This window comes from Nocardiopsis sp. JB363 (assembly GCF_900143625.1).
Lineage (GTDB): Bacteria > Actinomycetota > Actinomycetes > Streptosporangiales > Streptosporangiaceae > Nocardiopsis.
Genome location: NZ_FRFF01000135.1, coordinates 56,825 through 113,373, shown reverse-complemented (window position 1 = coordinate 113,373; position 56,549 = coordinate 56,825). Strand labels below are relative to the sequence as shown.

Below are 56,549 nucleotides of genomic sequence, written 5' to 3'. Positions count from 1 at the left end.
CGTTCGCAGTAGCGGGTGAGCCAGGCCAGGAACCACACCGCGAACAGGATGAACGCCGGGATGACCAGCACGATCAGTCGACGGCTGGCCCAGGGATGGTCCGGTGTGATGGCGGGACGCAGCAGGATCGTGGCGACCGTCCACACGAGCAGCATCGCGGGCAACAGCCACTGCGGGTCTCGGCGCTGCGCGAGCCGGCGCAGGACCAGGGCGACCCCCAGGACCGCGAACAGCACGGTGCCCAGACCCACGTACCAACCCACCCAGTACAGGCTCATGTCGTAGTAGGTGCGGCTGCCCTCGATCGGCAGTCCCTCCGTCTGCTGGACCGCGGCGACCCATTGGTCGGTGAAGTCGCTGCCGTGTCCGTAGTCCGGCCACAGCCACGGCCGGATCGCGAAACCCGCCATGACGAGGATCGCGAGCAGGCCGACCGCGTTCGGCAGCCACCGCACCCGTTCGGTGTGCGGCAACCCGTAGCGCCAGAGCGCGGCCGTGAGAACGACGGTGAGGAAGATGACGGCGAAGCCGATGAGGAGCAGCGGGTTCATCGAGTCCGCCAGGTACTCCAGGTAGGGCAGGGAGTAGCCGTACCCGGCGACCAGGCCGTAGCCGACACCCACGACGAGTCCGCCGAGCAGGGGCAGGGCCTGGCCGCGCCGGGCGACGAGGAACACTCCGACGAAGCCGATCACCGGCAGCAGGTCGCGGATGGCGTCGATGCGCACCAGCACCCCGAGACCGAGCACCACCCCGGCGATGGCGGCCAGGGTGTGCCCCGTGCTCCAACCACCGGTGAGGGACCGTCTTCGACTCAGGGCGTCGAACGCGATGACGAGCCCGCCGAGAAGCAGGATCTGGGCGAGCGGCTCGCTGTAGGTGAACCTGCTCACCCACTGTTGGGGCAGGCAGATCGCCAGGACCAGCGCGGCCAAGGGCGCCCAGCGCGCCCCGACCAGACGGGCGGTGAGCCCCGCGAAGGTGAGGACGCCGAGCGCGCCGAGGATCGGGGTGGTGACGAGCATGCCGTCGAGCCCGCCCAGCCAGTAGCCGATCGACAGCACCAGGGGGGCGCCCGCCATGAACTGCGGCCAGATGACGTCGTCGCGTTCGTAGTGGGCCAGGCTCTGGTAGCCGAGCGCCGGGTCGTCACCGGCGATGAGTTCGCGCTGCTGCGGGATGGGCAGGAACCCGTTCTCCGCGATCCACGACGTGTACATGGCGTAGGAGGCGGGGTCGCGGCGGATGACCAGGGCCTCGGCGTGGTAGGCGATCTGGACCACGGCGAAGGCGACCGTGATGAGCAGTACCGCCACCACCGGCCACCAGGAGGGATGGTCCTCGTCGAGGTCGGGGATCAGGCGGGGTGACAGCGCGCAGGCCACCAGAACCGCGGGTGCTCCCAGCAGGAGCCCGAGCAGTGGGGTGAACCAGCCCGCGACCAGCAGAGGGAAGGCGACGAGGAGCCAGGCCGAGAGGGCGATCGCGGGGAGCGCGGTCACACGGGCGAGGAACCGTCCGGGAAGCAAGCGCATGGGGCAACTCTGGCAGTTTCCGCACGGGTACGCACACCGTGTCATCCTCGCGACGGGACCGTGACATGGGACGCGGTCGCCGTCCGCTCCCCCGAGGCTCCTACCATGAGGGCCATGTCCGACTCTCCCGCGCCGCTGTGGCGCGCTCTCGTCTCAACCGACCCCGGCCGCCCGTTCGTGACCTCCTACGACGACCTCGGGGACCGGGTGGAGTTGTCCCGGGCCACCCTGGACAACTGGGTCTCCAAGACCTCGAACATGCTGGTGGACGGCTTCGGAACCCAGCCGGGCGACCGGGTCGCGGTGGCGCTGCCACCGCACTGGCAGTCGTTGGCGTGGCTGCTGTCCTGCTGGTCGGTGGGCGCGGCGGTGGTACTGGACGGCTCGGGCGGCGTGGCCCGCGACACCGAGGTCGCGGTGGCCGACCCCGACCGGCTGACGGAGGCCCAGGACGGAGGCGCCGAGGAGGTCGTGGGCACCTCCCTCGACTCGTTGGGCATGCCGCTCAAGGAGGTGCCGGCGATGGTCACCGACTACACGGTGGAGGTGCGCGGACACGGCGACCACTTCCAGTCCTATCCGGTGGACGCCGGAGAGATCGCGCTGGAGGTGGGCGAGCGTACGCTGACCGGCGCCGAGGTGGTGGCGGCGGGTCGGGCCCGGGCCGAGGCCTGGGGGCTGGCCGAGGGCGACCGGCTGGCCGTGGTGGTCGCCTCCGACGCCCCGTTGACTGCCCTGGGCGAGGACCTGTCGGTACTCACCGCCGCGGTCGTCTCCGGCGTTCCGCTGGTGTTGACCCCCGCCCCGAGCGCGGGTGATGAGGAGCGGTTCCTCAAGCGGTTGGCGACCGAGCGGGTGAGCGTCGTGTACGGGCCGGCTCCCGAGGGCGAAGCGACCTTCCGACGGGTCGACTGAGCGGGCGGATTCCGTCGGGTCCGGGCGGGCGCCCGGACCCGCCCTCGACCTTCGTCATGGGGGCGGGGATCCTCGTCATGGCGGTCCGCGCCCTACGACGGGGGCCGAGTCGACCCGGTGACGACGGTGCGCGGACCACGGTCCGGATCATCGCGGTCGTGGGTCACGACTCTCGGCGCGTTCGCGTTCGCGTTTCCGCCGTCCTTCGGTGGCTTCACCGGCCAGTCGCTCCTCGCGTGCGATCCGCTCCATCTCGGCGCGGTACCGGTCGGCGGCCTGAGCGCTGTGATCGGGGTGCATGGGGGCCTCCGGGGGTTCACCGGCCGGGAGTCGTTCCCCCGGCTGATCCCAGACTCGGTCTAAGGGCCCCTGCGGCACATCGGAAGACCTCACCGAACAGCGACGCCGCGGCCCCCTTAGACGGGTCGGCCGCGGCGTGGCGGGTACCTCAGATGCCCCTCACCCCGCCTTAGGGGAGGGGACGGAGGACGCGGATGGCGCCGGTGCTCAGGACTCCCGGTAGTAGGGGTCCAGGGCGGTGCCCTCGCGGCGCTCCTGGTCGTAGGTGTACACCTCACGGCCGCCGACGAACACGCGCAGGGCGCGGCTCATGATGTCGAGCGGGTCGCCGGACCAGAGCACCACGTCGGCGTCCAGGCCGGGCTTGAGGGAACCCACACGGTCGTCCAAGCCCATGATCTCGGCCGGGTTGACGGTGATCGCACGGATCGCGGAGTCGCGGTCCATGCCCTCCTTCACGCACAGGATCGCCTGGTAGACGAGGAACTCCACGGGGATGACCGGGGCGTCGGTGGTGAGGGCGACCTTGACGCCGGCGCGGTCCAGGATGCCGGGGTTGGCCAGGGTCCGGTTACCGACCTCCACCTTGGAACGGGCGGTCATCAGCGGGCCGGTGATGACGGGGATCTCGCGCGCGGCGATCTCGTCGGCCAACAGGTGGCCCTCGGTGCAGTGGTTGATGATGAGCCGGTAGCCGAACTCGTCGGCCAGGCGGATCGCGGTGTGCATGTCGTCGGCGCGGTGCACGTGCTGGCACCAGGGCACCTCGCCGTCCAGCACCTGGACGAGGGTCTCCAGGGTGTTGTCACGATCGAAGGGCTTGCCCTCCTCGGCGGCGTGATCCCGTTTGGCCTTGTAGTCCTGGGCCTTGGTGAAGGCGTCGCGGATGACCGCGGCCACGCCCTGACGGGTGGAGGGGAGCGTGTCCTTGTTGCCGTAGACGCGCTTCGGGTTCTCTCCCAGGGCGCTCTTGACGCTGGCGGGTTCCTTGAGCAGACGGTCCTCGACGCTGCGGCCCCACATCTTGATGGCGACGGTACGGCCACCGATGGGGTTGCCCGAACCGGGCTTGATCACGGAGCTGGTGACGCCACCCGACAGCGCGTCGACGAAGCCCTGGTCTGCGGGGTTGATGGCGTCGAGCGCACGCATGCGGGCGCCGTTGGGGTCGGTCATCTCGTTGGTGTCGTCACCGGCCCAGCCGATGGTCTCCTCGTGGATGCCCACGTGCCCGTGGGCCTCGACGAAGCCGGGTAGGACCCACCCGCCCGCGGCGTCGACGACCTCGGCGCCCTCGGGGACGGCGACCTCGTCCGCCGTCCCCACTGCGGTGATGCGGCCGTCGGAGATCAGGACCGTCCCGCCCTCGATGGGGTCTCCTACGACGGGCACGACGTATCCGGAAGTGATAGCGATATCCATGGCGGGCAACCTAGCTCATGCGCAGGTGCGCTCCCAAGACTTTTCCGGAACCGATCATCCAACGACCCGGTCTTCGGGTCACCCCTCGGGCCAGCGCGCGGTGAGGAGTTCGGAACCGGGGGCGAGTTCCACGCTCGCCTCCTCGATGGATTCGCGCACCTTCCGGCAGTGTCCGACGTCCTCGCTGTCCCCGGTGAGATCGCCGCCCTGGGCGGCGAACGCGTACACCATGCTGGGGCGGTCGGCGAACTCCATGATCCGGAACGCGCCACCCAGACCCGGGTGGTACGGGGTGTCCTCGGGGATGGTCGCGAGATCGACGATGCCCGCTTCGACGAGGTCGGCGAGGAAATCGCGCTGGGCGTTGAGGACCGTGGCCCCGCCCTGGGGCCGGCGCAGCACCGACTCATTGATGACCACCCGCAGCGCCGGACCTTCGGGTCCGGTCATCGCCGCGCGGTACGCCATCTCCTCCTCCACCATGGCCTCGATCTCCTCGGGTTCCATGTGGGAATGCCGCGGCCCCAGCACCGCCCGCGAGTACTCACGGGTGCGCAGGAAGACCGGAACGGTCATGGGCTGGTGCTCCCACAACCGGGCGGCGTGGGTGCCGAGTTCTCGCATGTCGCCGAACTCGTTGGGGAAGGCCTCCGCCTGCAACGTGATGGCCCAGGCGTCGAGCAACTGGTGCTCGGTACCCAGAGCGGTGTCGACCCGTTCGACCAGGGAACGGGCCGGTCTGCAGTGCGCGTCCTCCACCTCACGGAGCTTGTCGTCGGTGACACCGACACTCTTGGCGAGATCACTGCGTGAAAGCCCTCGGTCGGAGCGGGCACGCAGGATCCGAGCCCCGAAGGGGAGCCACATCGCCGACGGCAACGCCGATTTCATGCCCATGACCTCTCCCGATTCTGCCGACGCCCCTGGGGGACTGGAGTGACATACCCTCGATGCGACGCCCCAGCCCCCGGACTTCGACCTTCTCTTGCCCCCCGGTGGCTGGTCAAGCGACCTGGCGGGTGCGGCCATCCGTGATAAGTCAGCACAAAGTCCGCCATGTCGTTCTTCCCCTGTCGAGTGTTTCCCCCGATTGGAAGGTCCGTTGGTCTACCTCGCCCTCTTCGCCGCACTCTTTTCCTTGGCGTTCTGGGTCTACGTGCTCTTCGACGTCATCGGATCCGACGCGGAGGAGATCCGCCTTCTACCCAAGACCGCTTGGGCGATGATCGTCCTGCTGCTGCCGAAGATCGGTGCCGCGGCGTGGTTCCTGCTCGGTCGTCCGCGACGCCGTCCCGAACTCGCCGAGGGCCCGGTGGGTCCTCCTTCGCCCTTCCCCGAGTACGAACACCCGGGGCGGGCACGCGCTTCCACCTCCGAGGAAGACGAGGCGTTCCTGCGGCAGTGCCGCGAACGCGCCGAGGAGCAGCGCGTCCGGGCCAGGGAGTTCCAGGCCCGAGAGGAACGCGAACGCCTCGAACGGCAGCGACGAGAGCAACGGGAACAGCGCCCGGAAGGCCGTGAGCAGGGCGAGCGCGACGCCGACGAGGACCCGACGGGGTCTCCGTCCTGAGCTTCGTGGGGTTTCGGTCGAGTGCGTCCCGGACGTCGGAGCCGTCCCGATTCGCAGTACGCTGAATGCCGCCCCGCCGCGAACCTGATCCCCGGATGTGAACCGATGAACCGCTTGACCCTGCCGGTATCGATCCTCGCCTGCACCGCCTTGTTCGCCACGGCGGCGTGTCAGTCCGAGGAGGCCGCGCCCGAGCCCGACTCCCCCTCCCCCGACGCCTCGGAGGAGTCCCCGTTGCCCGCCGAGGTGGACATCACCGGTGTGGAGGGCGCGACCCTGCACACCAGCGAGGGCGACATCGAACTGGAACTGCTGCCCGACGACGCCCCCATCACCGTCTCCAACTTCGTCGGCCTGGCCGAGGGCGGCCTCGCGACGAACCCGGAGACGGGCGCGGAGGAGTTCTACGACGAGACGGTATTCCACCGGATCATCCCGGACTTCATGGTCCAGGGCGGCGACCCGGAGGGCACCGGCCGTGGCGGCCCCGGTTACCAGTTCCCCGACGAGTTCGACTCCGGGCTGTCCTTCGACGAGCCGGGCATGCTGGCCATGGCCAACTCGGGTCCGGCCACCAACGGCTCCCAGTTCTTCCTCACGGTCGAGCCGACCCCGCACCTGGACAACATGCACACCATCTTCGGAAAGGTCGCCGACGAGGAGTCGATGGAGATCGTGGACGCGATCTCCGCGGTGGAGACCGACGCCAACGACAAGCCGACCAGCGACATCGTGCTGGAGTCCGTCACCATCAACCGCGCCGACGACTGACCGGACGGCGAACATCCGGCGACGTCCGGCGACGTCCGGCGAAGATTCGACGAACGGCGAGGGGTGGAAGGACAGGGTCCTTCCATCCCTCTTCGCGTACGTGGTCCCGTGCCGGCGGGCCTGTGCCCGCCCGTCGGGTCCGGGTCAGCGGCGACGTTTGGCGCGGGCGGCGCGGGCGCGTTCGACCGCGGGGCCGATCTCCGCCACCAGACGCTTCACGTCCCCCATCGTGGAGGTACGGCCCAGGGACAGACGCAGGCTGCTCAACGCCACCTCGGTGTCGACCCCGGTGGCCAGCAGCACATGGCTGGGTTGAGCGACCCCGGCGGAACAGGCCGAACCCGTCGAGCAGGAGACACCGCGGGCGTCGAGGAGCATCAGCAAGGCGTCGCCCTCGCATCCGGGGAAGGACAGGTGGGCGATACCCGGCAACCGCCGGTCGGGGTCGCCGTTGACCACCACGTCCGGCACGGCCTCTCGGACCCCGGCCTCCAGCTCGTCGCGCAACGACGCCAGGTGTTCGGCGTGCTCTTCGCGTTCGGCCACCGCCAGACCCACCGCGGTGGCCAGGCCACGGGTGAGCGGTGTCGGCAGGGTGCCGGAGCGGATGTCGCGTTCCTGACCGCCGCCGTGCAGCACCGGCACCGGGGCCAGTCCACGCGCAACGACCAGGGCGCCGGCCCCCACGGGTCCACCGAGTTTGTGGCCGCTCAGGGTCAGCGCGCTCACCCCGCTGTCGGCGAAGTCCACGTCCTGCACCCCCACGGCCTGGACCGCGTCGGTGTGGAAGGGGACGCCGAACTCGGCGGCGACCGCGGCCAGTTCCCGCACCGGTTGTAAGGTGCCGATCTCGTTGTTGGCCCACATCACCGACACCACGGCCACCGAGTCGGGGTCGCGTTCGATGGCGTCGCGCAGGACCCGCGGGGTCACGCGGCCGACCGCGTCCACCGGGAGTTCCTCGTACACGGCACCCTGGTGGTCGGCCATCCACCGGGCGGGGTCGAGGGCGGCGTGGTGCTCCACGGCGCTGACCAGGATCCGGGTGCGTGCGGGGGCCTCGGCGTTGCGGGCCCAGTACAGGCCCTTGATGGCGATGTTGTTCGACTCCGTGCCGCCCGCGGTGAAGACGACCTCGTGCGGGGTGGCGCCGACCGCGGCGGCGATCGACTCGCGCGCCTCCTCGACGGTCCGGCGGGCGGCACGGCCGTGTCCGTGCAGGGAGGACGGGTTGCCGAGGGCACCGAGCTGCGCCGCCATCTCGGCGATCACCTCGGGGCGGACCTCGGTCGTGGCTGCGTGATCCAGATACACCATGGCGGAATCCAGGATACGTCGGACGTTCCGTCCTCTCGGCCATGGCCGGGCACGAACCCCGATCGTCCACGGGCGCGGAGTCACCTCTGGTCCTCCACCCCCGCGCCGTCCTACCGGGGATATCGGGGGAATCTCCCTCACCGCCGGCTTCGCGCCGCCCACCCACCGCCCCGGTCGTCCACAGGCGCGGCACGCGATCCTCCAGGTCGGGGTCCGGACCGATAACCTTGGGTCATGCCTGATTCCGCGTCCACGCCGTCCCACCGGAACGACACTCCCACCGGGGAGCACTGGCCCGCGCCCACCGCGGGCGCCCCGGTGCACGCCCGGATCCGCCTGCCCGGGTCCAAGTCCATCACCAACCGGGCCCTGGTCATCGCGGCCCTCTCGGAGGGGCCGTGCCTGGTACGGCATCCCCTGGTGAGCCGGGACAGCGAACTCATGGTGGGCGCGCTGCGGGCGTTGGGGGTCACGGTCACCGAAGTGCCCTCAGGCGACCCGGACGCCCCGGATCTGTCCATCACACCCGCTCCGCTGCGCGGCCCGGCCACCGTGGACGTGGGCAACGCGGGCACCGTCATGCGCTTCGTTCCGCCCTTGGCCGCGCTGGCGTCGGGGGACGTGCGTTTCGACGGTGACCCACGGGCTCGTGAACGGCCGGTGGGCGAGCTCCTCGGCGCCCTTCGCGCACTGGGCGCCGACATCGACGACGCGGGCCGCGGCGCGTTCCCGCTGACCATCCACGGCACCGGCTCGGTGCGCGGTGGCGAGGTCGTCCTCGACGCCTCGGGTTCCTCCCAGTTCGTGTCGGCGCTGCTGCTCAGCGGCGCCCGCTTCACCGAGGGGGTGCACCTGCGCCACCAGGGCCCGCCCGTTCCCTCGCAGCCGCACCTGGACATGACGGTGGAGATGCTGCGCGCCGCCGGGGCCGAGATCACCACCGGGGAGAACTCCTGGAAGGTGGAGCCCGGTCCGCTGCGCGCCACCGAGATCACCGTCGACCCGGACCTGTCCAACGCCGCCCCCTTCCTCGCCGCCGCCCTGGTCTCCAAGGGCGAGGTGACCGTCGAGGGGTGGCCGGAGCACACCACCCAGGCCGGTGACGCCCTGCGCGGGTTGCTCACCCGGATGGGCGGCGAAGTCTCCCGCACCGCCGAGGGCGGCCTGACCGTGCGTGGAACCGGGGCGATCCACGGCATCACCGCGGACCTGCACGACGTCGGCGAGCTCACGCCCACCATCGCCGTGATCGCGGCCCTGGCCGACTCCCCGTCCCGGCTGACCGGCATCGCCCACCTGCGCCGGCACGAGACCGACCGCATCGCCGCCCTGGCCACCGAGATCAACAAGCTCGGCGGGGACGTCGAGGAACTGCCCGACGGCCTGGTGATCCGGCCACGCCCACTGCACGGCGGGGTGTTCCACTCCTACGACGACCACCGGATGGCCACGTCCGGTGCGGTGATCGGGCTCGCGGTGCCCGGAGTGGAGGTGGAGAACATCGCCACCACCCGCAAGACCATTCCCGACTTCCCGGGCCTGTGGTCGGAGGTCCTCTCGTGAGTCGCACGCGGGGCGGGGGACGTCATCTCGACGAGGACGACATCCGGGTGCGTGCCCGAGGCGGTTCCAAGCCGCGCACCCGCACGCGACCCAAACACGAGAACGCCCGTGAGGGGATGGTCACCGCGGTGGACCGGGGCCGGTACCGCTGTCTGGTGGATCGGGTCCCCGTGGTGGCGATGAAGGCACGCGAGCTGGGCCGCGGTTCCATCGTGGTCGGCGACAGGGTGGACGTGGTCGGCGACCTGTCCGGCAGACCCGACACCCTGGCCCGGGTGGTCAGGGTGCGCGAACGCGAGTCCGTGCTCAGACGCACCGCCGACGACACCGACCCGGTGGAGCGGGTCATCGTGGCCAACGCCGACCAGCTCGCCATCGTGTGCGCGCTGGCCGACCCCACGCCGCAACCGCGTTTCGTGGACCGGTGTCTGGTGGCCGCCTACGACGCCGGGCTGGAACCACTGCTGTGCCTGACCAAGGCCGACCTGGCCTCCCCCGACGACATGCTCGGCGTCTACGAACCTCTCGGTCTGCCCTACGAGGTGCTGGGTCCGGACCAGGACCTGGACGGCCTCCGCGCCCGGCTGGCGGGGAGGACCACCGTGTTCGTGGGTTCCTCCGGGGTGGGCAAGTCCACACTGGTCAACCGGCTGGTCCCGAGCGCGGATCGGGCCGTCGGGCACGTCAACGCGGTCACCGGACGCGGTCGGCACACGTCCACGTCGGCCTCGGCCCTGGAGTTCGAGGGCGGCTGGCTGATCGACACCCCGGGGGTGCGCAGCTTCGGGTTGGCGCACATCGACCCCGAAGAGATCGTCGCGGGTTTCCACGACCTCGACGCGTTCGCCGTCGACTGCCCACCGGAGTGCACGCACCAGGAGGACGCACCCGGCTGCGCCATCACCGCGGCCTTGGCGCGCGACGAGATCGACCCGGACCGGGTGGCCTCGTTGCGCAGGCTGTTGAGCAGCCGCGAGGGCGAGGACGACACCGAGCCCACCGCCGCATCGCCCGAACCGCTCCCCTGACCGATCGGCCGCGGGACACGCACCTCCCCTGGTCGGGTCCCGGGGCCCGCGCACTCCTCGGAACAGTCGGGGCGAACCCCGAGGCCGGACCCGCGGTCGCCCAGCGGTCGCCCAGCAGGAGCACATCGTCTTCCGTGCCTCGACCACCGCGTGGACCCGGTCCGGACACACCACCCGCGTCGAATCCGTGGCGTGGCTTCGGTGTCGAGGTCGAGGTCAGGGTCGGCCCAGGGCGGGTCAGTGGGCGGAGGTCTCCGGGGCTTCGCCCAAGACGTGTTCGCGTCCCCAGGCACCCAGCGGTTCCAGGGCCCGATTCAGACTCCGACCCAGGTCCGTGAGGGAGTACTCGACCTTGGGCGGGACCTCGGCGAAGTCCGTGCGCAGCACGATGCCGTCCGTCTCCAGCTCACGCAGGTGGGCGGCGAGCACCTTCTCCGTGACCCCCGGAAGCATCCGGCGCAGTTCGCCGAAGCGGCGCGGTTCCTCCTCCAGCGCCCACAGGATCAGCACCTTCCACTTGCCGCCCACCACGTCCATGGCCGCGTCGATACCGCAGTGGTAGGCGTTCTCCCCTCGCCTGGTCACCACGTCCCCACCTCTCCGACCTGTTGGAGGAACGCCTGGCCCAAGGGTTCGCCGATGAGGACGGCACCGGCGCCCTGGAACTGCTGGTCCAGCGCTAGGCGGTTTTTGGATCACGCCGGGCTCACGAGGATCGGCTCAAGCGCCGAACCGACCGTAGGCGTCCAAAGAACACTCCCTGACGGAACGTCGACGGAGGTGGGGCGCGGCCGGCCACCGGGCGCGTCCTACAGATCGACGGTGCCGCCGCAACGCCGTTGACGTCCTCCGCGCCGTGAACGACGTGGATTCCCACAGCCTCGCGGCTGTAGGCGCGTTGCGCCTCGCGGCGCCCGCCGGTTCCTGCTTCGGCGACCCGTGCCGCCCGATCGAGTCGGTCGGTCTTACCCGGTCTCCACAGGCTTGTGGACCCAAGGGTCCCGTTCCCGCCCGTCCGGCGGTACCTGACACCGTCACCACAACAAGCGCCGATCCGCCCCGGGGGCGAATCGGATTTTTCCATCCCGCTACGCGGGGCGGTCGACTTCACCCCCGCCGTGAATGGCGCAGCACCTCACGGCGGCGGTCCTCGGGTCCCGGTCCGCCGCGCATCAGCGAGCCACCGGAAGCATTCCGTGCACCACCATCTCGACGCGTCGGGCGGCACGTTCCGGGTCGATGGGTTGCAGCGAGTAGGAGACGATCAGCCTCAGCGTGACGTCGGCCACCGCCTCGGTCACCGACGGTTCGGTGGTCGGGCAGCGTTCCCGCAGGGTTCGGGAGATCCGATCACCGAGGACGTCCAAGAGCGGCTCGGATCGGGTGGTCACCACGGGGAGCAGTTCGTCGTCACCGGTGACCACGGCCCGCAGCAGCGGGTTGTCCCTGGCCGCCGACAGGACCATGCGGGTGGTGCGGTTGACGGCGTACGCGGGGTCGTGTCCGTCGGATTCCAGCACTCGGACGACGTTGTCCAGGAGGGTGTTCACCTCGCGCACCACCACCGTTTGGAGCAGCCCCTCCTTGCTCCCGAACACGTTGTAGAGCGTCTGTCTGGACACTCCCGCGGCCGTGGCGACGTCGACCATCCGGCGCTCGCCCCAGTGGCCCGCGAGTACCTCGGCGTAGGCCGCGTCCAACAGCCGTTCACGCGCTCCGGCGCTCTCCCCACCGCGTTTGTCCCCACTCACGGTTCCCATGGTTCCATTCTCCCATCCGCCCACGCTCCGCCTTCCCGTTTCAGCCGCCCTCTCCCGCCTCCGACATCCCCTAACACTCTGATCACGTGCGGGTGCCGCTTTGGCCATGTTCGTACCCGGGACGGTAGCGTTACCGGCCATGGTGTCCTTTGACGATGATCTGCGGCTGGCCCACGTGCTCGCCGACGCTGCCGACGACATCGCGATGAAGCATTTCCGCGCGCTGGATCTGGTCGTCGAGACCAAACCGGACCTTACTCCGGTCACCGAGGCCGACCGCACCGTCGAAGAGACCCTGCGTAGTGTGCTCTCTCGTGCCCGCCCCCGGGACGCGGTGGTCGGCGAGGAGTACGGCAAGAGCGGCAACAGCAACCGGGTGTGGGTCATCGACCCCATCGACGGCACCAAGAACTATGTTCGAGGCGTCCCGGTGTGGGCGACCCTCATCGCCCTGTTGGAGGGCGACCGTCCGGTGGTCGGCCTGGTGTCCGCGCCGGCCCTGCACCGACGCTGGTGGGCCTCCAAGGGTGGCGGTTCCTGGTCCGGCCGCAGCCTGTCCAAGGCCACTCGCTCTCAGGTCTCCAAGGTCACCGAACTGTCGGACGCCTCGTTGAGCTACTCGTCACTGACCGGCTGGGAGCAGCAGGGCAGGCTGGAATCGTTCCTCGGCCTGAGCCGTTCGGTCTGGCGGACCCGCGCCTACGGCGACTTCTGGTCGCACGTGATGGTCGCGGAGGGCACCGTGGACATCTCCACCGAACCCGAGCTGTCGCTGTGGGACGCCGCTCCGCTGCCGATCATCCTGGAGGAGGCCGGCGGGCGGGCCACCGACCTGCGCGGGGAGGGCTTCGTCGACGGTGGTCCCCTGGTGTGCAGCAACGGCGCGCTCCACGACCAGGCCCTGACCTGGCTCAACGGCGGCCCCACCCCGCTACGACGCCCCTGAACGAACTATCCGTGTCTTCCTGATCACGTTACGTAGTAACGTGCGTTGTGTGCTGACCACGACAACCCACCCACGGCGCGTGCTCGTGCTCTGCGGAGCGGTCCTCCTCCTGGCCACCGCGTGCGCCGACGGCCACGGTCACAGCCCCCGGCAGCTCAGCGAGATGATCACCGAGACCGTACGCGACTCCGCCGACACCGGCATGCCGGGACTCGGTGCGTCCGGCTCCCTCTACGATCCGAACGACTTCGCGTGCGCCCCGGCGGTCGACCCCCTGGTCCCCGGGAGCTGGCGCAGTCAGGCGCCCCGATCCGCCCTCGAAGCTGGAGAGTCGGCCGAACTCGGTCTGTCCGACGACGCCGGTGGTCCCGCCCGAGCCGTCATCGCCACCGTGACCACCCCCGACGGTGAGGCCACCTCCGCCGAGACCGACCTCGGCGAGGACGAATGGTCCTCCCTGGTCTTCCCCGACGACTTCGGCGCCGACCCCACCACGAGCGGGGTGCACACCGTGCTGTGGACCGACGGCGCCGGGGACCCCATCACCTGCGACGGTTTCGAGGTCGACTGAGGAGGCCACGCGCGGTGGCCAGATCCGGCCGGCCGAAAAACCCTCCCGGTGTGAACCGAGAACCCCCGTTCCTGCGATGAACCTGTTGTCAGCCCGCCCTCGCGGGCCACCCCGGCGCCGCCGATGCCGCCGCGCCGGGTCCTACGGACACACGGGAAGGGGTCCCTTGCTGCGTTCCCTCACCGCCGGGATCGTGTTGGCCTTCGCCGGTTCCCGGGCCAACGTCACCCGGACCATCCTTTCCTGCGCGGGGATCGTCGTCGGCGTCGGCGCGTTGATCATGGTCGTCACCGCCGGTGACCTCGGTCAGCGTTACGCCACCGCCTTCAGCGAGGCCAACGCCGGACGCGCCGCCACCATCGAAGCCATGGTCTACAACCCGATCAACGACCTGGCCGCCTACGAGGAGGACCTGGTCCGTGCCGGCGCCCAGGACGTCTCGCTGTACCAATCCCCCCAGAACGACACCCTCTTCCGCTCGGGCGACGAGGCCATCGAATCCGTGAGCGTCACCGGAGTGGACGCCACCCTCTCCGACATCCGGCGGATCAACCTCGCCGAGGGCCGTTGGTTCACCGAGGCCGACCAGGAGTCGCGCGCCCCGGTCCTGGTGGTCAACCAGTCCCTCGCCGACTTCCTCGGCGACCAGACCGAACTCCAGATGGGCACCGACCGCTGGATCGACGTGCGGGTGGTCGGCGTCTCCGAGAGCTCCGCGCTGGACGGCGACTGGTACTCCGCCTACCTGCTGCGCTCCCCCGTTTCCGAGGAGATCATCTTCGGCCCCTCATGGGACTCCGAGATCGGTGGGTTCCAGGGGGGAGGCGAGGACATGGGGGTCACGCACCTGGCCCGGGTGGATCCCTCCGACAGTGCCGCCGACCAGATGGACGGCGGCACGGAGTTCACCGAACGCATGGAGTCGGCGCGGTGGAGGTGGAGCACCGACGACCAGTTCGAGTACTTCGCCTACCGCAGCGACTTCTCCGAAGAGACGGACATCGTCATCACCGTCATGTCGGCGGGGCTCCTCGTCATCGCCGGCATCACCCTCACCACGGGGCTGCTCGGCGTGCTCAACGTCGGCCTGGTCACCGTCCGAGAACGTCGCCGTGAACTGGCCACCTACCGTGCCCTGGGCGCGAGCCGGTTCACGTTGTTCGTGGCGGTGGTCATGGAGTCCGTCGTGGTCTCGGTGGTCGCCGGGATCATCGCTCTGCTGTTGTCGTTCGCCCTGGTCGCAGCGGCGGGGGCGATCATCGGCAACTTCGTCGCGCTACCACCGGATATCACCATGACCGTGCCGCCCTCGGCGGTACTGGTCGGTCTACTCAGCGCCGCCTTCGTCGGTCTCTTGGCCGGGATCATCCCCGCGATCCGGGCGCTGCGCGCGTCCGTCGTCGCCGGGCTGCGGGAATAGGAGAAACAGTGAAGAAGTGGATCATCGTCGGCGCGGTCGCGGCCCTGCTGCTGGGACTGGTCGCCTCGGGTTACCTCCTGCTCTCGCGCATGGGCTCGGCCCCCACGGACGAGGACGTCGTCGGCGCCGCCGCGGACGTGAGCCGGCAACCGGTCGAGATCGAACTGGGCACCGTCAGTTCACAACTGGTGTTGGACGCCACCGTCCAGGCCGAACCGGGTAAGCCCGTCGAGGCGCGTCAGGGCGGCACCGTCACGCATCTGTGGTTGAACGACGGAGCGAACGTGGAGGAGGGCGCCCCGGTCGTCAGCGTCTCACTGCCCGCCGAACCCGCCCCCGAGGCCGAGGAGGACGAGTCGTCCTCCGGCTCCCGCGAGGTCACCCTGTACGCACCCGTGAGCGGCACGGTGTCGGGCCTGGACGACGTCCGGGTGGACGACGTACTGGAACCCGGCGCCAAGGTCGCCACGGTCTCCACCGGGGAGTTCCACGCCGTCGCTCAGGTGCCCGCCAACGACCTGTACCGGTTCTACGACGACCCCGGAGAGATCATGCTCCAGATCGACAAGGGCCCGCCCGCCGCGGAGTGCGATTTCATCGGGCTCGGCGCCTCCGAGCAAGAGGACTCGGGCGAAGAGGGCGCCGAGGCCGGCGAGACCGGTGCCGGTGGTGGCTCGGAGCTGACCTGCCGGATCCCGTCCGACCTGACGGTCTTCGACGGGGTACAGGGCAAGCTGTCGGTGAGCACCGGGGAGGTCGAGAACGTGGTGGTCGTCCCGGTGACCGCGGTACGCGGCAACACCGAGTCGGGCGAGGTCGTCGTGGTCGACGACGCTGGCGCGGAGGAGACCCGCGAGGTGTCCCTGGGCATGTCCGACGGACAGGTGATCGAGGTCACCGAGGGGTTGAGCGTGGGTGATCAGGTCCTGGACCCGGTACCGCTGGACCCGCGGTTCGACATCCCCGAGGACCCCACGGAGGAGGAGTTCGACGACGAGCTCCCCGATGAGGGTTTCGAGGACGAGGCCCTCATCGAAGAGGAGGGCTAGATGTCGTTCGACGTTCCCCTGCCCGTGGCGGTCCCCGCACGCCCGGCCACGGTCCCGCTCCTGCGGGTCGAGGGGTTGACCCGGCACTTCGTGGTGTCGGGCACCCGCATCGACGTGCTGCGCGACTGCACCTTCGATGTGTCCCGTGGCGAGGTCGTGGCGATCATCGGCCAGTCGGGGTCGGGCAAGTCCACGCTGTTGAACGTGCTGGGACTGCTCGACACACCCAGTTCGGGTTCCTACACCTTCGATGGGGTGGACACCACCGCCCTGCGCGAAGGTCGCAGGTCACGGCTGCGCGGCGAGGGGGTCGGCTTCGTGTTCCAGCAGTTCCACCTGTTGGAGCGGCGGTCGGCCCTGGCCAACGTGGGTGTGCCGATGGTGCTGGGAGGGGTCTCGGCGCTGCGGCGTCGGGCCCGGGCCAAGGAGTTGCTGGAGTCGGTGGGGCTGGGTCATCGGCTGAGCTCCCAGCCGCACCAGCTGTCCGGCGGTGAGCAGCAACGTGTGGCCCTGGCCCGCGCGCTCAGCCGCGAACCCCCACTGATCCTCGCCGACGAGCCCACGGGCGCCCTGGACGCCGCCAGCAGCACCATGATCATGGACCAGCTCATCGAGCAGGCCCAAGGGCACGACTCCGCCGTGGTGGTCGTGACGCACGATCCCAAGGTCGCCGAACGGGCCGACCGCGTGGTGGAACTGGTGGAGGGCCGGACCCACTGAGCGGGCCGGCGTCGTTCGACGCCGGCCCCCTATCGTTCCGGTCGCCCGGCTTCTCGCGCGGGCGATCGGAACGGCGTCGATTCGCCTTCGAATAACCGACATACGAAAAAACACCGGGTGGATTTCTCCACCCGGTGTTTCCTTGGTAGCGGGGACAGGATTTGAACCTGCGACCTCTGGGTTATGAGCCCAGCGAGCTACCGAACTGCTCCACCCCGCGTCGTTGTGTCTCCTACTTTAGGGCCTTAACCCTCAGGTGGCAAATCCGTTTCGACTTCCGCCGAACCGGTGGAGACTCCACCTGACCAGGCCAACCAGCGGCCCGATTCTCATTCACCTTAGCAGAGCACTTCGGTGAATGAACCCGGTCATCCGCCCATGGGACTGAAAACCGGAGAAAGTATCGGTCCCGGAATTTCTTCCGGATCCGAACCTCGTAGCGGGGACAGGATTTGAACCTGCGACCTCTGGGTTATGAGCCCAGCGAGCTACCGAACTGCTCCACCCCGCGTCGTTGTGTTCTTAGATTAGCGCGCCCCCGGGGAGAACAGCAAATCGACCTGGGGAGACCCAGGACACCCTCCCCGAAAAGGCCGACGGGGCGGGCCCCCGAAGGTGCCCGCCCCGCCCGTCATCGCCTCGTGAGGGCCGTGTGGCCCTCGACTTCGGCCTAGTTCTCGCCCGCGGCGTCCTCGACGGCCTCAAGGGCCTCACGCAGACGCTCGTTGGCCTCTTCGCTGTTGTCCTGGGCCTCTTCCCACGCGTCGACGGCCTCGTTGAGGGCCTCGGTGAGATCGGTGTCGCCACCGGAGTCGGTGTCGGAGTCGGCCTCGGACGGGTCCTCGTCCTCGGCGCCTTCCTCGTCCGGGTCCGGCAGCGGCCCCTCGCCACCCTCGAACAGGTTGTTCAGGGCGTCCTGGAGGTTGCTGCCGATGGCGACCTCTTCACCGAAGCCGACCATGACCTGCTGGAGCAGCGGGAAGGATGCCGCTCCACCGCCACCGGCCTGCACGTAGAGGGGTTCCACGTAGAGCAGACCGCCGGCGAACGGCAGGGTCAACAGGTTGCCTCGCGTCACCTCGGCGTTGGACTGCTCCAGCGGGAGCAGGACCTCACGCACGTCGGCGTCGGAGTCGAAGGCGTTCTGCACCTGCCCGGGACCGAAGATCACGGTGCTCCGGGGGAGCTCCAGCAGCTTCAACTGGCCGTAGTCATCGGACTCGGGGTTGCTGTTCACCGACATGAACGCGGCCAGGTTCTCACGACCACGCGGCACGAACGTACTGGTCAGCGAGAAGCTGGCCTCTTCCGAACCGGGGAAGTTGATGGTCTGGCGGTAGGGCGGCTCGGAGACCTCCCCCTCCTGGGTCGGGTCGTCGGGAACCGACCAGAAGTCCTGTCCGCCGTAGTAGGACGCGGCGTCGGTGACGTGGTACTCGCGCATGATCTCGCGCTGCACCTTGAACAGGTCGTCCGGGTAGCGCAGGTGCTGGACGAGCTCGTCGCTCATCTCGTCCCGGTCGACGATCGTGCCCGGGAAGGCGCCCTCCCAGGTCTGGAGGACGGGGTCCTCCTCGTCCCAGCCGTACAGGGTGACGGAACCGTCGTAGGCGTCGACGGTGGCCTTCACCGAGTTGCGGATGTAGTTGACCTCGTTGCCGGGGAGCGCACCGACCTGCTGCGCCGAACCGTCGGTGAAGGTGTCGGTCACCGCCTGGGTGAAGTCGATCCGGTTGGCGTAGGGGTAACCGTCGGAGGTGGTGTACCCGTCGACGATCCATTGGACCTTGCCGTCGACGACCGCCGGGTAGGGGCGGCTGTCCACGGTCAGGAACGGCGCGACCTTCTCGACGCGGTCCAGCGGGTCACGCTCGAAGAGGATCCGAGAGTCGCTGGTGATCGCGCTGTTGAGCAGGATGCTCGTTTCCTGGTACTTGATCGCGAACAGGATGCGGTCGAAGAAGTTGTTCAGCGGCACGCCACCGTCACCGTCGTAGCGGTTGTACTGCTGCGAACCGCCCTCCGGCTCTTCCTCGGTGCCTTCCTCGGCACCTTCGGTCTCCTCGGCCGGGGCCTCCTCGCCGCCCTCGTTCTCGGCGGGCGCCCGTGCCTCGTCGGCGCTCGGGCTGGACTCCACGGCGTCTTCCAGGGTGGGGACCTCCGGCTCGTCGTTCTCGGCGTCGAGGGGGAAGTCGTACTCCTCCTCGGCCTGGACGATGACGTATTCGGCGCCCTCGCGGCCGTAGTAGATCCGCGGCTCGTACTCGCCCGTGACCTCGCTCAACTCACCGCGCGGCGGGATGTTGTACTCGGTGAAGACCGGGCGGCCCTCGTCGTCGATCAGGTTGCCGGCGGCGGCGACCATACCGAAACCGTGCGTGTAGATCAGGTGACGGTTCAGCCAGTTGTCCTGGTCCGGCGGCGGCCCGTCCAGCTCACGAACGGCGACGATCGTGTCGATCAGGTTGCCTTCGGAGTCCGGGTAGCGGTCGACCTCCAGCACGTCCGGGAACTGGTAGAAGCCACGGACCTGCTGCATCTGCTGGAAGGTCTGCGAGACCACGGCCGGGTCGGCAAGACGAACGCTGGGGATGGTGTCGGCTTCGGCCGCCAACTCCTGCGGGGTGAGCTCCGTGGTGGCGTCGTAGTCGGTCACCTCGGTGTCGGCGACCCCGTACGCCTCACGCGTGCTCTCGATGTTGCGTTCGATGTAGGGGCTTTCCAGGCGCTGCTCGTTGGGGTCGACCTGGAAGCGCTGGACGATCTCCGGGTAGGCCGCGCCGACGACCACCGCCGAGAGGACCAGCAGGCCGAGGGAGGCCACCGGGATCATCGTGTTCTTGAAGGCGATGTTGGCGAAGAACAGGACCGCACAGATCACCGAGATGACGGTGAGGATGGTGAGGGCGGTCTTGACCGCGTTGACGTCGGTGTAGGAGGCACCGAACGTGTACCCGCGGTCGGAGAAGACCAGTCCGTAGCGATCCAGCCAGTAGGAACCGGCGCGCAACAACACGAAGATTCCGAGCAGCACCGACAGGTGCACCCGGGCCGCGGGGGTGGCGCGCTGGCCGGAGTCGTTCTGCAGGCGGACGCCGCCGTACAGGTAGTGCACGATCACCGCGGCGATGAACGCCAGGATGACCGCCGCGTACATGTAACCCAGCAGGATCCGCAGGAACGGGTACGTGAACGCGAAGAACGCGATGTCGATGCCGAACTCGGGGTCGGCGACACCGAAGTCCACACCGTTCACGAACTGCAGGTAGGAACGCCAGTCACCGCTCGCGGCGGCGCCGGAGAGCAGCGCCAAGGCGCCGATGGCGATCCAGAAGAAGAGCTTGCGGTGCGGGTCGATGGACTGCCGGTAGCGGTCCAGTCCCTGCTGTTCCAGGCTCATCGGCCGGATGCCCGGCCTGGCCCGGTAGGCGAAGAAGATGCTCGCGCCGACGATGACGGCCATCACGAGTGCCGCCACCGCGAACAGGAGGACCCTCGTCCACAGTTCGGTCAGGAAGACATTGGTGTAGCCGACGGAGTCGAACCACTTGAAGTCGGTCCAAAAGTTCGCGGCGAGCATCAGCCCCGCGATGATAACGACCACGGTCGCCGCGACTGGCGCGAGCAACCTTGATCGGCGAGGCATACGCGCAGGTGGTGCGCCGGGCGATCGGAAGCTCACGCCTCCCCCTCGTTCTGGCTTGGTAGGTGCGGTCGGTGCGCGTGTGGCGCCCTCATGGGTAAAAACTTATTTGGTGCCCGCCGGGTTCCCGAAATCGCCCCTGAACGAGTGACAAGCCTGCATCGTTGGTGTATCGGAGTCGCAAACGGACGGCACCACTGCGACCCTACTGGCCGCGAACGGGCTCGGCGAGGCTCCCACATCGGCCACCATGGAAACGTGTCGAACATTCGCGAAGCCGTCATGGACCTGGAACGCCACGCAGCCGAACAGGGTTGGGATCGTCCTTTGGGGCTGTACGCCCTGGTCCCGACCAGTGAGCTGCTGGCAGCGGAACCCGCTCTGGCGAGTCTGTTGGGGATCGACTCCCCCACCGACCCGAACGAGCTGACCCCGGTCGAGCAGGAGGAGCTGCCTCCTGACGTCCCGTTGGAGGAGGCTTTGGGCCGCATTCTGTGGCCGGAGGGTGTGGCCGGATGCGCCTTGGTCATGGAGCGCTTGGTGGTGAAGGGGTCGGACGAGACCCTGGCCGCCGACGAGGACCCCGACACCTCCGGCAAGGAGACCGAAGAGATCCGCATGGTGGCGGGGGTGCTGCGCGACGGATCCCGGCACTGCGCCATGCGGATGCGCGGCCATGACAGCGAGGAAGAGGTGCTCAACGGCCCCGACCTGATCCCGGCGCTGACCTCCGCTCTGGCCCTCACCCTGGACCTCGACGAGGAATAGGACCTTCGGGCCTCCCCCGGTGCCCGAACCGACAGACCCCCGTGGACAGGCCGACAGACAAGCAAGGCCCCCGACACCGTCCGGTGTCGGGGGCCTCTCAACGTGCGACCGAGCCCTATTCGCAGCGGGGGAGGTCGTCGCCCCCCTCGCGGATGGTCTCCAGTGCGTCCATCGCGTCGGTGAGCGTCTCGACCCGCACCACGTCCAGTTCGCCGTAGGCGGCGGACTGGGCGACCTGGGAGCAACTGTCGGCGGCCACGAAGAAGTACTCGGCGCCGTCGCGCTGGGCGCTGACCATCTTCTGCGGGATACCGCTGATCCCGCCGACCTGGCCGTCGGAGGAGATGGTGCCGGAACCGGCCACCTGGGCGCCGCCGGTGATGCTCTCCTCACTGAGGCGGTCGATGATCCCGAGCGAGAACATCATGCCCGCGCTGGGTCCGCCGATCTCGCCGACGCTGATGTCGATGTCGACGGGGAAGTCCATGTCGTCGGCGATGAGGATGCCGACGGCGGCGGAACCACTGTCGCCCTCGACGGTTTCGAGCTCGACCTCGACCTCCTCTCCGTCGCGCTCCAGAAGCAGTTCGACCGGTTCGCCGACGTCGCGAGCACCGACGTGTTCGACCACGTAGGCACTGCCGACGAGCTGTTCCTTGTCGTCACCGGTGGTGCCGGTGGGGACGGACTCGCCGTCCACCTCCAGGACACGGTCACCGGATTCGACGACGCCCTCGGCCGGCATGTCCTCGACGGCGTCGGCGACCAGCGGGATCGCCTCGTAGTCGATGTTGAGCTGGTTGAGGGCCGCCGCGGTCGCGTCGGTCTGGGAGTCGTTCATCTGAACGGTCTGCCGCTCGGTGACCTCCTCCTGGGAGCGCCCCGCGGGGAACAGCAGTTCCTCGGGCAGGACCGCCTGGCTGGGCGAGAGCCACGCGGTGACGAGGGTGAAGAGGTTGAGCCGGTGGTCGGGCCCTCCGGCGTACTGCACGGTCACCATGGACAGTGAACCGTCGTGCACGTAGTCGTCGCTGCCGTCGACGCCGATGATCGGCTGCCCGTCCTCCTGTTCCCCGAGCGTGTTCAGGGTGACGCCCGGCGCCGCCACCAGATAGGGCATGGGCAGCAGGAGACTGCCGTACCCGAGCCCGACAAGCAGGACGAGTGCGGCGACAAGGGTCATGACACGACGAAGCATGTTGCACACCTTAGAGCCCCTCGGATACCTCCGGTGTTCGTCCCCCCGCCTGGTCGCGGGCGCCGATGACGCGCGCCTCGGCGACCGGAATGTGGGGGGACCGGGGACCGTCAGGGGCGATGGTTCAGGGCGATCCGACCCATTCGGTCTCGCCGTCCTCGAAAGCCTGGTTCTTCCAGATGGGCACCTGTGCCTTGAGGTCGTCGATGAGTCGACGGCAGGCCGCGAAGGCCTCCTCACGGTGTTCGGCGGAGGCCGCGACGACGACGGCGAGGTCACCGATCTCCAGGTCTCCGACCCGATGGGCGGCGGCCATCCGCACGACGGGGCGGCCCGGGACGGTGGTGTCGCTCAGCACCTTCTCCATCACCTCGCGCAGGCGGGACTCGACGGTCGGGTGCGCGGAGTAGGACAGGGCGGCGACGTCACGACCGTGGTCATGATCGCGCACGGTCCCGACGAACACGGCGGTGCCGCCGGCCCGGGGGTGGGTCACCGCCGCGAGGACCTCGTCGACGGACAGGGGTGTTTCGCGAACTGCCGCGAGAGTGATCTCTTCCACAGACGAACCGTATCAATCGGTCGGGTGCGCGTAACGTTCGCACGTGCGATGACCGGTGCGGACGACTCGTGCGAAGGATGCCCGCGCGCGACTCCGACCGGTGGGACGGACGGTCAACCCTTGCCACGCTTGCGCAGGTGGCGGATGGCGGCGACGGTACCGATGGTCGCGGCGGCCGCACCCGCCGCACCGGCCGCGGTGATGGTGGCCTCCTTGCGGCCGAGGGTGCGTCCGGCGATGGCGTGCTTGCCGCTGCGGGACTCCAGCAGCACCCGCAGGGTCGACTCGTTGTCGTGTACCGGTTTCCAACCGGCCTCGCGCAACGAGGCGCAGTCCACCACGCACGGGTAGACGAGGAACTTGATCTCTCCGGCCGCGGCCGGGGTGATCCGGGCCTGGTGCAGGCGACGCACCGCGCCGAAGGCGAGGTTGGCCGCGACCTCGAAGTGCTTCATCTCGGCGATCGCCTCGACCTCCCCCTGTGTGAGGGAGCCCTCGGAGGCCACGGCGACCACACCGTCCCGTCCCGTCACATCGTGCAAGGCGCAGAAGGCCAGCGCGGAGGCGAGGTCGTCCTCGTGGCAGAACTGCCAGTGCTGTTCGTGTCCCTTGACGGTGAGCAGCCGGGGCGCGGCGAAGTGGCGGCTCAGGAGAGTGTCCAGTTCCGGACCGACCAGCGGCGCGGGGCGCACGACGGTCACCGTCAGACCCGGGTGTGCCCGGCGGGCGCGTTCGGCCAGTTCCTCGACCGCGGCGAAGTCGCCCATCAGGCCCTCGCTGTTGTCCGACACCCGGGCGGCGTCCTCGGGCAGCGGGACGGGGTTGTCGGGTGCCGCACCATAGACCATGCTGCTGGTGACGAGGACGACCCTGGGGACACCCGAGGCGGCCGCGGCGGTCAGCACGGTCTGGGCCGCCAGGACGTTGTGCTTCCGCCGGCGTGCCGGTCCGGTGTCCAGGGAACGGTCGTCGGCGGTGTGCACGAGGACGTCGATGCCCTCCAACCGGGACACCAGACCCGGGTCGCAGACGTCGGCGATTCGCCAGGTGACATCGCGCAGGTCGGCGAACTCTTGGTCGATCGCGATGATCTCGCGGGCCCGGATGGAACCTTCCGGCGTGGCCAGGCGTTGCACGAGAAGCCGGCCTACCCCGGTGGCGGCACCGGTGACCGCGACCACTGTCCCCGGTCGTCCCGGAGGGCTGTGCTCTGGGCGAACCTGGCTGCTTTCGGTATTCACTCCGGGCGACTCCCAGCTAACGTGACAGTGGAGACCAAACCTAATCCTGCCTGAGGTCTGATTGTGAGCGACCTGCCTTTCGGTTTCAGCATGCCGAACGATCCCGATGACGAGTCCGGACGCCGTTCAGGCGACTCCGGCTCGGGTGCCGGCAGCGGCCGCCCGGGCGGGGGGGACTCCGGAACACCGGACGGATTCCCGTTCGGGAATCCGCAACAGATGGCCGACATGCTCCGCCAGTTCGCGGACATGATGTCGTCCCAGCCCTCCCCCGGCTCCGCCGGAGGATCCGCCGCGACGTCCTCGACGTCCGGCATCAACTGGGACATGGTCAAGAACATCGCGCGGCACAGCGTGTCCCAGATCGGGGACCCGAGTGTGCCGCCCTCCGACTACGCACGGATCGAGGAGGCCCTGCGCCTCGCCGACCTGTGGCTCGACCAGGCTACCGACCTCCCTTCGGGGATCCAGACCGCCCAGGCCTGGAGCCGGTCGGAGTGGATCGAGAAGACGATGGACACGTGGGCGCAGTTGTGCGACCCACTGACGGCCAAGACGGTCCAGGCCATGGGGCAGAACCTGCCCGAGGAGATGGCTTCCATGGCCGGCCCGCTGCTCGGCATGATCCAGCAGATGGGCGGCATGATGGTCGGCCAGCAGGCTGGTCAGGCCATCGGTGGGCTCGCCCAAGAGGTGATCGGAACCACCGATATCGGCCTGCCGTTGGCCGGTGAGGGAAACGCCGCGCTGTTGCCCTCCGGGGTGGAGAAGTTCAGCGACGGGCTGGAGATCCCCACCGACGAGGTCCGCCTCTACCTGGCCGCCCGCGAAGCCGCGGTACACCGCCTGTACTCGCACGTGCCATGGCTGCGTTCGCACCTGTCGCGTCTGGTCGAGGAGTACGCCGCGGGGATGTCGTACGACGTCAGCGGTCTGGAGGACAAGCTCGGCGAGATCGATCTCACCAACCCCGAGGCGATCCAGGAGATCATGTCCGGTGGTGTGGGCTCCGAGGGGCTGCTCCAGCCGGAGGACACTCCACAGCAGAAGGCCGCGTTGGCCCGGTTGGAGACCACCCTCGCCCTGATCGAGGGCTGGGTGGCGACCGTGGTCGCCAAGGCCGTGGACGGCCGACTCCCGCAGGCCGGTGCGCTCGCCGAGACCACCCGGCGCCGACGCGCCACCGGTGGTCCCGCCGAGCACACGTTCGCGGCCCTGGTCGGGTTGGAGCTTCGCCCGCGCAGGCTGCGCGAGGCCGGGGCGCTCTGGAGCGCCTTGGAGGAGGCCCGAGGGGTCGAGGGGCGCGACGCCGTGTGGCAGCACCCGGACCTGATGCCGTCCGGTGACGACCTGGACGACCCGAACGGTTTCGTGAACGGTCGTTCCGACGAGGGCGTCGACTTCGATATTTCGTCACTGACCGACCCGGACGGGACCGAGAAGCCCAAGCCGGGCGACGAGGACCGAGGCGAGAAGGGCGGCGAGTGAGCCTTCATGAGGACGCCCGGGCGGTACTGACCGCCTGGGCCGCCCCCGACGCCGGGCAGGAGGAGCTGCGCGCTTCCTACCTGGCGCATCTGGAGACCCATGACGACGCCATGTGGCGTACCTGCCTGCCAGGGCACCTGACGGCCAGCTCGGCGATCATCTCCGCCGACGGTGCCCGGGTCGCGTTGGTCCTGCACCGGATCCACCGGATGTGGTTGCAGACCGGCGGTCACTGTGAGGGCGACGACACCACCCTTGTCGCGGCCGCGCTGCGGGAGGCCACGGAGGAGTCCGGCATCGCCGGGATCACCGTGCTACCCGAGCCGGTCCGGTTGGACCGGCACGCGGTGCCCTGCGGCGGCGGAAGCTTCCACCTGGACGTACAGTTCGCCGCGGTGGCCCCCGACGGCGCGGTGCTGGTGCGGGACCCGGACGAGTCCGCGGACCTGGGCTGGTTCCCGATCACCGATCCACCCGAACCGACCGACGACTCGGTGCGCGACCTGATCGCCGCCGCCGTCGCCGCCGTGACGGCACACGGCCCCGTCCATCCCTAACGCACGTTCCACGAGCACACACCCTGCCGCGCGGCGCGTCCACGGAACTCGCCCTGAGGCCGGCCCACCCCCGAGGTCGTGACATGTCCCTGTTCACCATCATCGCCCTGGCCGGCGGGCTCGTGGCCCACCTGTTCTACCGGCGGCTGCGCAAGGCGGCCCGAGAGCTGCTCTTCGACGAGCGGGCCGGCCGGGTCGACGCACGTGAGGCGGCCCGGGTCAGGTACGGGCACACGCTTCGTTCGTTCCGTGTCGCGCAGGTCGTCTGTGCGTTCCTGGCCCTGCTCCTGCTCGCGGTGACGGGCCGTGCGGCGGTCTCCGGTTCATGGATCGACACGACGACCTACGTCGTCCTCGTGTTCGGCGCGTTGCTGCTGGCCGGCACGTACCTGCTGGCGCGGTCGTACCGCGCGATGAGGACGGCCCACGCGGCGCTCGATGGCTGAGTCCGTCGGTGGCCCTACTCCTCGAAGGCGACCTCGTCGTCCTCCAGGTCGTCGTCCTCGGCGGCGTGGGCGCACCCTTCGGAACGACTGCCCGCACTGTAGCCCTCCAGGTAGCCGCGAGCGCGGTCGGCCTTGGGGTACCGGCGCACCAGCTCCCAGAAGTCCCGGCCATGGTGCGGAATGTGCAGGTGGGCGAGTTCGTGCACGAGCACGTAGTCGACCACCCATGAGGGCATACCGATCACGCGGCGGGAGATACGGATGGTGCGGGTGTCCGGGGTGCACGAACCCCAACGGGTGTTCTGGTTGTCGACCCAGCGGACGGTGTCCGGGAGACGGGTGCCGCCGAGGTAGCGTTCGGCGAGTTCGACCGCGCGTTCGTGGAGTTCGCGGTCGCCGCGGCGGCGGCGCCCCTCCTTCTCCTCTAGTTTCCGCAGCATCTGATCCACCCAGCGCTTTTCCTCTGCGCGGGAGAACGTCGCGGGCACGAGGACGACCGTGGTGTCCCCGTCCCGATAGGCCGACACGGTACGTCGGCGACGAAGACTGCGTCGTACCTCGACTTTGGTGTTCGAGGGCACGAAGTTTACGGTAGCCCAGAGGAGCGTTTCCGAACAGGTGTGCCGTGGTCCGATATGTCAGTGAGTCGACCCGATGTCCAGGTCACCGGCCCGGACCGGGAAGCACCACGGTGGAGCACGTTTCGCTGTGACCAGGCCCCTTCCAGGCCGGTGAGACAGGACACACCGAGCCTCCGAGAGTCTCACCCATCGGCATTTTGGTTATCGAAACGAGACCGGGCGGACCCCCTCGTTCAGGGGTCCGCCCGGTCTCGTTCACCGAGTCACCGAGTGGATCGGCGTCAACACAGCCGCGACCACGCGATTTCCATGAGCGATTCCTCCAAGCGGCGCTCCTCCCGCTGACGGGCGCGCAGCTGTCGGGCACCCATCCTTCTGAGCTGGTGCTCTCTCGGCTCCTGCTCGGTCCGCTCCACCATTCGCATGAGTTCCTGCATCATCGCTCTTCGAGTCCTCTTCGATCGTGCGTGCTTTGTGAGACGAGATGGTCGCGGCCCTCAGGCCGCGACGGGGGCCGGGTTCTTCCGGGGGCGGCCACGGGGGCGCTTGCGCGCCACCACCTGACCGGAGACGAGCAGCTGCCCGCCCCAGACGCCCCACGGCTCACCCCGCTCCAGGGCGTCCGCCAAGCACTGCTCCTTGATGGGACAGTCCCCACAGATGGCCTTCGCCGCCTCGACGTCGGCGGGAGCCTCCGCGAAGAACAGGTCCGGCTCTCGACGGCAAGGGATGTCGACTTCACCCAGCTGGGGCGTTACCAGGACCGACGCAAGCATCGGTGCCCTCCAAGATCTTTGATCGTTCGTACAACGCGGTCGGTGTTCGATCACCGGAACCGGTCCGGTGAGGGACCTGGACTCTGCGATGTCGCCGTCTTCTCTCCGCCCCTGGGGGACGGAGGGCCTGACGGAGATACAAAGAAAGCCGCGGGCCCCTTATCGGGGTCCGCGGCCACGGAGTGGAACGCCGGCTAGGCCGGAATCCTCCGTGGACACTCCCCCGATGCGCCATAACGGCGCCGGGTTTCCTTCAGGGCGTGGATGCCACCGGTGAACTCGCCACGATCAAGGGCGAGTCCGGACTCGTCGCGCAGGGCGCCGATGACACCGGGTTCGGACACAGTGGTCCCCTCGGACACGGAAACTCCGGCGAGGAGTAGGCCCGTGTCGGAGGCGGCCACGCCGCCCAGGGTGTTCATACGGTCGCCACCGAAAGTGCGCTCGAAGGCGTCACCGCTCAGGTCGATGCCCAAGCCGAAGGACGGCACGAACGACTGCCAAGCGGCTGCGAAACCGGTGGTCTGCTGCTTCTTCGTCATCATCAGATCGGGCACCTCCTTCAAAGTCGGGCACAGGGTCTTGCACCTGAACCGAGAGCGGTCATTGCGACGTTGTACACACTACGGTCGCCCAGTAGAAGAGGGCAACCCATTTTTGACCTGCGAAAACGTCCACATCCGGCCAAAACTTTCACGGCGCCGGCGGCGAGTCGGAGAGTGTCGACCTCTCCCCTCCTGCCCCTGTCGAGGCGTCCTCCCAGGTCCGCCCGCCGAACCCCTCAGGACCAGCCTTCGGCGTCCACCACGCGGATCATCCCCTCCTGCATGACGGAGCAGACGAGCTGTCCGTCGCGGGTGTACACCAATCCCCGCGCCAACCCCCGTGCGCCCTGCGCGGTCGGGGACTCCTGCGCGTACAGCAGCCACTCGTCGGCGCGGAAGGGACGGTGGAACCACATCGCGTGGTCCAGGCTGGCCATGGCGATGCCCGCGAACGAACGCCCGTGCCGCAGCAGGACGGTGTCCAGCAGCGTCATGTCGGAGGCGTAGGTCATCAGGCACACCTGGGTGAGACGGTCGTCGGGGAGCCTGCCGTCGACCTTGAACCACACCGGGTTGGTGGCGGTCCGCAGCTCCGGGTCGCGTTCCGCCTCGAAGGACATCGCGCCCACCGGTCGCATCTCGATGGGGTGCCACTGAACGAAGTTCGGCACCTTGCCGAAGGCCTCTCGCAGCCGTTCGCGGGTACTCGTCAGTTCCTCCGGCGGTGGCACGTCCGGCATCGGGATCTGGTGGTCCAGCCCGGGCTCCTCCTTGTGGAAGGAGGCCGACAGCGTGAATATCGCCTTGCCGTGCTGGATGGCCACCACCCGGCGAGTGGTGAAGGAGCGCCCGTCGCGGACCCGGTCGACCTCGTAGACGATCGGCACCGACGGATCGCCCGGCCGGATGAAGTAGGCGTGCAGGGAGTGCACGTACCGCTCGACGGGCACCGTCCGGCCCGCAGCCACCAGGGCCTGGCCGGCGACCAGACCGCCGAAGACCCTTTGGGGCCCCTCTTCCGGGCTGATCCCCCGGAAGATGTTCTCCTCGATCCGCTCCAGGTCCAGGACCTTCAGCAGCTGGGCCAGGGACTGCCCGCCATCGCCGACGTCGAAGCCGTCACTCATCCTCTTCCTCTCCGTCACCGGAAGTCGGCCCCTCCGGGTCGTCGCCCGCCACCAGCGCGAGCACCGCCTCACCGTAGCGATCCAGCTTCACCGCGCCGATCCCGGATACCGCGGAGAGCTGGGACACGCTGCTCGGTTCCTGTTCCGCGATGGCCTGCAGGGTGGCGTCGGTGAAGATCACGTAGGCGGGGACCTTCTGTTCCTGCGCGGTCCGGCGCCGCCAGTCGCGCATCCGTTCCAGCAACGCCTCGTCGTAGGTGGAGGGACAGTCCACACAGCGCCCGAGCTTGCGTTCGGTGATGTCGGTGAGCGTGTTGGAACATACCCGGCAACGCACCACCCCGCCCTTGCGTCGATCCCGACGCGCGCCCGTGGAGGGCGAGGCGGGCCGCAGTCCGTCGAGGAACCGCGAGGGCTTTCGGGTCTTGCGGCCCCCGGGCGAACGCGCCAGCGACCAGGACATCGCCAGGTGTTCACGGGCGCGGGTGACGCCCACGTAGAAGAGTCGGCGTTCCTCCTCGACCTCCTCGTCGCTCTCGGCGTAGATGATGGGCATCATGCCCTCGGTCAACCCGGCCAGGAACACCGCGTCCCATTCCAGGCCCTTCGCGGAGTGCAGGGAGGCGATGGTGACCCCCTCGAAGCCGGGCGCGTGCTCGGTGGCCATGCGCGTTTCGAGCTCGTCGACGAAGTCGGCCATGGTGGCGGACCGCCCACCGGGTCCGGGTCTGGCCGCCATGTCCTCGGCCAGCTGGGCCAGGGCCGACAGGGACTCCCAGCGTTCCCGGGCCTGACGGCCCTCGGGCGCGGCGTCGGTCAACCCCATCTGGGACAGCAGGTGACGCACGGTCCGCACCAGGGGTTCGTCCTGCTCGTCGGCGGCGCTCTGTCGGGCCCCGCGCAGGGTGTGCACGGCCTTCCTGATCTCGGGACGCTCGAAGAAACGGGTGGAGCCGCGCACCGTGTAGGGCACGTCCTGGTCGCTCAGTGCCTGCTCGTAGGCGGCGGATTGGGAGTTGATGCGCACCAGGACCGCGATCTCGCTCGCGGGCGTCCCCTCCTCCAGCAGGACGCTGATCTTGCGGGCGACGCCGTTGGCCTCCGCGAGCTCGTCGTCGTACTCCTGGTAGATGGGGTCCGGCCCATCGGCGCGCTGGGCCTGGAGGGTGAGGTGCTCGGCCGCGGTCCCGCCCTTGGCCTGGCCGATCACGTGGTTGGCCACACGGACGACCTGGGGGGTGGACCGGTAGTCGCGGACCAGCCGCACCATGGTGGCGTGCGGGAAACGGGCCCCGAACCCGGTGAGGTAACCGGGGGTGGCGCCGGCGAAGGAGTAGATGGTCTGGCTGGGGTCGCCGACCACGCACAGGTCGTCGCGGTCGCCGAGCCAGGCGTCCAGCAGGAGTTTTTGCAGTGGGTTGACGTCCTGGAACTCGTCGACGACGAAGTACCGGTACTGGTCGCGGACCCGCTGGGCGATGGCCGGGTACTCGTTGATCATCCCCGCGGTGAGTTCGAGCATGGACTCGAAGTCGAGCAGATTGTGCTCACGGCACAGCTCCTCGTAGGCCTCGAAGACCCGGGCGACCTCGACCGCGGGCATGGGCGCCTGTCGGCCGGCCTTGACGATGGCCTTGTCGTAGTCGTCGGCGCGCACCTGTGTGACCTTGGACCACTCGATCTCGCTGGCGAGGTCGCGCAGTCCGGTCCGGTCCGGTTGCAGACCCACGGCGTTGGCGGCGCGCGCCACCACCTTGATCTTGCTGTCGATCAGGGTGGGTTTCTCACCGCCGACCACTTGCGGCCAGAAGAAGGAGAGCTGGCGCAAGGCGGCCGCGTGGAAGGTGCGGGCCTGGACCCTGGGAGCGCCCAGGGAACGGAGTCGGCCGCGCATCTCACCGGCGGCGCGCGCGGTGAAGGTGACCGCGAGGACCTGCTGTTCGGAGACGACCCCACCGGCCACGGCGTACGCGATCCGATGCGTGATGGCCCGGGTCTTGCCCGTGCCCGCACCCGCCAGGATGCACACGGGTCCGCGCAGCGCGCGTGCCGCCTCGGTCTGTTCCGGGTCCAGTCCCTCCAGGACACGGTCGGGGTCCATGGTGCTCCTGCATCTGGTCGGACGGGTGGGTCTGGGTGGACAGTCTCTCAAGTATCGGCGCCTGTCGGAGTCGACCGTCCACAGCCCCACCCTGAACAGGCCGAACGAACCGAGTGACACATTCAAGAACCAGTCGCGTCTGTGAGGCGTCCCACGTTGTGTCGAACCGCCATGGGAAGCGGCTCAGGTTCCTCGGTGTTGGAACTGTCGGGATCTTCCCGAACCATGGCAGTCGACACGGAAAAGACGTGAGCGAGATGACGAGTACCGGTACCGAGCGGTTCACGATGTACACCACCCCCTGGTGCGGCTACTGCAAGCGGCTCAAGAGCCAGCTGGCCCGTGAGGGCATCACCGGCCGAGAGGTGAACATCGAGGAGCACCCGGAGGCCGCGGATCTCGTGTCGAAGGTCAACGGTGGAAACCAGACGGTTCCCACCCTGGTCTTCAGCGACGACTCGGCCATGACCAACCCGTCGCTCGCTCAAGTGAAGAAGAAGTTGGCCGAGCTGGCCTAGGACCGACGGCGCGGGCCGCCTCACGCGGCCCGCCCGATGGGGAGCCCTCCCTCAGGGCGACCACACCCCGGTCCTGGGCGGCCCGGCCGACACCGGCAGACCTGTACATGACGGGGAGTGTGGAGTTGGGGGACGACGTGAGACCTCATGACATAGCGACCACCGACACGGTGGACGCCGAAGTGGTGCGACGCACCCCGCACGGGTGGCGTGTGGGCGGCGGGCAGAGATGCGACGACGCCCCGGACCTGATCAGCGCGATGGTGCTGGCGGACCTGCTCACCTCGGAGGCCGGGGGGCCACGCCCCCGCGCCCAGGCACCGGGACGGGCCCCCGAGGGGGCTTCGGAGGTGGATCGCCTGAAGCACACCATCGCGCAGTTGGAGCACGCGCTGCACTCACGTGTGGTGGTGGAGCAGGCGATCGGCGTCCTGGCGGAGCGGCACACGATGCCGCCTCGCGAGGCGTTCGAGCGGCTGCGTTCCTCCGCGCGTTCGCGTGGGCGCAAGGTGGCCGACCTGGCCGGGGACGTGGTGGAGAGCAGCACCAGCCCACTGACCGTCCTGCCGGACGAACTCGGCGAAGTCTGATCGGGCGCCGGTCCGATCGGGCCGGCCCACACGAGTGGTGAGCCGCGGACCGTCCGACACGGGGGACGGACGGTCCGCGGCTTCGCCGTGTCGAGTCCTTCGGCACCTCCGCCGGCGCTTCGGCCCGACCTTCTTCAGCCCGACCGTCCTCGGGGCTACCAGCCGCCGGGCAGTCGACCCCCGTACCAGTGCTCGATGAGGGTGCGCGCGATGGAGATCCGTCCGGGCAGGATCACCTCTCCGTCCCTCGCCGCCGCCGCGAGTTCGGGTCGGGTGAACCAGCGGGCCTCGGCGATCTCGTCGTCGGTGGCCACGCTCTCCCCCACCGCGAGCGCGGTGTAGCCCACCATGAGGCTGCGCGGGAACGGCCAGGGCTGAGAGGACAGGTAGCGCGGGTTCTCCACGATCACACCCGTCTCCTCGGCGACCTCGCGGACGACCGCCTGTTCCAGGGACTCCCCGGCGTCGACGAACCCGGCCAGCACCGAGAAACGCCGTGCGTCCCAGTTCGGGTTGCTGCCCAGCAGCGCCTCGTCCCGGCCATCGCGTTCACGGTGCACCAGCATGATGACCGCCGGGTCCATCCGGGGGAACTGCTCGGTGCCCTCCTCCTCGCAGACCCGCACGTGTCCCGCCTTCTCGATCCGGGTGCGGGAACCGCAACGGGGGCAGAAGCCGTGGGTGGCGTTCCAGTTGGCCAGGGCGATGGCCCGGGTGAACAGACCGGTGTCGTGGTCGTCGAGGACAGTGCCGACCTCGCGCAACGACGCGGGTTCCGCGACGGGGTTGACGGCCAGCTCCTGGTGGGAGCGCACCGCGAAGTACGCGCGTTCCCCGTCGCTGCCCAGGAGGTAGCGCTCGCCCTTGGGCGCCTGCTCGGGCGTGATGAGGACGAGCTCTCGGGTCTCGCCGGTGGTGACCAGGGCGCGGGACTGTTTGGCCATCAGCGCCTGCCAGCCGTAGCTTCCGGGTTCGCCGCCCTCCAAGACCAGCACCCGGGTGTTCGTATCGGCCCAGGCCTTGGCCAGCCACTCGTCGTCACCTCGGCGGTGTCCGGCGGAGTCGACCGCGGCGCGGGAGAGTGCGGGTACGGAGTCGGAGTCCATGGGGCCTTCCTGTGTTCGTGCTCGGCACACCAGGTGTAACGCGTTCGGGGGCGCCGCGCACTCCCGACGGGGGAACCCGCGCACTTTGCCGGATACGAAGTGCGCGGGTGCGACCGTGGGGAGCTCAGGCGCCCTTGCCCAGTTCCTCCCACAGGTGGGCGGCGCTCTCGGCGCCCTTGAGCAACAACGGCATCTCGACCTTCTCGTTGGGGGCGTGGATGCGGTCCTCGTTGAGGCCCACGGCCACGAACACCAGAGGGGTGTCGAGGATGTCGGCGATGTCGGCCTCGGGCCCGCTGCCGCCCTCGCGGGTGAACAGGACCTCCTTGCCGAAGGCGCGGCCCATGGCGGAGCGGGCGGCCTTCAGAGCGGTGGAGGACAGGTCGGAGGCACAGGCGCGCACGCCGGGGCCACCGAACTCCAGTTCGGCGCGGACGCCGTCGGGGGTGTTCGCCTCCACGTACTCGCGGACGCGGTCCTGGATCGCCAGGGGCTCCTGTCCCGGGACCAGGCGGAAGCTGATCTTGGCGTGCGCGGAGCGCGGAACGATCGTCTTGCCGCCGGCGCCGGTGTGGCCGCCCCACATTCCGTTGACCTCGGCGGTGGGTCGCAGCCAGACACGCTCCAGGGTGCTGTAGCCCTTCTCACCGCGCGCGGCGGTGGACCCGGCGGTGGCCAGCCACTGCGCCTCGTCGAAGGGCAGGCGAGAAATGAGCTCGCGCTCCTCGGCACCGGCCTCGACGACACCGTCGTAGAAACCGGGGACGGCGACCCGGTCGTCGGCGTCGTGCAGTCCGGAGAGCAGGTCGCTCATGATCTTAAGCGGGTTGGGGACGGCACCACCGAAGGAGCCGCTGTGCAGATCGCGCTCGGGGCCGTACAGGTTGATCTCGACGTCGGTGACACCGCGCATGCCCACGCACATGGAGGGGGTGTCGGGCGCCCACATGGTGGTGTCGGAGATGACGGCGACGTCGCAGGCCAAACGTTCGCGGTTGGTCTTCATCAGCTCGGCGAAGTGCACCGACCCGGACTCCTCCTCGCCTTCGACCAGCAGCTTGATCGTGACGGGCGGGGCGTCCGCGCCCGAGGCGGCCAGGGCGGCGCTCACGCCCAGGGCGTGGAAGAGCACTTGGCCCTTGTCATCGGAGGCGCCGCGCGCGTACAGGGAGGTGCCGCGCTCGGTGGGGACGAACGGTTCGGTCTCCCACTCGTCGAGCGGGTCGACCGGCTGGACGTCGTGGTGACCGTAGACCAGCACGGTGGGCGCGTTCGGGTCCGCGGCGGGCCATTCGGCGAACACGGCGGGCAGGCCGGGCGTCTCCCAGACCTCGACCGTGGGGAAGCCGGTCTCGGTGAGGTGGTCGGCGAGCCACCGGGCCGAACGTCGCACGTCCTCGTGGTGTTCGGGGTCGGCGGAGATCGAGGGGATCGCCAGCCACTCCTTGAGCGCGCTGAAGAACTCGGCCTTGTGGTCGTCGATGTAGGCGCGTGCGTCCATATGCCGTCCTTTTCCTGGACATCCTTGTCGGCTTCGACCTTAGGACCTGGACGAACATGAGGAGACCCGGGATCGGAGGAACCGTTCGAGGTACATGGCACTCTGACGACAGGGGTGGGAGAAGCCCGCCCTGATCTCGAAGGAGAGCCACGTGAACACCAATCCCCGCATCGCCGCCCGGTTCGGCGACCTGTTCGACGTCTTGGACACCGACAACGACAAGGCCGTGACCTGGGCCGACTATCAAAGGCTCGTGGACCTGTACGTCGCCGGTTATGGACTGGAGGCCGAGGATCCCCGGGCTCAGGCGATCCAGAGCGCTTACGAATCCATGTGGCGCAAGCTGGTCGACCTCTCCGGGGCTCAGACCGACGGGCTGGACCGGGACTCGTTCGTGGGCGCCATGCACGCCGCGTCGGAGGACCGCAGCCGTTCCAACGCGGCGGAGGCCGTGGCGGAAGCGGTCTTCGACCTGCTGGACGTGGACGGTGACGGCCGGATCAGCGAGGCCGAGTTCCTGGTCTACGCGAAGACGTTGGGTGCCGATGAGGCGAGCGCCCGCACCCGGTTCGCGCATGTGGACACCGACGGGGACGGTGACATCAATCGCGAGGAGTTCGTGTTGTCCGCCCGTCAGTACCTGTTCGGCGACGACATCGACTCCCCCGGCGGGTTCGTCTTCGGCGTGGTCTGAACACTCGGTGAGAGCGGCGGTGACCTTTTCACGGTCATCGCCGCTCCGTGCGTTTCCACACCGCCTTCACAGCCGACCTTCCGCCGGTTCGGGTGATCGCTCGAACGCAGGGCGCCAGAACACGAACCCGCATCGAAATGTCCGGTTCAGGAACTAAGGCCTTGGTTCTCGGGTCAATCCTCATGGCCCGACCCGGAAAACCAAGGAGGACACGATGCGGCAAATCAGAAGCGATCGGATCATCGCCGGAGCGGCTCTCGGCGCGTTGCCCCTACTCCTGGTGGGCTGCTCGTTCAGCTTCGGTGGTCCGTCCGCCGTCCCCGCCGCCGACGTCGCCGAAGAGTCGAGCCGGATGCTCACCGAGGAGATCGGCCAGGCCCCGGACGAAGTCACGTGCGCCGACGACCTCCCCGCCGAAGTGGGCGCCGAGATCCGCTGCGAACTCGTGGACGACGGCGTCACCTACGGCGTGACCGTCACGACCACCTCCGTCGAGGGCAACGACGTCGAGTGGGACGTCGTGGTCGACGCCGAATCCGCCGAAGGATCCGCGTCCGACCCCGGGATCACGGGGGACGAGACGACGGAGGAGGACGGAGCGACCACGGGGAACGACGGCGACCAGGCGAGCGGTGACACCGTCCCCGCCACCGATGTCGCAGAACAGTCGTCCGCCGAACTGACGGAGATCGTCGGTCAGGCCCCCGACTCCTTCACCTGCGCCGAGGACCTTCCCGCGCAGGTGGGCGCCGAGATCCGCTGCGAGCTCATGGACGGCCCCAGCACCTACGGCGTGACCATCACGACCACCTCGGTCAACGGCGGCAACGTGGACTGGGACATCCAGGTCGACGAGACGCCTCGGTAGAGCTCGAACCTCGCGGCCTCGGGCGGACGGCGGTGACCCCACCCGAGGCCGCGACGTGGTCCGTCAGTCGGGTTCGGGCAGGCGGGTGAACAGCGCGGCCAACCCCTCGCCGTCGAGCAGGTCCACGGGACGCACGGTCTCGTTCGCGCGCACGTAGTGGAAGGCGGCCCGCACCTCTTCCGGCGCCGCTCCGACCAGGTCGGTCCAGGCCAGTCGGTAGGCGGCCAGCTGTACCGCCGCGGCCCGTCGTTCCGCCGCGTTGCCGGGCGGGCGCCCGGTCTTCCAGTCGACCACGTCGTAGGTACCGGTCTCGGAATCGTGGAAGACCGCGTCCATGCGGCCGCGGATGAGACGGTCGCCGATGACCGTCTCGAACGGCACCTCCACCTCCAGCGGCACTCGGCCGCCCCACTCGCTCTCCTCGAACCTGCGCTGGAGTTCGGCGAGGTCCTCGTCCTCGCCCGCGGTCTCGTCGGCGGCCCCGGGCAGTTCGTCGAGCAGGGTGGCGTTCTGGCCGAAGCGCTGCTCCAACCAGGAGTGGAAGGCGGTGCCGCGCCGGGTGTGGGGGGCGGGCGGACGAGGCAGCGGCCGGCGGATCTGTCGGGCCAGCGCGGAGGGGTCCCTGGCCAGCCACACCATGGAGGAGACCGACAGGTGGTCGGGCAGCTCCACTTCGACCGGTCCGTCCCCCGGTCCGGTGGCGGCGCGGTCCCGGTGCGCGAGCAACAGTTCGGTGTCGCGTTCCCAACCGCGGAGCCTGCGACGCAGCGCGTCGGGCGTCTTCGCGGGCAACACGGACTCGCCGGCCCGCAACCTGGACCTGGCTCGTTCCACCAGGTCGGCCCCGGCCAGGATCTGCTCACGACGGCCGTCCGTCCGGGGGGAGGGTTCCGTGGTGGGCACGGGTTCGGAACCCGGTTCGTAGTCGGCCACGGGAGCGTCGTCGTACTCGGGGTCGTACTCCGGCTCGTACTCGAACTCGGGTTCGAGCTCCGGTTCGGTGCCGGGCCGAAGCTCGGACTCGGGCTCGGGCTCGAACCCCGGTTCGGGCACGGTGGTCGGCTCCGCCACGGGCAGTTCCCGCGGCGGCCACACCGCCGAGGACTCCTCGTCGTCGTGCGGGTTGGTCTCCTCGGGGTCGGGCGGCGGCGCCCAGGTCACCACGGACCCGGCACCCCTCTCGCAGGCCTCACGGATCTCCTCCAGGAACACCGACGGCCCGCGCGGGGTGCTCCCCGTCCGGCCCCACCAGTGGCCGGTGCACACCAACGCGTAGGAGGCTCGGGTGACCGCGACGTAGGCCAGCCGGCGCTCCTCCATCAGGTGGCGGGCCTCCTCGGCCGCCTTGAACTCGGCGATGTCCTCCTTCTCGACCCCGCGCAGGGCGGGCAGGCTCGCCCGGTCACCGCGCAACGGGTAGGGCAGCAGGTGGTCGGCCTTGACCCAGGCCAGGGAGTCACGGGCCTTGGCGGGGAACAGCGGCGCGCGCTTGCCGGCGCTGATCCCGGGCACGAACACGACCGGCCATTCCAGCCCCTTGGCCCCGTGCATGGTCATGAGCTTGACGCTGTCGGAACCGCCCACGCGTTCACCGGGGCTGAGCGCGCTCTCGTTCTCCTCGGCGGCGTTGAGGTAACCGAGGAAACTGCCCAGACCGGGGTCCTCGGTGTTGCCCACGAAGCGCACGGCGTGGTCGACGAAGGCGTCGAGGTCGGCCCGGGCCGACAGCGGGTCCCGGTGGGTGCGCGCCCCCACCTCGATGTCCAGGCCGAGCATGCGTTCGATCTCGGTGATGAGGTCGGGCAGGGGCTGCCCCACGAGCTTGCGCAATCCTCGCAGCTCTTCGGCCAGTCGGCCGAGGCGTTCGTAGGCGGTCGCGGAGTAGGCCTCGGCGGAACCGGGGTCGTCGACGGCGTCGACGAGGCTGCCGCTCTCGGCGGTCAGGTCCAGGACGGTACGGCGCAGCAGGTCCTCGTCCGGTTCGTCCCCGTGATCGGGCGCGGAGGTGGTCAGGTCGCGTCGAGTGTGCCGGGCGAGCTCGGCGGCCCGGGCGCCCAAGGCCGCCAGGTCGCGCGGACCCAACCGCCATCGGGGGCCGGTGAGCAGACGGGCGAGCTCGTTGCCCGCCGACGCGTCGTGGACCACGCGCAGGGTGGCGATGATGTCGCGGACCTCGGGCACCAACATGAGCCCGCCCAGTCCGACGACCTCCACGGGGATGTCGTGGGCCTCCAGCGCCTCGCGCAGCGGCGGGAACTGGGCACGTTTGCGGCACAGGATCGCGATGTCGCCGGGGCCCACGGCGCCGTCGGAGGCTCCACCCGACTCCCCCTCCGGCCACGCCAGACCGTCCGGGGCGAACACCGGACCGCCGTGGTCGTCGGCGGTGGCACGGACCAGGCTGCGCACCTGGTCGGCGATCCACGCGGCCTCCTCCGTCTCGGTGGCGAACAGCGCGGACATGGCGGTACCGCGCCCACGGCGTGCGGGCCCCGGATACAGGACGGGCACGTCGGTGGCCTCGGCGCGTAGTTCGTCGGAGACCCGTTCGGCCACGTCCAGCACGCGTTGGCCGTTGCGGAAGCTCACCGACAGGCGCCGTACCGGGGCGGGGCGACCGGGAGCAACCGGGAAATCGGTGGGGAAGCCGGTGAGGTTGGCGGCGATCGCGCCCCGCCAGCCGTAGATGGACTGGCAGGGGTCGCCGACGGCGGTCACCGGATGGCCCTCGCCGAACAGGGCGCGCAGCAGCGCCAGCTGGGCGTGGCTGGTGTCCTGGTACTCGTCGAGCAGCACCACGCGGTAGCGGCCGCGTTCGATCAGCGCCACCTCGGGGTGGTTGAGGGCAATGCGCGCGGCCAAGGCCATCTGGTCGCCGAAGTCCATCGCCTCCCGGAGGCGTTTGGCGTCGTTGTAGCGCTCGACCAGCGGAAGCAGCTCCTCACGGCGCCGCTGAGCGTCCACCAGGTCCCGGGTGGGTTGGGTGGGTTTGCGTCTCATGGCGTCCACGCCGGCCTGGATCCAACGGCCCACCCCGCGTACCCCGTCGGTGGTGGTGAGGTGGTCGGCGATCTGTCCGGACAGGTCCAGGACCCGGCGGGTGACGGCATCCGCTCCGACGTTGACGTGTCCCATGGGACCGTCGTACTCACCGACGATCCGGGCCGCCAGTTGCCAGGACTGGCCCTGGCTGAGCAGCCGGGAGGTGGGCTCGACCGCCTCCCGCAGGGCGTGGTCGGCCACGATCCGTCCCGCGTAGGCGTTGTAGGTGGAGACCGTGGGTTCGCCGTCCAGCAGCTCCTCGGGGAAGAGTTCGGTGGCACGCAGCTGCTCCAGGCGCTTGCGCACACGTTCGGCCAGCTCGGCGGTGGCCTTACGGGTGAAGGTCAGGCCGAGCACCTGTTCGGGGCGCACGTGCCCGTTGGCGACCAACCAGACCACTCGGGCCGCCATGGTCTCGCTCTTACCGGACCCGGCGCCGGCGATCACCACACCCGGTTCCAGGGGCGCGGAGATGACGCGTGCCTGTTCGACGGTGGGTTCAGACATGTCTGCCCTCGTCCTGGACCGGGCAGCAGGCGCGCACCGCGCACGAGTTGCACCCGGTGTTGCGGGTGGCGGCGAATCGGGACCCGCCCATGCCGGTGGCGACCTCGTGCACGAGGGTCTGCGCCCATCCGGGGTCGGGGTCCTCGCCCAGGGGAGGCTGGGCCTGTTCGCGTGCCTTCTTGCTGAGCGCCGCCTTGCCGACCTGTACGAGCGCGGCGCCTCCCGGTTCGGCCAAGCCGAGCTTGGCGAACGCGCCCCTGAGCACCGCCATCTGGTAAACGCCCAGCTGGGGGTGGCGGGCCAGCTCGTCGGCCTTGGTACCGCCGGTCTTGATGTCGATGACCACGGCACGGCCCTGGTCGTCGCGTTCGAGTCGGTCGACACGGCCGGTGATCTCGATCCCGCCCACGTCCACCTTGAAGCCTTCCTCGGTGACGACCAGCGCACGGTCGTTTCCGGCGTCCCAATCGATGAGCTTGCGGACCATCTCGTCGGCGCGTTCACGCTGCTTGTCGGACTGCCAGGGACCGCCGAAGTCCAGGTCGGACCAGATCTCGTCCATGCGGTCGCCGACCTCCTCGGCGCTGCTGCCCTGGGCGACCAGGACGGCCACGGCGTGCACGACGGTGCCGAGCGCGGAGGCGGAGTCACCGGAGGAGGCTCCGGCGGCCCGTTCCAACAGCCAGCGCAACTGGCAGTTGGTGAAGCTCTCCACCTGGGAGGGGGACACCCGGATGGTGTCGTCGGGTTCGGAGAGGGGACGGTCGTCGCTGAAGGGGGTGAGGGCGTACCACTCGGCGGGGTCGGCGCCGCGCACGCCCTCCTCGGCCAGGCGGGCCAGGTGGGCGGCGGAGGCCTCGCGGAGCGGCCCGGGGGCCTCGGGGTCGGTGACCACCGAACGCAGGTCCGCGACCAGGGCCGGCAGGGAGAGCCATCGGCGCCCGGTGCTGATCGGTTCGGGGTCGCCCAGGCCCATCTCGGTCAGGAAGCGCGAGGGACGTTCCTCCGCGTCGTCACCGCCCACGCAGGTGACGTAGAGGGTGCGTCCGGCGCGGGTGAGCGCCACGTAGAAGAGCCGGCGTTCCTCGTCCAGGAGTTTGGAGGCCAGAGCGGCCCCGAAGGAGTCCGCCGAGTGGCTCTCGGCGTCGACCAACTCCTCCACTCCCAACAGGGAACCGCGCAGCCGCAGGTCGGGCCACTCGCCCTCCTGGGCGCCGGCCACCACGACCAGGCCCCACTCCAGCCCCTTGGACCGGTGCGCGGTGAGGATGCGCACGGCCTCGCCCTCGGGCGCGCGCTCGGCGAGGCTGTCGCCGGGGATCTCCTGGGCGGCCAGGTCCTCCAGGAACCCGTCGGGGGTTCCCGGCGGCAGCCGGTCGCAGTAGCGGGCGGCGCTCTCGAACAGGGCGACCACGGCGTCCAGGTCGCGGTCGGCGGCGGCGCCGCGGCGTCCGCCCGCCAGACTCGCCCGAAGCAACCGGTCGGCGAGACCGCTGTCGCGCCACAGCTCCCACAGGACCTGTTCGGCGTCGGCGCCCTTGGCGGTCAGGTCGCGCACGGTGCGCAGCGCCTTGGCGACACGGGTGGCGGGCGCGGCGATCTCGGGGTCGATCAGGGTGAGTTCGCGCGGATCGCGCAGGGCGTCGACCAGCAGTCGGGAGGAGGATCGATACCCGGTGTCCGGCTCGTCGCCCTCCTCGCCCTGGAGGGTTCCGTCCTCGGTGGTCGTGTCCTCGGTGGTCGTGTCGTGGGTGGTCGTGTCCTCGGTGGGCGCCTTCTCCCGGGCGGCGCGGACCCGGTCCAGATCCAGCCTGCGCAGGGCCCGCACCAACCGGCGCAACCGGACGGTGTCGGCTTCCCCGAAGGGACTCATCAGGAGTTCGCGGGCGGCGTCGTCGTCCAGCCCATCCGGGCGCAATCCGTGCCGGATGAGACCGAGCAGGGGTCGGACCAAGGGCTCCGCCGCCACCGGAAGTTCGTCCGAGCCCACCACGACCGGCACCGACGCGGCGGTGAGGGCGCGGCGAAGCACCGGCAGCTGCCTGCTGGAGGAGCGCACCAGCACCGCCATGTCCGACCACGGGACCCCGTCGATCAGGTGGGCCCGGCGCAGGGTGTCGGCGATGACCGCGGCCTCCTGGGTGGCGCTGTCCGCCATCAGCAGGTGCACCTCGCCGTCGGGAACCCCCTCGGCCGGGGTGAGGTCCCGGTGGGCGTTGACCTGCCCACGCGCGGACGCCACGGCGGGCAACCGCCGGGTCAACCCGCGGGAGGCGGCCAGCAGGGCGGCCCCGCTACGGCGGCAGGTGCGCAGCGCCACGACCGGAGCGTCCTCGCGCCACAACGTGGGGAAACGGCTCGGGAAGTCCAGGATGTTGTGCACCTCGGCGCCACGGAACGCGTAGATGGACTGGTCGGGGTCTCCGACCGCGATCAGGTCGCGCCCGTCCCCGGCCAGGGCGCGCAACAGCTCCTCCTGGGCCGGGTCGGTGTCCTGGTACTCGTCGACGAACACCACCTCGTGGGCGGAGCGTTCCCTCTCCTGCACCTCGGGGTCGGAGAGCATGTTCGCGGCGACCCGCACCAGTTCGGCGTAGTTGAGCGTGGGCACGGGGGCGATGTCGAAGCGGCCGTTCATGCGGGACAGGAAGCCGGCGGCCGAGGACCAGTCGTCGCGGTCGCGTTCCGCGGCCATCGCCGTCAGCGTCTCGGGCCCCAGACCTCGTTCCTGGGCGCGCATCAGGAAGTCCCGCAGTTCCTCGGCGAAACCGCGCGTCTCCAGGGCGGCGCGGAGCCGTTCCGGCCAGGCCTCCCCGCCGTCCGCGAGTTCCCACCGCAGGAGTTCACGGACCTCCATGAGCTGTTCCGGCCCGGACAGGAGTCGGGGCGCGAGGTCGCCCATGCGCTGGAACTCGCGGCGGATCAGCGAGTAGGCGTAGCTGTGGAAGGTGAGCGCCAGGGGCTCACGAGTGGTGCGGCGCAACCGACCGGTGATGCGTTCGCGCAGTTCCTGGGCGGCCTTACGGCTGAAGGTGAGCACCAGGATCCGTGAGGGATCGACACCGCGGTTGTCGATGCGATCGACGACGGCCTCGACGATGGTGGTGGTCTTTCCGGTCCCCGGGCCCGCGAGCACCAAGAGGGGACCACCGGGGTGATCGACCACTCTCTGCTGGTTCTCGTCCAGCACCGGCGGCGGCGTCGCCTGATGGGCGCGCCGCACGAGACGGTACGGGGATGTGTTCACGCCCCCAGTTCACCAGAGGCGAACGACCATCCCGGACGACCCGGGAAGAGTCGGGTACCTCCTCATCCCCTGGTACGCCCGTCCCATCGGGCCTTCGCCATGTCCACCCGGTCGCTTCCCGGGCGCATCGGGGTGCCCTCCCCGGCGTAGTGGGACAGAGCTCTCACCTCGTGCCCCGAGGCCGGACGTCCGTCCGCACGCACCACCCGCCACCAGGGCACTCCCCCGCCCCAGTGGGACATGACCGCCCCCACCTGGCGGGGCCCGCCGCGACCCACGTACTCGGCGATGTCGCCGTAGCTCATCACCCGCCCCGAGGGGATCCGCTCCACCACCGACAGGACGTCCTCGGTGTACTCGTCGGGTCCACCGTCTTCGGGCAACGCTTCGGTCATATACGTGAGCCTAGCCACCGTTCCTAGAGACTGAGCATGGGTTGCGCATGCTCGGCCGAGCGCCCCGAACGGTCTTGGGCGTTCTGGTCCACCGCGTTCCGTCCGCGCCTGGCCCCATCGGATCGTGTCCGTGGTCCGCATGCGCGAGGGCGGTCTTCCTCACGCCCTGGGCCACGTGGTCCGGTCTGGAGGGTCCGATGCCCCGCACCATCACTCCGGTGATGCGGGGGCGGTGCCATCCGACGCCGGATCGCGTGCCCCAGGGCGCGCCTACCGATCGCCACCGCGGCGGCGGCGTGTCGGGAAGTCTTACGTTTCTTACTGGTGGTGGGTTTTTGCCAGTGCTGGGCACCCCACATCGAGGTGTAGGCAGGATCCACGGCGATCACACCGATACCGGCCTCGGCGCACATCGACAGCAGCCGGGCCCGGAGCCTGCCGGTGGGCATCCCGGAGATGAGCTGCCGGAACCGCTTCCTGCGGCCGTGCTTCTCCCGACTCTTGGCGTCGGTGAAGTCCAGGTCCTCCACCGCGATCGCTCGCACACCGCACCCGTGCGCCCAGCGCAACAACCGGGTCAAAGCGTGGCGGACCTGGGCGTCACGATGAGCAGCGGTGCCGGACAATCGGTAGTCGAACCGGCGCGGTGCGCCCATCGGGTTGCCGTGGGTGTCCAAACGCCATGCGGCCAGGTGGTCGGCCCAACAGACGAAAACCCCACCGACACCCGCGCCCGTCCGCCCGTTTCCGGTCGTCCACAGGTTCTGAGGGCGCCGGTGGCGGTGGACCCCCGTGGTGGTGTCTCATCGATATCGGGGGAGCCTTCGCTCCCGCCCACTTCGGTGTGCGCCGAAACGTCACCGGGGCATCCTGGAGACATGTCCGACACCGATGGCCCCCACCTGGCGGCGCTGGCCGCCCTGCTCGCCGACCCCACCCGGTCGACGATGTGCCTGGCCTTGTTGGACGGGCGGGCGTGGACCCTGAGCGAACTCGCCCGCCACGCCCGGGTGTCCGCGCCCACCGCGAGCGAGCACCTGAACCGGTTGGTCGAGGGCGGCCTGTTCACGGAGGTTCGGCAGGGGCGGCACCGGTACGTACGGCTGGCCGGGTCGGAGACCGCGTACCTGGTGGAGACCATGGCGGGCCACACCGTCCCGGAGCGGCGACCGGTGCGTTCGTTGGCGCAGAGCGCCCGACGGCGGGCACTGGCCCGGGCCCGCACCTGCTACGACCACCTGGCCGGGGCTCTCGGGGTGAACGTCACCCGGGCGATGTCCGAGCGCGGTCTGCTCGGGCAGGAGACCGGCTTCGCTCTCACCGGGGCCGGACTGGACTGGTTCGCCGACCTCGGGATCGATCTGCCGACAGGTGGCCGCCGCCCGTTGGCCCGCCCCTGCCTTGACTGGACGGAGCGCAGGCCGCACCTGGCCGGGGTGGCCGGCGCCGCACTGCTCTCCCACGCCCTGGACGCCGGTTGGTGTGTGCGGATCGGTGGCGGCCGAGCGTTGAGGGTGACCGACCGGGGCGCCCGTGACCTGGCGGACCTGTTGGGGTTGGGTACTTCGGCCGGCGCCGAAACGTCCGCGCCCTAGGTTCGGCGCATGACCGATCAGCCTCGTTCCCGGGCCGCGCTCGTCGCGGCCGGCATCACCGTCGTCCTGTGGGCCTCGGCGTTCGTCGCCATCCGCGCCGCGGGCGAACACTTCTCACCCGGTTCGCTCGCCCTGGGCCGGTTGGCCACCGCCTCCCTCGTCCTGTTGTCGATCGTGCTCGTCACCCGGCGGGGGCTGCCACCGCGCGCCGCTCGGCCGGGCATCCTGTGGTCGGGCCTGCTCTGGTTCGGGCTGTACATGGTGGCGCTCAACTGGGGAGAACAAGAGGTCGACGCGGGCACGGCGGCGTTGGTGGTCAACCTCGGCCCCGTGCTGATCGCCCTGCTCAGTGCACGCCTGCTCGGCGAAGGCCTGCCGCGGCCCTTGGTCGCGGGCACCCTCGTGGCGTTCTGCGGTGCGGCCGTGATCGGCCTGTCCACCGCCGGAAACGAGGGGGCCTCCCTGCCGGGGGTGCTGCTGTGTCTGGTGGCGGCGGTCGGCTACGCGATCGGTGTGGTCGCCCAGAAGCCGGCCCTTCGGCACGCCGACGCCCTTGTGGTGACCGCCTACGCCTGCCTGGTCGGCACCCTGTTCTGTCTGCCGTTCACCGGCGTGCTGGTGACCGAGGTGGCTGCCGCGCCCTGGCGGGCCACGGCGACCGTGGTCTACCTCGGGTTGTTCCCGACCGCGCTGGCGTTCACCACCTGGGCCTTCGCCCTGTCCCGCATGCCCGCCGGACGGCTGGGGGCCACCACCTACCTGGTGCCCGCCCTGGTCCTGGTCATGTCCTGGGCCCTGCTCGGCGAGACCCCCGTTCTCGGCGCGGTGGTCGGCGGGGCGCTCTGCCTGGTGGGGGTCGCCGTCTCCCGGCGGAAGGACTCCGGGACGGCGCGAAGCCGCCCCCGCGCCGGGGAGCGGCTTCGCTGAGAGTACGGCCGGAACGTCAGGGGGTGCGTGTGCTCACACCGGAGTCGTAGACGGCCCAGGCCCGCTCCGGGGCACGCCTGCGGACTCCGCGCGCCATGGTCAGGCCCACCGCGCCCAGGATCGCGATGGCGGCGCCGCCGATCCACGCGGTCAGCGCGGCTCCGGTGATGTGGGTGAACCCGAGCAGCCACGGGAGGAGGAACAACAGCGCTCCACCGGCGATCACGCCGACCTCGCCGGTCAACGCGCCGGGTCGGGTCAGCGATACCGTCGCGGCGACGATGACGCCCAGCCCCAGGAGAAGGAACACCCCTCCGGAGAACCCGTACATCCCGTGGACGACCCAGCTCAGTCCGACGGCCAGACCGAGGGCGATCGCCCCCCAATCGGCCCAGCGTCCCTTCATACGCATGACACCACCTCCAGGCAGCGGGGTGCGCGCCGATGGTCGACACGCGACCCGTGTCAGGACGTGTACCCGTTCCGCGGCCTTCCCTCCCCGGGAAACAGGAACGGGCGGCGCGGGAAGACCTCCCGCACCGCCCGTAGACGAACCCTCGAACCCGACCTAGTAGGCGGGCAGGCTCGGGTCGACCTGGTTGACCCACGCCAGGACACCGCCGCCGACGTGCACCGCGTCGCCGAACCCGGCGGCCTTGACCGCGGCCAGGGCCTCGGCCGAACGCACACCGGACTTGCAGTGCAGTACGACGCGCTTGTCCTGGGGCAGCTTCTCGAAGGCCTTGCCGTTGAGGAACTCGCCCTTGGGGATGAGCGTCGCACTCGGGATGCTGACGATCTCGTACTCGTTCTTCTCGCGCACGTCCACGAGGAAGATCTCGTCGGGCTTGTTGTCGAGGAGCACCTTGAGCTCCGGCGCGGTGATGGTGGAGTCCGCGGCGGCCTCGGTGGCCTCCTCGGACACCGCACCGCAGAACGCCTCGTAGTCGATGAGCTCGGTGACCGGCTCGGTCTCGGGGTCCTTACGGACCTTGACCTCGCGCCAGGTCATCTCCAAGGCGTCGAAGATGAGCAGGCGGCCCACCAGCGGGTCACCGATGCCGGTGATCAGCTTGATGGCCTCGTTGACCATGACCGAGCCGATGGAGGCGCACAGCACGCCCAGGACGCCGCCCTCGGCGCAGGAGGGGACCATTCCGGGCGGCGGCGGCTCGGGGTAGAGGTCGCGGTAGTGCGGCCCGTACTCGTTCCAGAAGACGCTGACCTGACCGTCGAAGCGGTAGATCGAACCCCACACGTAGGGCTTGTTCAGGATGACGGCGGCGTCGTTGACCAGGTACCGGGTGGCGAAGTTGTCGGTGCCGTCCAGGATCAGGTCGTAACCGGCGAGGATGTCCAACGCGTTGTCCGACTCCAGGCGCTCCTGGTGCAGGATCACCTCGACCCCGGGGTTCACCTCCTTGACGCTGTCCCGGGCGGACTCGGCCTTGGGCCGGCCGATGTCGCTCTGCCCATGGATGATCTGTCGCTGGAGGTTGGACTCGTCGACAACGTCGAAGTCGATGATGCCGAGCGTTCCCACACCCGCGGCGGCGAGGTACAACAGGGCCGGAGAACCCAGGCCGCCCGCGCCGACGACGAGGACCTTGGCGTTCTTCAGGCGCTTCTGACCGGCCATCCCCACGTCCGGGATGATCAGGTGACGCGAGTAACGGCGCACCTCGTCCACGGTCAGCTCGGCAGCCGGTTCGACCAGCGGCGGCAGCGACACGGTGACTCCTCATGTCTGTTCGGATTGCCTCGCACCCACACCCGCACCGAGGGGGTCCACGGCGGGAGGGGGCGGTGCGCGAAGCGGCTTTCACTTATACCCAACCTAACGGGTGGGGTTTTCCATTCCCACCCCGGGGAGGAGTGGCGCTCGTCGCCCCACGGGGCGTCCTGACCACCCCCAACCAACCGGACCCTCCGGTTCATTCCGCGCGGTGCCCCTGACACGACGATGGCGGCGGGTAGTGTCGCCGATACCGTCGACGACGTTGGGAGGACCCTGTGGCATCTTCCGATCAGCGAGGCACCGGCCGGACGCCCGAGGCCGAGGACCCGAGTGTGAGCGTTCCCGAGGCCGACGCGGCCGAGCAGCGCACCTCCGCGGGCGCGGACGACGAGGAGGGCCGTCGTTTCGAGGACACTTCCCATGACGCCGCCTTCGAGGCGAACGAGGCGGATGTGATCGAGCAGTCGATCGACGCCGGGGAGGACGAGGACGAACGCCGTTGAGGTCTCTTCGCGTGAACGCGAAGGCCGCCACCGTATGAACACCGGGGCCTTCGTCTCACGTATCGGACACTCGTTTGATGCCCCTTCTCACCTGCGATGTCGGGTTTCCGGCCCGTCTCGCATCGGTGGAAGTTCGCCGCACGCCGCCCACACTCAACTTACGCGGGAGTAAGATGAGGAAAAAGCCGCGGAGCGCGACACGGAGCCGAGGCCGCGTCCGTAGGCACCAGCCACGCAGATGTCCAGTGAATGGCGCGCATCTGCCATGCCGAGTTCGGAGGGTGTGGGTGTGACAGCTCCTTCAGACGCCCGCGCCCGGGGCACCCGCTTGCCCCGGGTCAGGCGGAGACGCCAACTCCTGGCCGCAGCACAGGAGGTTTTCGTCGCCCGCGGGTACCACGCGGCGGCGATGGACGAGATCGCGGACCGCGCGGGTGTCAGCAAACCCGTTCTGTATCAGCACTTCCCGGGAAAGTTGGAGCTCTACCTGGCCCTTCTGGAGGAACACTCCGAAGCGTTGGTGGAGAAACAGCGTGAGGCCCTGGAGAGCACCGAGGACAACCAGAAACGGGTCACGGCGAGCTTCCAGGCCTACTTCGACTTCGTCGCGGGGGACGGTGAGGCCTTCCGGCTGGTCTTCGAGTCCGACCTGCGCAACCTCCCCGCGGTTCGGGAGAAAAGCGAACACACGCTCCAGCGCTGCGCGGAGCTGATCGGTGAGGTGATCCGGCAGGACACGAGCATCTCCGACGACGAGGCGCACCTGCTGAGCATCGCCCTGGTCGGCATGGCCGAGACCACCGCCCGCTACTGGCTGAACAACCACGGTTCGGTGCCGCAGAACGCCGCCGAACAGCTGGTGGCCAGGTTGGCCTGGCGCGGGATCAGCGGTTGGGACCTGACCCGTTCGGCCGACGAGGGCGACTGACGGGATCGACCCGACCACGGCCCACGGCCGCAGGATTCGGCCCCCGGGTGCTTCGGGCACCCGGGGGTTTTCCTGTCCGTGTTCCCTTCGTGGTCACACCCCTCCTTCTCGGATTCCATCGGATCGGCACTCGAACGGCGCATTATCCTTTCGTGGGAAACACCATTCTTTCAGCGTTTCCCAAATTCTCCGCAAAGCCTGGGTAATCACCACGGCGAATCGCCATCGAACGATTCGATCTCCCGTTGCCGGGTATCGCGAACCTGAGAAGTACCGCGCTTCTCTTCGCCGTATTCGCTCGGATCCGGCCACCGGTTCGACGAGCGATACCAGCGATTCGGGGGTGAAGACGTATGGACATGGGTCAGGGTCTGATGGATGCCTGGTCTGCCGTAGCGAGTTTCGTACCGCTGCTGCTGGGATTCTTGGTGATCCTCGTTCTGGGCTGGATCATCGCCTGGTTGGTGGGCAAGGGGGTCGCCAAGGGCCTCCACAGCGTCGGACTGGACCGTGCCCTGCACCGTGGCGGTGTGGGTCAGTACTTCGAGCGCAGCCGCTGGACCGGAAGCGAGCTGTGCGGGAAGATCATCTACTACGTCGGACTGCTGTTCGTGCTGACGCTCGCGTTCAACGTCTTCGGGTCGAACCCGGTCAGCACGCTCCTCAACGACGTGATCTCGTGGATTCCGCACGCCATCGTCGCGCTGGTCATCATCGTGGTGGCCGGCATGATCGCCAAGGCCGTCAAGGACGTCATCAGTAACGCCCTGGGCGGTCTCTCCTACGGCGGTCTGTTGGGCAACATCGCCGCCGTGGCCATCCTGGCCCTCGGTGTGATCGCCGCGCTGAACCAGATGGGCGTGGCCGTGTCGGTCACCATGCCGGTGCTGATCACGGTGCTGGCGACCGTCGGTGGCATCCTCATCGTCGGTGTCGGTGGCGGTCTCATCAAGCCGATGCAGTCGCGCTGGGCGCGCTGGCTGGACGTCGCCGAACGCGAGACCAGCAGGATGAGCGAGGAGAGCAGCTACCGGGCCGGCCGCGACGCGGCGATGAGCCGTCCCGGCTCCACCCCGGCGACCGAGACCAAGGAGGAGGTCGCAGGCCTGCCCGGGCAACGCGGCAAGCGCGGCGAGTCCACCCCGTAGCCGCGAGTCCGCGCAAGACCCGTCAGACGGGTCGTGGGCCCGAGGAGGGCTCGGGACGACATGAAAGAGGGCGGGGCCCGGTGGCCTCGCCCTCGTCGTGCGTCGCGGTGGTGTGCCCCGCGGCCGTGGTCCCTGCCGCTTCGGCGGCCGGACTCACATGAATTCGGATTCGTTCAGCTCTAGTCGGGAGAGATGCTCGATACGTCGGAAAGCCAGGACGACGGTGGCGATCAGCGGGAGGAAAGCCAACCAGAAGACGACACTCCCGGGTCCCGTGAATACCATCGACGCGAGCGAAACGACGAAGATCAGTACGAAAAGCGCGAAATCGACGCGATCCTGCTGGATCAGGACGCCGACGGGTGGGCGCGCCGCCCCATGTCGACCGCTCCTCATTCGCATTCCTTTCTCGCGACCACGCGGGCCGCTCCACCAGTCACGGTGTTCGGGTCCGCCACCGGACCCTGAACACCACAGATCCCACTCTGCATTCCGCAGGGCTCGGGTTCCTGTCGGGCGCGCCGGGCCGTGAACGGCCTCTGTGGGGCCATCGTCACGTTTCAGCCTACGCCCGGTCTCGGCATTTCGCCGGGGAACCGGCAAGGGTGCCTCCCGCGAGAAGCTCGCGTCGAAGATCACACCGCCTGCGATAGGACCAACCTAGCGGACGAAACCGCGCTCCTTCGCCAAGCGACAGACGGCGAGAATTCGGAGAGTCTCCCAGTCGTAGCCGGCGTCATCGGAGTCCCAGCCGCGTTCGAGGCAACCGTCGAGGAAGCCGTGAAGGTACGTACCGAGCGTGCCGGCGTTGAGTTCGGCACCTCCGGAGACGATGCCGTCGCACACCTGTGCGGCATGCTGATCCAGCTCAGCGCACATCCAGGGCTCAAGCGGGCCCTGGAGCGGGCCGAGGCGGTGAAAGTCAAGGGTGAGTCCGGCCAGCGGGTGGCGCACGGAGGTCCCACGGGGCATGGAAGTACCTACTCGCGGTGGTCAGGAGACGGGAAACCTCCTCGACTATATGTGCACTTCACCAATGGATCGTAATGAATGTGTTGGAAATTACCCGCTCTTGACCAAGTCACCTCAAGTACGACCAAGTCATGGTCAAGCCTCGATAGAACGACAAAACCGGCATCCGTCGACGCGGATGCCGGTGTGCGCGGAAATCAGAGGTCAGTCGGCCAGCCCCATCGCGGACAGACGCTTGGCGTGTCCCTCGGTGAGCGACGCGAACATCCGGCTCACCGCGGCGAGGTCGCTCAGTCCGGAACCGTCCTTGCCGGTCCCGGCCTCACGGGTCACCAGCGCGGCGAGCTCGGGCCGCTCCACGGCCACGGACTGCGCCTGGCTCAGCGCTTCCCCCACGAGTCTGCGGGCCCACAAGGAGAGCCGACCGGCCAGCTTGGGGTCCAGCTCCAGGGCGGCACGGACCTGCTCGGCGATGAACTCGGCCCGGCCGTTCTCGGCGAGCACGTCCTCGACCAACTCTCGGGTCTCGGAGTCGGCGAGCTCGGCGACCTTGCGGTAGAAGTCACCGGCGATCCCGTCGCCAACGTACGTCTTGACCAGGCTCTCCAACCAACTCTGCGGTTCGGTGCGCTCGTGCCAGGCGTCCAACGGCGTCACGAACGGGGCCATGGCCTCCTCGGGGTCGACCCCGAGTTCCTCCAAACGGTCCCGGAGCAGCCGGTAGTGCCGCTGTTCGGTGGCGGCGAGGCCGGCGATGTCCCCCTTGGTGCGCAACGACGGGGCCAGGACCGCGTCGTCCGCCAATCGGAAGAAGGAACCGAGCTCGGCGTAGGCGAGGAGTCCGAGAAGATCGATCACGCCGGGGTCGGCGGAGGGGCCTGTGGTCATGTCCGTCAGAGTATCGGCAGGCGCTTTGAGTCCCGACCAGGGACTAAACGCGGCCGGAACACGGTTGCACTGCCTGGGAGCGGGTACGGTCTCGGCCGTCCACGGCCACGGTGAACTGCTATGTCCACCAGGCGAACCAACAGCTAGACTCTGTGTGATGACCAGCGTGCGCGATCTTCGCGCCGCCTACCGCGCCCCTCGCACGCGGGCCCTCCCGCGGGTACCTCTTCGGCGCCGCGGGGGCGGGTGCCCCGAGCGCGGGCGCCGGACACACACGACGTGTCCTCACGACCAGTGCGGCGTGAGGGAGCGATGGCCAAGCGCCCAGCGACGCACCGCACACGACAAAACCAGCGGATGGATCCGTACGTATCGCGGCCAGGGCACACCCCGGGTCGGGCCGCGCGGGTCCAGTCGGCAGCGCCACCGCGGTCCCCACAGCGATGCGGGAACCCGATGAGCCGCGCCCTCCGCGGCGGCCGGAAACCGCCCGCGACCGCACCCCGCCGCGGCCACGAACAACGCTGCGGCCCGCCCAGATGGAGGCCAGAGCCCTGAGCAGCACAACAGAGACAACGACACCCGTGACTACATTTCGCGATCTCGGTGTGAGCACCGAACTCGCCGATGCCCTCGAAGCCGAGGGCATCATCGCACCCTTTCCGATCCAGGAACTGGCTCTGCCCATCGCGCTGAACGGCAGCGACATCATCGGTCAGGCGCGCACCGGTACCGGAAAGACGCTCGCTTTCGGCCTTCCCCTCCTTCAGAGGGCCCAGGAGAACCCGGGCACCACCAAGCGGCCCCGCGCCCTGGTGGTCGTTCCCACCCGCGAGCTGGCCATCCAGGTCGCCGCCGACCTGACCACCGCGAGCAAGCGCAGCGGCGGTCGCATCCTCACCGTCTACGGCGGCCGCTCCTACGAGCCACAGATCAACGGCCTCAAGGAGGGCGTCGACGTCGTCGTCGGCACCCCCGGTCGGCTGCTGGACCTGGAGAACCAGAAGTACCTGCGTCTGGACGCCGTCGGCGCCGTGGTCCTGGACGAGGCCGACAAGATGCTCGACCTGGGATTCCTCCCCGACATCGAGCGCATCCTCACCAAGATTCCGGAAGAGCGCCAGATCATGCTCTTCTCGGCCACCATGCCGAGCGAGATCGTCACCCTCTCGCGCAACTACCTGCGTCAGCCCACGCACGTACGCGCCGGTGACGACAACGAGATCGATGGCTCCGCCATCACCAAGCTGATCTCCCAGCACGCGTTCCGCACCCACCAGATGGACAAGCCGGAGCTGCTCGCGCGTCTGTTGCAGGCCGAGGGCCACGGGCAGAGCATGGTGTTCTGCCAGACCAAGCGGGCCTGTGACCGGGTCGCGAGCGACCTCAAGTCACGCGGTTTCGCGGCTGCGGCCGTCCACGGCGACCTCGGTCAGAGTCAGCGCGAGCGCGCCCTGCGCGCCTTCCGCAACGGCAAGATCAACATCCTGGTCGCCACCGACGTGGCAGCCCGCGGCCTGGACGTCGACGACGTGACCCACGTGGTCAACTACGAGACGCCCGACGACGAGAAGACCTACACGCACCGCATCGGCCGAACCGGTCGTGCCGGGCGTACGGGCACCGCCGTCACCTTCGTGGACTGGCAGGAGATGCCGCGCTGGAAGCTCATCAACGGCGCGCTCGACCTGGACTTCCACGAGCCGGAGGAGACCTACTCCACCTCCCCCCACTTCTTCGAGGCCATGAAGATCCCCAAGGGGACCAAGGGCAAGCTGGCCGCGGACAAGCGCGGTGAGCACGCCGGTCTGGAGGCCGAGGAGGTCGAGGACATCGGCGACACCGGTCAGCCGCGCGGTGGTGACCGTGGTGATCGTGGTGGCCGCCGAGGTCGAGGCCGTGGCCGTACCGAATCCGGTCGTGGCGAAGCGGGCCGTGGCGAATCCGCTCGTACCGAAGCCGGCCGTGGTGAACAGGGCGGACGCCGTGGCGGCCGTAACCGCAGCCGTCAGCGGACCCGCAACGGAGAGACCGTCTCCGGTTCGGGTTCGGAGCAGAAGCCGACCGTTTCGGCGGCCGTGGAACGTCCCGCCGTCGCCGCCGAGCGTTCCGGTGAGGGCGAGGGTGACCGTCGGATCCGTCGCCGTCGCCGTACCCGCGGTGGCGCGCGCCGGGACCCCGAGAACACCTGATGTGCGTCGGGTTCTCCCGGGGCGGTGTGACGATCGTCTAGGGTGACCCGACGTGAGTACACCTGAGATCCTTGATCTGCCGCCGGGTGTGCGGCGCACGGACCTGCGACTGACGTACGGTCCGCTGGCCGCGCTCCGGGCTCTGCCCACTTCCGGCGGCACAGAACTGGCCCCCGCTGTCCTGGTGCATGGTTTCACCGGCAGCAAGGAGGATTTCATCGCCCTCCTCCAGAGCTTGGCACAGGCCGGGCGGGAGGTGGTCGCGATCGATCTGCCCGGCACCTACCGGTCGCCGGGCCCCGAGGCCCTCACCCCGACGCCCGGGGTGAGGCTCCCCGACTACCGTCTCTCCTCTCTGGGAGAGGTGGTCGCCGAGGTCTTGGACCAGGTCGGCGACGGTGGCCCCGTACATCTCGTGGGGCATTCGTTCGGCGGCCTGGTGTCCCGTGAGACGGCCCTGATAGAGGGCTCCCCGCTGGCTTCCCTCACCTTGATGTGCTCCGGCCCCGGCGCCTTGAGCGGCGCCGCCGCCGTCCGAGCCCGCAACCTCATCGCCGCGGTGTCGATGAACCCCACGAGTGGCCGCCTGCGTGAGCTGTGGGAAGAGCTGTTCGAGGCCGAGGCGCGTGCGCGTTCCGCCAAGTCGGAGGTGGTCGACTTCCTCCGTGACCGCCTACTGTCCAGCAGCGCCGTGGGGCTCATGCGCATGGCCGAGGACCTGCTGAGCGCCCCCGACCGTGTGGACGAACTCGCCGAGGTGGACGTGCCCATGCTCGTCGTCTACGGGGAGAACGACGACGCGTGGCCCACCTCCGAGCAGAACGACATGGCCGAACGGCTCGATGCCCGGCGTCTCGTGGTCCCGGGCGCGGGCCACTCCCCCAACGTGGAGGCCCCGGAGACCACATCGAGCGCGCTGACCGCCTTCTGGAACGAGACCGAGTCGGTCGGCCGACGCTGACCACCGCCCGCCCGGGTGCCCCTTTTCCGGGTTCGGGCCATGAACACGACGTGCCGCCGCCCGTTCGGGCGGCGGCACGTGTCGGTTCGACGGTCGGTATCAGACCCAGGAGTCGAAGTTCTTGTTCTCCTTCTCCACCGTGGTGGAGGGACCGCGGTCCGGGAGGACACGGGTGTCCGGCGGCAGCGTCAGCAGGTTCTCACCGATGGTGGCGAGCTGCGTCGTGTAGTCCAGGTGGGTGTCGCCGACCATGCCGGGGCCGCCCTCGCGAAGGGTGTCACCACCGAACACGGCACCGATCTGGCTGAT

Annotated in this window: 54 protein-coding genes and 2 tRNA genes (2 of these 56 running past the window's edge); 25 read left to right on the top strand and 31 right to left on the bottom strand. The window is 69.4% G+C overall.

Translation table 11 applies throughout. The features are described from left to right. Window positions 1-1,535, bottom strand: partial view of a hypothetical protein gene (locus BQ8420_RS21415; protein ID WP_087100938.1) — the 5' portion only. It extends 514 nt beyond the left edge of the window; only the first 1,535 of its 2,049 coding nucleotides appear in the window; its start codon is at window positions 1,533-1,535; the stop codon falls past the left edge of the window. A 114-nt stretch (window positions 1,536-1,649) separates the two neighbouring features. Between BQ8420_RS21415 and BQ8420_RS21410 the strand changes: the two genes are divergently transcribed. After that, window positions 1,650-2,450 (top strand): TIGR03089 family protein, encoded by an 801-nt coding sequence (locus BQ8420_RS21410; RefSeq protein WP_087100937.1) that lies wholly within the window; start codon window positions 1,650-1,652, stop codon window positions 2,448-2,450. A gap of 147 nt (window positions 2,451-2,597) precedes the next feature. Here BQ8420_RS21410 and BQ8420_RS32415 read toward each other — a convergent pair whose 3' ends face one another. The 3 genes from BQ8420_RS32415 to BQ8420_RS21400 form a co-directional block, all read right to left on the bottom strand. Continuing rightward, on the bottom strand, window positions 2,598-2,750 hold the full coding sequence (locus BQ8420_RS32415) for a hypothetical protein (RefSeq protein WP_200816034.1): 153 nt from the start codon (window positions 2,748-2,750) through the stop codon (window positions 2,598-2,600). A gap of 207 nt (window positions 2,751-2,957) precedes the next feature. Beyond that, on the bottom strand, window positions 2,958-4,172 hold the full coding sequence (locus BQ8420_RS21405) for an amidohydrolase (RefSeq protein WP_087100936.1): 1,215 nt from the start codon (window positions 4,170-4,172) through the stop codon (window positions 2,958-2,960). A 78-nt stretch (window positions 4,173-4,250) separates the two neighbouring features. Further along, window positions 4,251-5,063 carry a helix-turn-helix transcriptional regulator gene (locus BQ8420_RS21400; protein ID WP_200816040.1) on the bottom strand — a complete coding sequence of 271 codons (813 nt, stop codon included), beginning with the start codon at window positions 5,061-5,063 and terminating at the stop codon, window positions 4,251-4,253. A gap of 211 nt (window positions 5,064-5,274) precedes the next feature. Between BQ8420_RS21400 and BQ8420_RS21395 the strand changes: the two genes are divergently transcribed. Then, complete coding sequence (locus tag BQ8420_RS21395) at window positions 5,275-5,742, top strand: PLD nuclease N-terminal domain-containing protein (protein ID WP_087100934.1); 468 nt, start codon at window positions 5,275-5,277, stop codon at window positions 5,740-5,742. 105 nt (window positions 5,743-5,847) lie between these two features. After that, window positions 5,848-6,513, top strand: coding sequence for a peptidylprolyl isomerase (locus BQ8420_RS21390; RefSeq protein WP_087100933.1), 666 nt, complete (start codon window positions 5,848-5,850; stop codon window positions 6,511-6,513). A 144-nt stretch (window positions 6,514-6,657) separates the two neighbouring features. Here the strand turns inward: BQ8420_RS21390 and BQ8420_RS21385 are convergent, their stop codons facing one another. Beyond that, a complete protein-coding gene (locus tag BQ8420_RS21385; RefSeq protein WP_087100932.1) occupies window positions 6,658-7,830 on the bottom strand; it encodes a cysteine desulfurase family protein in 1,173 nt (390 codons plus the stop codon). A gap of 234 nt (window positions 7,831-8,064) precedes the next feature. Between BQ8420_RS21385 and aroA the strand changes: the two genes are divergently transcribed. Next, entirely contained in the window at window positions 8,065-9,393 is a 1,329-nt protein-coding gene (aroA, locus tag BQ8420_RS21380; RefSeq protein WP_087100931.1) for a 3-phosphoshikimate 1-carboxyvinyltransferase, read from the top strand. Next, window positions 9,390-10,421 (top strand): ribosome small subunit-dependent GTPase A, encoded by a 1,032-nt coding sequence (rsgA, locus tag BQ8420_RS21375; RefSeq protein WP_087100930.1) that lies wholly within the window; start codon window positions 9,390-9,392, stop codon window positions 10,419-10,421. Before aroA ends, rsgA begins: the two co-directional genes overlap by 4 nt. A gap of 237 nt (window positions 10,422-10,658) precedes the next feature. Here the strand turns inward: rsgA and BQ8420_RS21370 are convergent, their stop codons facing one another. Both BQ8420_RS21370 and BQ8420_RS21365 read right to left on the bottom strand, forming a co-directional pair. After that, on the bottom strand, window positions 10,659-11,009 hold the full coding sequence (locus BQ8420_RS21370) for a helix-turn-helix domain-containing protein (protein WP_369825526.1): 351 nt from the start codon (window positions 11,007-11,009) through the stop codon (window positions 10,659-10,661). 584 nt (window positions 11,010-11,593) lie between these two features. Next, complete coding sequence (locus BQ8420_RS21365; RefSeq protein WP_087100929.1) at window positions 11,594-12,181, bottom strand: TetR family transcriptional regulator; 588 nt, start codon at window positions 12,179-12,181, stop codon at window positions 11,594-11,596. Window positions 12,182-12,320: 139 nt separating this feature from the next. Here BQ8420_RS21365 and hisN point away from each other — a divergent pair, with 139 nt between their 5' ends. From hisN to BQ8420_RS21340, 5 genes are all read left to right on the top strand, one after another. Beyond that, window positions 12,321-13,127: a histidinol-phosphatase gene (gene hisN / locus BQ8420_RS21360; protein WP_087100928.1), complete on the top strand. Its 807-nt coding sequence runs from the start codon at window positions 12,321-12,323 to the stop codon at window positions 13,125-13,127. Window positions 13,128-13,176: 49 nt separating this feature from the next. Then, window positions 13,177-13,698 carry a hypothetical protein gene (locus tag BQ8420_RS21355; RefSeq protein ID WP_235006402.1) on the top strand — a complete coding sequence of 174 codons (522 nt, stop codon included), beginning with the start codon at window positions 13,177-13,179 and terminating at the stop codon, window positions 13,696-13,698. 166 nt (window positions 13,699-13,864) lie between these two features. After that, window positions 13,865-15,118: an ABC transporter permease gene (locus BQ8420_RS21350; protein ID WP_087100926.1), complete on the top strand. Its 1,254-nt coding sequence runs from the start codon at window positions 13,865-13,867 to the stop codon at window positions 15,116-15,118. A gap of 8 nt (window positions 15,119-15,126) precedes the next feature. Then, window positions 15,127-16,167: an HlyD family efflux transporter periplasmic adaptor subunit gene (locus tag BQ8420_RS21345; RefSeq protein WP_087100925.1), complete on the top strand. Its 1,041-nt coding sequence runs from the start codon at window positions 15,127-15,129 to the stop codon at window positions 16,165-16,167. Continuing rightward, window positions 16,168-16,887, top strand: coding sequence for an ABC transporter ATP-binding protein (locus BQ8420_RS21340; RefSeq protein ID WP_087100924.1), 720 nt, complete (start codon window positions 16,168-16,170; stop codon window positions 16,885-16,887). A gap of 143 nt (window positions 16,888-17,030) precedes the next feature. Here BQ8420_RS21340 and BQ8420_RS21335 read toward each other — a convergent pair. The 3 genes from BQ8420_RS21335 to BQ8420_RS21325 all read right to left on the bottom strand — a co-directional run bounded on the left by BQ8420_RS21335 (window position 17,031) and on the right by BQ8420_RS21325 (window position 20,491). Beyond that, a tRNA-Met gene (locus BQ8420_RS21335) sits at window positions 17,031-17,107 on the bottom strand. A gap of 217 nt (window positions 17,108-17,324) precedes the next feature. Continuing rightward, a tRNA-Met gene (locus BQ8420_RS21330) sits at window positions 17,325-17,398 on the bottom strand. 159 nt (window positions 17,399-17,557) lie between these two features. Then, window positions 17,558-20,491, bottom strand: coding sequence for a UPF0182 family protein (locus BQ8420_RS21325; protein WP_087100923.1), 2,934 nt, complete (start codon window positions 20,489-20,491; stop codon window positions 17,558-17,560). Window positions 20,492-20,788: 297 nt separating this feature from the next. Between BQ8420_RS21325 and BQ8420_RS21320 the strand changes: the two genes are divergently transcribed. Next, window positions 20,789-21,298: a PPA1309 family protein gene (locus tag BQ8420_RS21320; protein WP_235006401.1), complete on the top strand. Its 510-nt coding sequence runs from the start codon at window positions 20,789-20,791 to the stop codon at window positions 21,296-21,298. Window positions 21,299-21,413: 115 nt separating this feature from the next. On the opposite strand, the gene BQ8420_RS21315 is transcribed toward BQ8420_RS21320, so the two are convergent. From BQ8420_RS21315 to BQ8420_RS21305, 3 genes are all read right to left on the bottom strand, one after another. Next, window positions 21,414-22,481: a PDZ domain-containing protein gene (locus BQ8420_RS21315; protein ID WP_087101011.1), complete on the bottom strand. Its 1,068-nt coding sequence runs from the start codon at window positions 22,479-22,481 to the stop codon at window positions 21,414-21,416. 139 nt (window positions 22,482-22,620) lie between these two features. Then, window positions 22,621-23,058: a molybdenum cofactor biosynthesis protein MoaE gene (locus tag BQ8420_RS21310; RefSeq protein WP_087100922.1), complete on the bottom strand. Its 438-nt coding sequence runs from the start codon at window positions 23,056-23,058 to the stop codon at window positions 22,621-22,623. A 113-nt stretch (window positions 23,059-23,171) separates the two neighbouring features. Further along, window positions 23,172-24,239, bottom strand: coding sequence for an NAD-dependent epimerase/dehydratase family protein (locus BQ8420_RS21305; protein WP_087100921.1), 1,068 nt, complete (start codon window positions 24,237-24,239; stop codon window positions 23,172-23,174). A gap of 123 nt (window positions 24,240-24,362) precedes the next feature. Between BQ8420_RS21305 and BQ8420_RS21300 the strand changes: the two genes are divergently transcribed. The 3 genes from BQ8420_RS21300 to BQ8420_RS21290 all read left to right on the top strand — a co-directional run bounded on the left by BQ8420_RS21300 (window position 24,363) and on the right by BQ8420_RS21290 (window position 26,790). Then, on the top strand, window positions 24,363-25,787 hold the full coding sequence (locus BQ8420_RS21300) for a zinc-dependent metalloprotease (RefSeq protein WP_087100920.1): 1,425 nt from the start codon (window positions 24,363-24,365) through the stop codon (window positions 25,785-25,787). Next, entirely contained in the window at window positions 25,784-26,344 is a 561-nt protein-coding gene (locus BQ8420_RS21295) for an NUDIX hydrolase (RefSeq protein WP_087100919.1), read from the top strand. The genes BQ8420_RS21300 and BQ8420_RS21295 overlap by 4 nt, the downstream gene beginning before the upstream one ends. Before the next feature lie 83 nt (window positions 26,345-26,427). Next, the gene (locus BQ8420_RS21290) at window positions 26,428-26,790 is read left to right on the top strand and encodes a hypothetical protein (RefSeq protein ID WP_087100918.1); all 363 of its coding nucleotides are present in this window, start codon (window positions 26,428-26,430) and stop codon (window positions 26,788-26,790) included. A gap of 14 nt (window positions 26,791-26,804) precedes the next feature. Here BQ8420_RS21290 and BQ8420_RS21285 read toward each other — a convergent pair whose 3' ends face one another. The 6 genes from BQ8420_RS21285 to BQ8420_RS21265 all read right to left on the bottom strand — a co-directional run bounded on the left by BQ8420_RS21285 (window position 26,805) and on the right by BQ8420_RS21265 (window position 31,920). Next, entirely contained in the window at window positions 26,805-27,371 is a 567-nt protein-coding gene (locus BQ8420_RS21285; RefSeq protein ID WP_087100917.1) for a M48 family metallopeptidase, read from the bottom strand. Window positions 27,372-27,652: 281 nt separating this feature from the next. Next, window positions 27,653-27,811, bottom strand: coding sequence for a hypothetical protein (locus tag BQ8420_RS32410; RefSeq protein WP_200816033.1), 159 nt, complete (start codon window positions 27,809-27,811; stop codon window positions 27,653-27,655). A 57-nt stretch (window positions 27,812-27,868) separates the two neighbouring features. Beyond that, window positions 27,869-28,147, bottom strand: a complete 279-nt coding sequence (locus tag BQ8420_RS21280) for a WhiB family transcriptional regulator (protein WP_087100916.1) — start codon at window positions 28,145-28,147, stop codon at window positions 27,869-27,871. A gap of 194 nt (window positions 28,148-28,341) precedes the next feature. Further along, window positions 28,342-28,692: a hypothetical protein gene (locus BQ8420_RS21275; protein ID WP_235006400.1), complete on the bottom strand. Its 351-nt coding sequence runs from the start codon at window positions 28,690-28,692 to the stop codon at window positions 28,342-28,344. 236 nt (window positions 28,693-28,928) lie between these two features. Then, on the bottom strand, window positions 28,929-29,819 hold the full coding sequence (gene tesB / locus BQ8420_RS21270; protein WP_087100914.1) for an acyl-CoA thioesterase II: 891 nt from the start codon (window positions 29,817-29,819) through the stop codon (window positions 28,929-28,931). Then, the gene (locus tag BQ8420_RS21265) at window positions 29,812-31,920 is read right to left on the bottom strand and encodes an ATP-dependent DNA helicase UvrD2 (protein ID WP_087100913.1); all 2,109 of its coding nucleotides are present in this window, start codon (window positions 31,918-31,920) and stop codon (window positions 29,812-29,814) included. The genes tesB and BQ8420_RS21265 overlap by 8 nt, the downstream gene beginning before the upstream one ends. A 257-nt stretch (window positions 31,921-32,177) precedes the next feature. On the opposite strand from BQ8420_RS21265, the gene BQ8420_RS21260 reads away from it, so the two are divergent. Both BQ8420_RS21260 and BQ8420_RS21255 read left to right on the top strand, forming a co-directional pair. Then, window positions 32,178-32,438: a mycoredoxin gene (locus BQ8420_RS21260; RefSeq protein WP_087101010.1), complete on the top strand. Its 261-nt coding sequence runs from the start codon at window positions 32,178-32,180 to the stop codon at window positions 32,436-32,438. A 170-nt stretch (window positions 32,439-32,608) separates the two neighbouring features. Next, entirely contained in the window at window positions 32,609-33,028 is a 420-nt protein-coding gene (locus tag BQ8420_RS21255) for an ANTAR domain-containing protein (RefSeq protein ID WP_200816039.1), read from the top strand. 155 nt (window positions 33,029-33,183) lie between these two features. Here BQ8420_RS21255 and nudC read toward each other — a convergent pair whose 3' ends face one another. Beyond that, a complete protein-coding gene (gene nudC, locus BQ8420_RS21250; RefSeq protein ID WP_087100911.1) occupies window positions 33,184-34,134 on the bottom strand; it encodes an NAD(+) diphosphatase in 951 nt (316 codons plus the stop codon). 124 nt (window positions 34,135-34,258) lie between these two features. After that, window positions 34,259-35,635: a dipeptidase gene (locus tag BQ8420_RS21245; protein ID WP_087100910.1), complete on the bottom strand. Its 1,377-nt coding sequence runs from the start codon at window positions 35,633-35,635 to the stop codon at window positions 34,259-34,261. A 151-nt stretch (window positions 35,636-35,786) separates the two neighbouring features. Here BQ8420_RS21245 and BQ8420_RS21240 point away from each other — a divergent pair, with 151 nt between their 5' ends. Further along, window positions 35,787-36,329, top strand: coding sequence for an EF-hand domain-containing protein (locus BQ8420_RS21240; RefSeq protein WP_087100909.1), 543 nt, complete (start codon window positions 35,787-35,789; stop codon window positions 36,327-36,329). 214 nt (window positions 36,330-36,543) lie between these two features. Continuing rightward, on the top strand, window positions 36,544-37,197 hold the full coding sequence (locus tag BQ8420_RS21235) for a DUF4333 domain-containing protein (RefSeq protein WP_087100908.1): 654 nt from the start codon (window positions 36,544-36,546) through the stop codon (window positions 37,195-37,197). 63 nt (window positions 37,198-37,260) lie between these two features. On the opposite strand, the gene BQ8420_RS21230 is transcribed toward BQ8420_RS21235, so the two are convergent. The 4 genes from BQ8420_RS21230 to BQ8420_RS21215 form a co-directional block, all read right to left on the bottom strand. Continuing rightward, on the bottom strand, window positions 37,261-40,746 hold the full coding sequence (locus tag BQ8420_RS21230; protein WP_087100907.1) for an ATP-dependent helicase: 3,486 nt from the start codon (window positions 40,744-40,746) through the stop codon (window positions 37,261-37,263). Then, window positions 40,739-43,969, bottom strand: a complete 3,231-nt coding sequence (locus BQ8420_RS21225; RefSeq protein ID WP_200816038.1) for an ATP-dependent DNA helicase — start codon at window positions 43,967-43,969, stop codon at window positions 40,739-40,741. The genes BQ8420_RS21230 and BQ8420_RS21225 overlap by 8 nt, the downstream gene beginning before the upstream one ends. Before the next feature lie 86 nt (window positions 43,970-44,055). Then, the gene (locus BQ8420_RS21220; RefSeq protein WP_087100905.1) at window positions 44,056-44,388 is read right to left on the bottom strand and encodes an MGMT family protein; all 333 of its coding nucleotides are present in this window, start codon (window positions 44,386-44,388) and stop codon (window positions 44,056-44,058) included. A 23-nt stretch (window positions 44,389-44,411) separates the two neighbouring features. Further along, window positions 44,412-45,044 (bottom strand): hypothetical protein, encoded by a 633-nt coding sequence (locus BQ8420_RS21215; protein ID WP_200816032.1) that lies wholly within the window; start codon window positions 45,042-45,044, stop codon window positions 44,412-44,414. 222 nt (window positions 45,045-45,266) lie between these two features. Here BQ8420_RS21215 and BQ8420_RS21210 point away from each other — a divergent pair, with 222 nt between their 5' ends. Continuing rightward, window positions 45,267-45,983, top strand: coding sequence for a helix-turn-helix transcriptional regulator (locus tag BQ8420_RS21210; RefSeq protein WP_087100904.1), 717 nt, complete (start codon window positions 45,267-45,269; stop codon window positions 45,981-45,983). A gap of 9 nt (window positions 45,984-45,992) precedes the next feature. Further along, window positions 45,993-46,910 carry a DMT family transporter gene (locus tag BQ8420_RS21205; RefSeq protein WP_087100903.1) on the top strand — a complete coding sequence of 306 codons (918 nt, stop codon included), beginning with the start codon at window positions 45,993-45,995 and terminating at the stop codon, window positions 46,908-46,910. Between the two features lie 16 nt (window positions 46,911-46,926). On the opposite strand, the gene BQ8420_RS21200 is transcribed toward BQ8420_RS21205, so the two are convergent. Further along, window positions 46,927-47,322, bottom strand: a complete 396-nt coding sequence (locus tag BQ8420_RS21200; RefSeq protein ID WP_087100902.1) for an SPW repeat protein — start codon at window positions 47,320-47,322, stop codon at window positions 46,927-46,929. A gap of 156 nt (window positions 47,323-47,478) precedes the next feature. Next, window positions 47,479-48,642 (bottom strand): adenylyltransferase/sulfurtransferase MoeZ, encoded by a 1,164-nt coding sequence (gene moeZ, locus BQ8420_RS21195; protein ID WP_087100901.1) that lies wholly within the window; start codon window positions 48,640-48,642, stop codon window positions 47,479-47,481. A 338-nt stretch (window positions 48,643-48,980) separates the two neighbouring features. Between moeZ and BQ8420_RS21190 the strand changes: the two genes are divergently transcribed. The 3 genes from BQ8420_RS21190 (at window position 48,981) to BQ8420_RS21180 (ending at window position 51,227) form a co-directional block, all read left to right on the top strand. Then, a complete protein-coding gene (locus tag BQ8420_RS21190) occupies window positions 48,981-49,151 on the top strand; it encodes a hypothetical protein (RefSeq protein WP_235006399.1) in 171 nt (56 codons plus the stop codon). A 289-nt stretch (window positions 49,152-49,440) separates the two neighbouring features. Next, on the top strand, window positions 49,441-50,079 hold the full coding sequence (locus BQ8420_RS21185) for a TetR/AcrR family transcriptional regulator (RefSeq protein WP_087101009.1): 639 nt from the start codon (window positions 49,441-49,443) through the stop codon (window positions 50,077-50,079). Between the two features lie 353 nt (window positions 50,080-50,432). After that, window positions 50,433-51,227 (top strand): hypothetical protein, encoded by a 795-nt coding sequence (locus BQ8420_RS21180; protein ID WP_087100899.1) that lies wholly within the window; start codon window positions 50,433-50,435, stop codon window positions 51,225-51,227. Between the two features lie 153 nt (window positions 51,228-51,380). On the opposite strand, the gene BQ8420_RS21175 is transcribed toward BQ8420_RS21180, so the two are convergent. From BQ8420_RS21175 to BQ8420_RS21165, 3 genes are all read right to left on the bottom strand, one after another. After that, window positions 51,381-51,623, bottom strand: a complete 243-nt coding sequence (locus BQ8420_RS21175) for a hypothetical protein (RefSeq protein ID WP_087100898.1) — start codon at window positions 51,621-51,623, stop codon at window positions 51,381-51,383. A 264-nt stretch (window positions 51,624-51,887) separates the two neighbouring features. After that, window positions 51,888-52,199, bottom strand: coding sequence for a DUF6401 family natural product biosynthesis protein (locus BQ8420_RS21170; protein ID WP_087100897.1), 312 nt, complete (start codon window positions 52,197-52,199; stop codon window positions 51,888-51,890). Between the two features lie 204 nt (window positions 52,200-52,403). After that, the gene (locus BQ8420_RS21165) at window positions 52,404-53,087 is read right to left on the bottom strand and encodes a ferritin-like fold-containing protein (RefSeq protein WP_087100896.1); all 684 of its coding nucleotides are present in this window, start codon (window positions 53,085-53,087) and stop codon (window positions 52,404-52,406) included. Between the two features lie 608 nt (window positions 53,088-53,695). On the opposite strand from BQ8420_RS21165, the gene BQ8420_RS21160 reads away from it, so the two are divergent. Together BQ8420_RS21160 and BQ8420_RS21155 are read left to right on the top strand one after the other, a co-directional pair. Next, a complete protein-coding gene (locus BQ8420_RS21160) occupies window positions 53,696-55,279 on the top strand; it encodes a DEAD/DEAH box helicase (RefSeq protein WP_087100895.1) in 1,584 nt (527 codons plus the stop codon). A 52-nt stretch (window positions 55,280-55,331) separates the two neighbouring features. Next, window positions 55,332-56,240 (top strand): alpha/beta fold hydrolase, encoded by a 909-nt coding sequence (locus BQ8420_RS21155; RefSeq protein WP_200816031.1) that lies wholly within the window; start codon window positions 55,332-55,334, stop codon window positions 56,238-56,240. A gap of 99 nt (window positions 56,241-56,339) precedes the next feature. Here the strand turns inward: BQ8420_RS21155 and BQ8420_RS21150 are convergent, their stop codons facing one another. After that, window positions 56,340-56,549, bottom strand: the end of a protein-coding gene (locus BQ8420_RS21150; protein ID WP_087100893.1) for an MBL fold metallo-hydrolase. Its footprint extends 819 nt past the window's final position; 210 of the gene's 1,029 nt are visible here — the last part of the coding sequence; its start codon lies off the right edge, out of view — the gene reads right to left on this strand; the stop codon is at window positions 56,340-56,342.

Bases quoted from the DNA above. Each gene is read 5' to 3' on its own strand.
- BQ8420_RS21175 (WP_087100898.1), bottom strand. From the start codon at position 51,623: ATGAGGAGCGGTCGACATGGGGCGGCGCGCCCACCCGTCGGCGTCCTG.
- aroA (WP_087100931.1), top strand. From the start codon at position 8,065: ATGCCTGATTCCGCGTCCACGCCGTCCCACCGGAACGACACTCCCACC.
- BQ8420_RS32410 (WP_200816033.1), bottom strand. From the start codon at position 27,811: ATGATGCAGGAACTCATGCGAATGGTGGAGCGGACCGAGCAGGAGCCG.
- BQ8420_RS21265 (WP_087100913.1), bottom strand. From the start codon at position 31,920: ATGGACCCCGACCGTGTCCTGGAGGGACTGGACCCGGAACAGACCGAG.
- tesB (WP_087100914.1), bottom strand. From the start codon at position 29,819: ATGAGTGACGGCTTCGACGTCGGCGATGGCGGGCAGTCCCTGGCCCAG.
- BQ8420_RS21245 (WP_087100910.1), bottom strand. From the start codon at position 35,635: ATGGACGCACGCGCCTACATCGACGACCACAAGGCCGAGTTCTTCAGC.
- BQ8420_RS21405 (WP_087100936.1), bottom strand. From the start codon at position 4,172: ATGGATATCGCTATCACTTCCGGATACGTCGTGCCCGTCGTAGGAGAC.
- BQ8420_RS21365 (WP_087100929.1), bottom strand. From the start codon at position 12,181: ATGGGAACCGTGAGTGGGGACAAACGCGGTGGGGAGAGCGCCGGAGCG.
- BQ8420_RS21385 (WP_087100932.1), bottom strand. From the start codon at position 7,830: ATGGTGTATCTGGATCACGCAGCCACGACCGAGGTCCGCCCCGAGGTG.
- BQ8420_RS21400 (WP_200816040.1), bottom strand. From the start codon at position 5,063: ATGAAATCGGCGTTGCCGTCGGCGATGTGGCTCCCCTTCGGGGCTCGG.
- BQ8420_RS21180 (WP_087100899.1), top strand. From the start codon at position 50,433: ATGGACATGGGTCAGGGTCTGATGGATGCCTGGTCTGCCGTAGCGAGT.
- BQ8420_RS21275 (WP_235006400.1), bottom strand. From the start codon at position 28,692: ATGATGACGAAGAAGCAGCAGACCACCGGTTTCGCAGCCGCTTGGCAG.
- BQ8420_RS21280 (WP_087100916.1), bottom strand. From the start codon at position 28,147: ATGCTTGCGTCGGTCCTGGTAACGCCCCAGCTGGGTGAAGTCGACATC.
- BQ8420_RS21235 (WP_087100908.1), top strand. From the start codon at position 36,544: ATGCGGCAAATCAGAAGCGATCGGATCATCGCCGGAGCGGCTCTCGGC.
- hisN (WP_087100928.1), top strand. From the start codon at position 12,321: ATGGTGTCCTTTGACGATGATCTGCGGCTGGCCCACGTGCTCGCCGAC.
- BQ8420_RS21165 (WP_087100896.1), bottom strand. From the start codon at position 53,087: ATGACCACAGGCCCCTCCGCCGACCCCGGCGTGATCGATCTTCTCGGA.
- BQ8420_RS21260 (WP_087101010.1), top strand. From the start codon at position 32,178: ATGACGAGTACCGGTACCGAGCGGTTCACGATGTACACCACCCCCTGG.
- BQ8420_RS21340 (WP_087100924.1), top strand. From the start codon at position 16,168: ATGTCGTTCGACGTTCCCCTGCCCGTGGCGGTCCCCGCACGCCCGGCC.
- BQ8420_RS21390 (WP_087100933.1), top strand. From the start codon at position 5,848: ATGAACCGCTTGACCCTGCCGGTATCGATCCTCGCCTGCACCGCCTTG.
- BQ8420_RS21205 (WP_087100903.1), top strand. From the start codon at position 45,993: ATGACCGATCAGCCTCGTTCCCGGGCCGCGCTCGTCGCGGCCGGCATC.
- BQ8420_RS21220 (WP_087100905.1), bottom strand. From the start codon at position 44,388: ATGACCGAAGCGTTGCCCGAAGACGGTGGACCCGACGAGTACACCGAG.
- BQ8420_RS21170 (WP_087100897.1), bottom strand. From the start codon at position 52,199: ATGCCCCGTGGGACCTCCGTGCGCCACCCGCTGGCCGGACTCACCCTT.
- BQ8420_RS21230 (WP_087100907.1), bottom strand. From the start codon at position 40,746: ATGTCTGAACCCACCGTCGAACAGGCACGCGTCATCTCCGCGCCCCTG.
- BQ8420_RS21200 (WP_087100902.1), bottom strand. From the start codon at position 47,322: ATGCGTATGAAGGGACGCTGGGCCGATTGGGGGGCGATCGCCCTCGGT.
- nudC (WP_087100911.1), bottom strand. From the start codon at position 34,134: ATGGACTCCGACTCCGTACCCGCACTCTCCCGCGCCGCGGTCGACTCC.
- BQ8420_RS21315 (WP_087101011.1), bottom strand. From the start codon at position 22,481: ATGACCCTTGTCGCCGCACTCGTCCTGCTTGTCGGGCTCGGGTACGGC.
- BQ8420_RS21210 (WP_087100904.1), top strand. From the start codon at position 45,267: ATGTCCGACACCGATGGCCCCCACCTGGCGGCGCTGGCCGCCCTGCTC.
- BQ8420_RS21290 (WP_087100918.1), top strand. From the start codon at position 26,428: ATGTCCCTGTTCACCATCATCGCCCTGGCCGGCGGGCTCGTGGCCCAC.
- BQ8420_RS32415 (WP_200816034.1), bottom strand. From the start codon at position 2,750: ATGCACCCCGATCACAGCGCTCAGGCCGCCGACCGGTACCGCGCCGAG.
- BQ8420_RS21215 (WP_200816032.1), bottom strand. From the start codon at position 45,044: ATGGGCGCACCGCGCCGGTTCGACTACCGATTGTCCGGCACCGCTGCT.
- BQ8420_RS21410 (WP_087100937.1), top strand. From the start codon at position 1,650: ATGTCCGACTCTCCCGCGCCGCTGTGGCGCGCTCTCGTCTCAACCGAC.